Genomic DNA, 52,395 nt, shown 5'->3' with positions numbered 1-52,395 from the left:
GTTTGATTGCCGATACGGCAAAAAAGACGGATCCTTTTCTCGGTCGTCCGAAAGAAAAGATACGATTTAAGGTTGGTGATATTGTGGAAGTGTTTGAGGGTGGGGAAGCCGAATTACATGTTATTACTGCACTCCCATGGACAACCGAAAAAGTAGAAAGATTAAACAAGAAATTGTTAGAAAAAGGTGAATGCAGTTTATTGGATGCGAGCGATGACTGTTACTTAGCCTACTCTCTCGGCATAGGCGACACGCATGGTCACCCGGCATGTACCGATGTATTCAGACCGACTAAAAAAGTATCTTCGGCTTTGAAACATAAATTGTGGGCTAAACTGATAGAGGCGGGTATGGTTTACGGACATGACATCCCGCATTCTTTCCTGATGGAACATGCCAATGATGAAAAGTTGAATGAGGAAATACTGACCGGAATTGAAAAAATGGCAAATAAAGACACCATAGATTTCTGGCCGTATGATATGAAAACGCATGTTACGGAAATGACAAAAATTTTAGGTTTCTCCGAAAAGCAAGTCCAACGGCTTTTAAAGGCAGCAGACAAGTTTGAACAATTATACAAAAGAAGTTGAGTAAAGAGAATTAAAGCTACTGCAAAATGCGACAAAAGCCTGATGATATAAAGTCATTCACCGCGCGAATTAAAGAAATACAGAAGACAAACAAATAATATTTCAAAAAATGAACAATGTTGTATTAGCACAAATATTTGACTACGTGAACTCAAAGTTTACTTTAGAACAGATTTCTAAAAACCTCAATATAAACATGGATGAGATTTTAGACGGGTTGGAAGAACTTGTTAAGAAAGAAATAGCTCCTAATTTGGCCTACATAAAGGGAGATGAAACTACTTTGTCAGAAGAACAGCTTAAAAGGTTTCGGCAAATAAGAATTAAGTCGATACACAATAAACTGTATCAACAGACTTGTTATGATGATACAATAGAAAGACGAAGTGAAGAATGGTTCAAAGCCATAGCAGCAGTTAATTCCTATTTTGATGAAAATGAGCATTTGTTTATGGCTGCTTCCGCACGGCAAGGTGCTACATTGGAAAGATTGGAGGAAAACAGTAATTTTACAAGAGCAGAGATAATCTCTCTCATTAAAAAGGCTGTAATAGAAAATAAAGTAAAAACAGATGTCAGGCACATGATTGCCCAATCTTCAAATGAGGAAGAAAAGAATAAACTACTCCTTATCCAACAACTGTCTGACCAAATAGAAGAACCCATAAAAACAGATGCGCCAAAAGAAGAACGGAAGTTGTCGAAAGAGGCAGAAAAAATGTGTGGAAGCTATGCAGAGTATTTTGACCCATATCTCAATGACGAGGATAAACAAGAAGTGACTAAACAGGTATCTATTATGAGAAAAGAAGATCTTTGCAGCAGATATGATGTTGATTATCGCTCCGACATTACCAATGAAGAAATATGTGCTGGAATCTATTTATATTTGTTGAGCCAAGGATATAGCGATATTCGAACTATTAAGTTCTTTCCCTCTGCTTATGAAGCCATCAGCTTCTATCAAAAGAACCACGAAGGAAGCAAAGATGTCTGGGCATTTGAGAATGATCCTGACTTGTTTCATGAAAACTAAATGCATGTTTGTGTTCCACTAAAAATAAATCAGCCACTTACTTATTTGTAAATGGCTGATTTTCAATGTCGGGGTGACTGGATTCGAACCAGCGACCACACGCCCCCCCAGAGCCTTCCTTTTATTTTATATATTTTTGTATTTATCTGAAATTCAATATATTTGTAGCGATTAAAATATGGCGTAGTAGCTTCTGATTATACTAAATTGGATGTATTAGGACTAAAAACGTCAGTAATCCGTCAGTAAAATGTATCGCTTATGAAATATGCTTCGTTTAAGATGTGGATAGCAGATAAGTACCATTATAAAGATGGTTATGCTATTTGGCTGGTGGTGCGAAAAGACAATAAGCGTAAGGTCATGGCATTAGGCATTTACGCAGAACCACACCAATGGGATGATAAACAGGAACTGTTTATCACAGATAAGCGTGTGCCTAAGTTGCATCCAGACCGTAAATATCTGAATGATTGGCTTACTCAGAAGAAATCTGAGATACTTCGTATCATCGCAGAGTTTGATAAAAATAAAATAGATTGGACTTTAAATCAGTTTGAACAAGAATTTTTTCATTATTCCAATAAAGGTAATGTCAAAGATTATTTTGAAAAACTTATCTTAACCTATAAAGATACCAACCATATAGGGAATGCCACTTGTTACAATCGGGCCCTCCATATGCTTGAATTATTTGATGATAAGTTTTCAGAACGGGTATTTCCTGAAATTGACATTAAGTATGTAAAAGCTTTCGATGTTTTTCTCCAGAAAAGAGAATGTAAAGGCAATACGAGAAAGTTTTATTTTAAAGCTTTAAGAGCCGTTTTAAATAAGGCTATCCAAGATGGAGAAGCATCGGAATCTACTTATCCATTTGGGAAAGGAGGATTTAGTGTTGCATCTTTAGAAGAAGAAACGATGAAGCGGTATTTACCACATGAGGATATGGAGAAATTGAAAAATACAGTAGTTGAAAGTGCGGCTCAAGAGTTGGCTCGAAGATTATTTCTTTTTTCGTACTATTGTTATGGTATTTCTTTCATTGATGCAGCATTATTAACAAAGAAGAATATCGTCCGTTATAATGGGGGTAACTATATCGTATATAAACGAAATAAGACAAAGGAGGCTAAACGGGTAAAACCAATTCAGATTAGAATTACACAAGAAATACAAAATTTATTGGATTGGTTTTCCGCAAATACATTGTTAGTGGAAGATTATTTGTTGCCGATTGTTTCCATTGCCGGGTACAAGGGGGAACGACTGTATAATCATATTCGTAGCCGATTTGGGCGCAATAACAAGAATTTGGCTAACTTAGCGAAAGTTTTGGAGATTACGGATATGAAACTAACAAGCTATGTAAGTCGTCATACAATGGCTATGACTTTGCAGGACAATCAAGTACCACGTGAGGTTATCTCACAGATATTATGCCATAGTGATTTGTCAACAACTAATACTTATTTGGATAGTTTTGCCAGTAGCGTAATAGATGAAGCAGTAAAAGTCTTATAAAAGAAACAGTATGTTATCAACAGATAAAATAAAGGACTTGCTTTCGCATGGCGAGAATAAGCAAGTAGAATTTAAGAGATGTACGGATAAGGTTTCAGCATCTGTGTATGAAACCGTATGTTCTTTCTTGAATGCAGAGGGAGGATATATCTTTTTGGGAGTGGATGATGATGGCACAATATTGGGAATTAACCCAAAATGCGTAACAGATATGACTAAAAGCATTATCAATACGCTGAATAACCCTGAACAGTTTCTTCCTCCAATGCCAATCACACCGGAACAGGCAGAGATAGACGGTAAGATTATCTTGTATCTGAATGTGCCGGAGAGTGAACAAGTGCATAGATACAAAAATCGTTTCTTCGACCGTTGGGGTGATGCGGACAATGATGTGTCAAAACATACCTATCTGGTTAAGAATATGTTCATGCGAAAAGAAAAGGAATCTTCCGAAAACGAAGTGTTTCCCGATGTGACCTTGGAAGATATGGACGAAGAATCGTTCAAGATTATGCGCAGCCACATTTCCATCCATAACTCCAATCATCCGTGGCTAAGCATGACAAATGAAGAGTTCCTGAAAAGTCTGTTTTGGGGTAAACAACGGGAAACGAATAAGGAAGGATATAAGTTGGCTGCCATTCTTTTATTTGGTAAGGAACAAACTATTCTGAATTGTTGTCCGTGGCATCGCACGGACGCTATTTACCGTAGCATGTCTTACGAGCGTTTCTTGCATCCGCTTCCTACCGACCCTGACATTCGCTACAATGACAGAGATATGATATGCGTAAATTTGATTCAGTCATATATTCGTTTACTGAATTTTGTACAACGCAACATGCCTGATAAATTCCGTTTAGCGGATAATGGTATAGACCGTTTGGATTTACGGGTAATGATATTCAGAGAAGTAATATCAAATACACTGCTTCATCGTGAGTATATCAGTTCATACACCAATAAGTTTCTCATATTCCGTGATCGGGTCATAACGGAGAATTGGACGAAACCTTTCCAAACAGGGGATATAGATATAAATGACTGGCATACCCGTACAAAGAATCCGCTAATAACAAAGGTATTCCGTGAAATGAAATGGGCTGAGGAGCTTGGATCTGGACAGAAAAATATTCGGAAATATGCTCCGTTATACTTTGAAAACACTGAAATAGATATACATAGTGGAGAGGAGTTTATCTTTTCTATTACCTATCGTGACCCTAAAGAATTTGAGTTTGCAGAAAATATACCGACAAGTCACCGACAAGTCGGCACTAAGTCGGCACTAAGTTGGCAGCAAGTCGGCACTAAGTTAGCATTAAGTCAAAAGGAGATAAAAACTATATTGGAAACATGCTTGCTCGAAAATTCTTTAACTCAGATTATTGCTTTATTCAATTTTAGTGATAGAACAAAGTTTAAGAGGAAATATATAAACCCTCTTATTGCAGAAGGATTGTTGGCAATGACCGTTCCTGACAAACCTAACAGTCGTTTGCAGAAGTATTATACCACAGAAAAAGGAAAATCACTACTACTATGCCAAGACGGAAGCAATTAACATTTCATATCCAAGATTTGAGATGTGCAGGTCACATCGTTGAAGAATTATCCAAACTACCACAGTTGGCTAATTTTGACATGAGTTCTATTGAACTGACCATCAAAGAAAACAAACCTGCACCCAAAATCATCAAAAAAGATATAGATATGCTGATAGACCGTTTACAGCGTGGTTTCTCTGCCAACAAACATACTGTTATGCAGTTGAACGGATATTACCTGATTACAAATGTTCATTTAGCCAAATGGATGAGGACAACTCAAGCATCGGTCAATAAATGGATAAAGGACGGTCTGATAAAACCCAGTAAGAACTCTTTCACTAATCTTAAATTTTGTAAGAACTGCACTATTTTGCTCTGCTCCAATAACTAAATCCATCTCCCAGTCTCCAAATCTTTTTCCATTGGCTTCTGCCGGTCTTTCATGGATGGATACCCTGTCAGGAATCATGCTTTTTCCTGCTGTCTTATATGGCTTAGCCTGGTGACGCCTGTATTTCATATAGTGATGACAATATTTTGAAAGCTCAGGCTTTCTTCTGATTTCCTGATAGATACGTTCCTTAGATATGCGTTTCCCCTCTTTTTTCAGATGTCCTGAAATTTGTTCCGGAGACCATCCTTTCCCTTTGAGTAACTTTATGGCAAGCTCCAGCACCCCAGGTTTTATTGCTGTGTTGCGTACTATTCGCTCCCTCTTTTCACGGGCCATTTCATCAGCCTGTTTGGGATTATATCTACCGGTCTTTGTCCTACTACGCTTCAACTCACGTGAAATGGTGGATGCTGAACGTTTCTTTTCGGGAAGAGGATTACCGGAGGATATGGCTGCTTCCTCTTCAATACGGTTTAATTCGTCTGCTATGGCTTTTAATGAAAAACCATTTTGGCGCATGGTAGAAATTGTGTACCTTTGCGCAAGGGTTAATTGATTGTACATAAGCAATACAAAGTTAATTAATCTTGGGGAGACTTCGGTCTCCCTTTTTGTTTTTTTGCATTGCCACAGGGAAAGGTTTTCTTAGCCATACATACCTCCTAAAATAATGAAAGCGGGGCTGAAATCAGACAGCCTCGCTCCTTTACACTATTTCAGTGTGGTACATGAATCTATTGCTTGGTCGAGTTGCTCCTCAGCAGAGCTCGCCTCCTCTTTGATTCACGAGACAAAGTTAACACTTTCCTCCTTGAATCTACTACTTTTAAAGACCAAAACGTTGCACTTCGTTTTGGAATCTACAATTTCAAAATGACCAGACTCGTTAAAAGCAATCAGACAATGCTATTTATTAACACAGATATTAGCAGTTTCCCATTTATGTGTATCAGAACATTTAATATTCAAGACTTGATTTCCTACCTGCATACGGAAATCACCTTTCTCAAGTATCCATTTTCCGTCAGCACCTACAAAAGCAAAATCACTTCCTTTGATAGTCAATGTTACAGTTTTGGTCTCACCTGGCTGTAATTCCACTTTCTTGAATGCGCGCAGCCTGCGATTCTCTGGTGTGAGCGATGCTACCAAATCGCTGCTGAACAACATTACAACTTCTTTACCTGCAATCTTTCCAGTATTTGTAACGTCTATTGTAAATTCCAGTTTTTCGTTTTCAGTAAAAGTATCTTTGTTCACACGCAGATTCCTGTAATCAAAAGTAGTATAACTCAAACCGTAACCGAAAGGCCATTGAACAGAAATTACAGCATCATAATCGTATGCACCTTCCATCTTATCCATTTCCTCGCTTACACGATAATCGTATGTAGTAAGTTCAGCTTGGTTTCTTGGATATGTATATGGCATCTTAGCACTTGGATTTGCATCACCGGCAAGGATATTTGCCAATGCATCTCCACCATAATTACCAGGCAACAAGATATTGATTACACCGTCTGCCAAAGGTTCAATGTCACTTATAATACGTGGACGACCGCCATTTATTACAAGAACAATAGGCTTGCCTGTCGTAGCAAGAGCTTTAACAAGGTTACGCTGGTTTTCAGAGATTGCAAGGTCTGCCAGATTTCCAGGAGTCTCGCAATATGAATTTTCGCCTATACATGCGATGATTACATCTACATTCTTTGCTGCAGCCACAGCTTTTTCTATTTCAGGAGTGCTTTCTTCGTAATACGCTCCTTCGGCAACGTATGTAACTCCTTGTTCTAGGGTTACCAAATCAGTGCCAAACTTGTTGCTTACAGCTTCGTAGATGGTATTATACTCACCTGCAAAACGGTCGGCAAGATGTCCTTGCCATGTATAACTCCATCCGCCGTTAAGGCATCTCATTGAATTTGCATTAGGACCTGTCACGAGGATTTTCTTACCTTTTGCCAATGGTAATATGTTATTATTGTTTTTCAGCAATACTTCCGATTCTTCGGCTGCTCTAAGTGCGATTGCGGCATGTTCCTTACTGCCGAATTTAGGATAATCCTTATAGTCAGTATTAGGTTTTTCAAAAAGTCCCAAACGGTATTTCAGACGGAGAATACGACGTACGGCATCATCAATACGACTCATCGGCACTCTTCCCTCTTCTACCAATTCCTTCAACAGTGTACAGAAATCAAGATTGTAAGGTTCCATAGCCATATCGATACCCGCATTGATGGCAATTTCAATAGCTTCCTTTTTGTTGGCTGCTATTCTTTCACGAGTATATAGGTTATTAATATCCGCCCAGTCGGTAATCAACATTCCGTCCCATTCCAGATCTTCTTTAAGCCATTCTGTGAGTAACTGCCTGTTGGCATGCACAGGCACACCATTAATGGAAGCACTGTTTACCATTATTGTCAGCGCACCAGTTTCTACGCAAGCCTTAAACGGAGCAAAACACTTCTCTCTCAAATCAGATTCTGATATATATGCAGGAGTACGGTCTTTACCAGTACGGGACATGCTGTAACCAAGGTAATGCTTGACAGAAGCAGCTACACGGTCTTCTGAAACATGATTAGGGTCATCTCCCTGAAAACCACGAACAGCCTCACTGCCCATTATGGCATTAACCAGACAGTCCTCCCCATAATTTTCCCAAACACGCGACCAGCGAGGATCTCTTGCCATATCCACCGTTGGTGAATAAGTCCAAGGACAGTTGCTTGCTCGTGTTTCGTATGCAGTTATAACGGCCGACTCGTATGTCAGTTCAGGATTAAAGGATGCACCAAGATTGATATTCTGCGGGAAAAGCGTTCCACCAAGGGTATAAGTAGTACCATGAGTCTGATCCAAGCCGTAAATACAAGGAATACCTATTTCCTTCATAGATACTTCCTGAATATAACCGATGATTTCTTTCCATTTCTCACGGCTTTGAGCAACCGGTCCGGGAGCATTCAGTACAGATCCGACCTTGTACTTTCCAATTGCATTTTTTACTTTTTCCTTATCCAGTTTGAACTCTCCGCCCACCACATTGCCAAGAACATCTATTGACAGTTCTGTCATCTGTCCGACCTTTTCTTCCAAGGTCATTCCCGCTAATGTAGCTTCAACCTTCTTCTCTATTTCTGTATCTTTCGTCAAACTGACAGGAGTTGCCGCCTGTACGAAGCAGGCAGCATTTCCTATTATTGACGATACAAATAATACTTTTCTTAAATTCATATTTATTAATTTTTTTCTTGGTAAATAAATTATTCTTCGTAAGTAATTCTATCAACGTAATATCCGAAACCTACACAAAGGAATCCATCTTGCGAATTCAACAAGTCAAGTATCTCATGTGACATAATTATGTCACTAACACCGTCCGCATAAACATCAAACTCAGGGTACCCGGGAAGTTCTGTCCACCATCCGGAAGAGAATCTGATTTTATGATAGCTATCATCAGATTTAATTGAGTAATATACCTTTAATTTTGTTCCTACAGGCAAATTCTTCACATCATTCTGCACCGCATCAAACAACCTGTTTGGATCACCTTCAGGTAAATCCCATGATACATAATGATGTCCATTCCATAATTCAACTTCCAATGGAGAGTCTTTTACCGTAACTGCAAGTTCTGTCTTTATCTCACCATCAATAAAGAAACTAACATTTTCTCCGGATTTGGATATACCTGTCAATACATAATCTCCGTCTGCAATTGCAGGTGAAATGAATGTAAGACGAGTTGAATACTGTTCAACGAATGTAGTGATTGTATTTCCACCCAATGACAACGAAACGACCTTGTCAAGATTCAAACCGGTAATAGTCCACTCAGCATCAGGACGCTTGTTTTCAGGTCCTGCAGTAATCAACGGCTTGGAAGTAACATCCATTGTATTAGCACCGTATCTACTGCCTTCCACATCTATAAATTCCACACGATACTCACCGTCAGACAATTCTGAAGGAATTTTAAATTCAATATAACCATCTGATTCCACGTATGTTATATCAGAGATTTCCACTTCCTGATTAGTTTTAGACTCGGCAATGTTTATCTGCTTTAATGCTACTTTTGCAACCTTTTCAAGATTTGTTCCACTAAGACGTGCCCATCCTCCAGTTGCGACAATACGTTCTGATATTACTTCTTCACTCTGAGGATCTTCAGCCAAAGCTTTTATTTTTACAAGTCCTTCACGGAAAGTTGTCTTTCCTACAGGAGTTGAGACATCAACCCTAAGATGATAAACACCGGCATTAAGATTCATCTCGAGCGTCTTTTCTGTTCCGACTTCTTCACCGTCAAGAGTCCAAACCACAGAAGTGAAATCAGCAGGCGTAGTTGTTACTGTTATTGAAAACAATACATCCCTGTCTATTTCAGAAATAGTTCCCAGTCCACCATTAGCGTCACGCTCCGGAAACGTAGGAGCTATAATACGAGGCTCGTCATCTGCTGTTGCAGTAGAAAATGGCTCTTCTTCACTACAAGATGTAAAAGAGAAACCTGCACCGAGCAATATAAATAATATCCAATATATATTTTTCATTTTAATACGAAATTTAAATTGTTTAGTGTACTAGATTTTTATTCTTTATCCCACCATACAGGAATATTCCAACTGTTAGTTCCACCCATACGGTCCAAAGCTTCCTGATAACCTTCCTTGTTGTAAGAAGACTCAAGTATAGGATAGCACAAACGTACAGGAATGTCGTATCCACCAGTAAGCTTGTCTGCCGCATAACCATATTCTGCAGGAGATTTCAGCTTTGGATATCCTGAACGACGTATGTTAGCCCAACATTCTGACAGATTATGGAAGTGAAGAATCCAAGCCTGAGTATTTATTGCTTCTTTCTTGCCTTCGTCACTAAGAGCAGAAATAGGGTGATTTGCTATATAATCGTTTATATCCTGATCGTCAATTTCGCAATCATAGTTATCAACTAGAAATGCCATCGAAGCCTTAACTCCATTTTCGTAATGCTGCTCAACAGATGTAGCACCTACGTTCCATCCTTTAAGCTTAGCCTCGGCCAATAGGAACTCAACCTCAGCGTATGTCATCACAACACCCGGGTTGTCAGATTTAAGGAAATTCTGGGCCAATTTAGGACGGGTAGCATCCTGTAACCATGGATTTGAGTAATTCGTATTGTCAGGATACCTTTCTTTAAGGTCCGCTATAATTTCACTCCAATATCCATTATCCGGCCATGGTTCATACCAGAATTCACCCGGTTTAGAAGGGTTGAACTGTGCACCCAGTTCCAGCATTTCGTCTGTCAGATCAATACGGTTATTAGGATTTGACTGAGTCAGACCCTTGTCGAAATAACAACGGGTAAGTGCAAAAGTACGAGGGTCGTCATTGTCCTTCAAAGTATTGAAGAAAGTAGAACAGATATAAGTCTGATTATTTGCAGGGTCATTACCAAAATACAACTGTGACAAAGCGTTACGTCTGTAATCTGTATATGCTTCCTGACCAAAATTGAATGTAAGCTCCATATATTCAATCAATGCGTCATCATCAGCACTTGTCATATAGCCGGCAGGATCTGTAAATGCCTTTTCAAACTCTTCCTGCGCCTTCTGTGGAGAAACATCAGATATACGCATAGCATAACGCATACGAAGAGAATTTGCAAGCTTTTTCCATTTTCTTATATCTCCATTAAATATCACATCACCTGTGATTTCATCTTTCTTATCGTCTAAAGCGGCAGCGGCTTCAGTCAGTTCTGTAAAGAAACTGTTGTAGATTTCCTCTTGTGTATCATAACGTGGACTTGTTATACCACTGATAAAACCTCTGGCTGCCTCTGAGTATGGAGCATCACCGTATGTATCTGTTATGATAGACATAAGATATACTTTGTAAATCACAGCAGCGGCATGTATGTTCACTTTGTTCTCGTCACCTTCTGTCTTTACCTCAGCATCTACAAGATTCTTGATTCCTGTAGTATAAAGATTTGTCCAAAAACGATTCATTTCGTTATTGTCAATTTTGTGCTGACCTCCGTAGTTTGTTGTATTCCAACATCCCATAAGCTGCTGCGTAAAGGCACCTATATAGCTTCGGTATATTTCTATCATTCCAAGGTCGCCGTATGTCTGTAGTTCGGCAAAAGTCAACTGTGAATTTGGGTCAATATTTTCAGCTTTCGACGGGTCTGTATTCATGTCATTCATGTATTCATCACTGCAAGCTGTAAAAGCAAGTGCTAATGCCATGCACATTGCTGTTTTTATATATGATTTGTAACGTTTCATTGTGTATTTCTTTTTGAAATGATTTAGGATTAATTAGAACTTAACGTTGACATTGAAACCATAGCTTTTACGTGAAGGCAATGAGCCATATTCCATACCCATACCTGTAGTATTGTTATAGTTCGAATCAGGATCGATATTAGGAATATTTTTCCAAACGATAAACGGATTACGTGCAACGAAAGACACTGTCAATCCTTGAACCTTATTCTTCAACCATGTCTTTGGTAACGAATAGCTCAATGTGATTTCACGACATTTGATATACGAGTTATCATAAACGAACATTGACGGTGCATAACGGCTGATATTCATCCAATAATCCTCAGGATTTACGTAAATATCGTTAGGACGATATGTTCCGTCACCATTGTCTATTACACCTGGGGCAATGAAACCGCCTGTAGGTGTCCAGTTTGCTTCGCTGATACCAAGAGCCTTACGCTGTTCTTCTGATTTATACCATTCTTCGCGTCCTTCCAATGTTTCCAATGCTTTACCAGATTCGTATGCGGCACGGGCAGACATTGAATACAAATCGGCGCCAACCTTAATATCGAATACAGCAGCAAGTGAAACATTCTTGTATGTGAAGTTCGTTACTACACCACCTGTCCAATCCCATGAAGCGTTACCCAAAATATGATTGCTATTGTCGTATTGTGGCAAACCGGTGCTTGGATCAATCAAGATATCACCATTTTCATTGCGTTTGAAATCAGGACCAATGATAGAACCAAAATTTTCTCCTACTACAGCTGCTACCTGAACATCCTGCCATGTAGCCTTTTCCAGCTCGAACAAATCAATACCGTCAACCAACTCCTTAACCTTGTTATTGTTCTTGGAGAAGTTGATGTTCAAGTCCCATGAAAAGTCCTTTGTCTGGATAGGACGAGTGTTCAAAGCTATTTCAATACCGTTATTCTGGATTTCTCCAGCGTTAATCATACGATATGTATAACCGGAAGCCCATGAACTCGCCATCGCCATAATCTGGTTTTTACTAGTCTGATTATAATAAGTAAAATCCAAACCAATACGGTTATTCAGGAATTTCAATTCCAATCCCATTTCGTATGAATTGGTTCTTGTAGGCTTTAAATCACGATTAGGGATAGTACTGTTACTGATAGAACCTAAAGTATATCCTGGATAAGTAAATTTAGATTTCGTATATACCAGTCCCAACTGATAAGGATCTGTATCGCTACCAACCTGCGCCCAAGAAACACGTAGTTTACCGTAAGGCAGAAGATTGTGATTCTTGATAAGTTCAGAGAATACAAAGCTACCTGAGAATGAAGGATAGATATATGTATTGTTATTCAAAGGCAATGTGGAAGAACGGTCTCCGCGCAATGTAGCATCAAGATATATCAGGTGTCTCCATCCTACATTTACTGCACCATAAATAGAATTTATCTGCTTTCTGTAATAATTCTGTTCCACACTTGTTTCATTAAAGCTCATGAGCGCCACAGTTTCACGTATCTTCATATCCTGAGCTGTAGTGATTGTAGTCTCATTATTCACTTTATACAAGTTGGCACCCAATGTCGCATTGAAATCGAAGTCCCCCCAGGAGTTGTTATATAGAGCCAACATTTCGAAGTTGTACATACGGTTTCTGAAATTGCTTATCTGCAATCTGCCTGCTTCATAGCCAGGAGTAGTAGGAGCCTTGAAATCCTCAAACTTAAACCAGTTGAATTCAGCTCCGACAGTACCTTGAAGCTTAAAATGGTCAGCAACGTTCCATATTGCCTTACCATTGAAACGGAACTGGTCTTTATCAGATTGGTTCGAGTTTTTGTAAACATCCCAGTAAGGGTTTACATTATATGGATCCAAACCATTCCAATTAGAGTATTCACCATTTGCATCCTGATATGTTTTCAGCCATTCCTGATCGTATGTAGTGGCAAGAGTCATAAGGTTTTTACCGACATTACCTTTGCTGTCGCCAAGAGCCGGACGGTTCTTTACCGATTCGCGTGTATAGTTTGTACTGAAATCCAGATCTACTTTTCCCATACTCGTATTGGCACGCAAATTGAATATGTTACGGCTCATATTGGTATTAGGAACTATATCTTTATTACGCATATCGGTGTAAGTGAAACGTACTCCCGACTTTCCATGACTTGAGCTTAAAGTCAATGTATTTGTTGCAGTCAAACCTGTACGGAAAAAACCTGATACATTATCAGGAATTATCAAATACGGACGCGAAACACCATCAAAATAATCCAGCATATTTGAACCGTCGGCTTTTGGTCCCCAACTCTTATTTGTGTTTGCAACAGCATTTATACTGTAAGTGCCATCACTACCCATACCATATATTTGCTGAACTTCGTTCCATTTAGCAAGTTGAGTTTCAAATGTCATTGTACCATTATACTCAACACTCATACGTTCACCATCCTTACCGCTAGCCTTCTTTGTTGTGATAAGAATTACACCGTGACTGGCACGGCTCCCATACAACGCTGAAGCAGCAGGACCTTTAAGAACAGACATATTCTCTATATCATCAGGGTTAATGCTTGAAATACCGTCACCCAAGTCATAACCTCCTTCCGTACCGGCACTGCCATAGTTTGTATTATCCAAAGGTACTCCATCAATGACATACAGAGGTTGGTTGTTTCCTGTCATTTCTGTATTACCACGCAAAAGCACACGTGTAGAGCCTGAAGGACCACCTGCAGTCTGACTGACAACCAGACCTGGAACACGACCAGCCATAGAGTTAATCACATTAGTCTCCTTAGCTTTTGTCAAAGCCTCTCCCTTAACTTCATCAACACCATAACCAAGTGCCTTACGTTCACGTTTGATACCCAATGCGGTAACAACGACCTCACTCAAAACCTTGCTGTCTTCCTCTAGGGTGATATCCAGTGGTGCAGTACCAACTTTTACTTCTTTTGTTTTGTAGCCTACAAAACTTATAACCAGTGTAGCACCCTGTTGCACATTCAAGACAAAATTACCATCCATATCGGTAATGGTTCCGTTGGTAGTACCTTTTTCAACAATAGAAGCACCGATTATAGCTCCCATAGCATCTTTGACATTACCTGACACTTGTCGGCTTTGTTGCATTACTGAAAGATTATTTTCAGTAACCCCAGCATTCAACTGCGGCATTCCTCCAAAAAGGGATAGAAACAATGTACCGCAATACAATGTGTACTTGTAGTTTAATCTTCTCATAAGTTTTTAATAAGTAATAGTATTAAGATTAATTATATATTTTCACCCAATCGATGAACATCTGGGCTTTTTCTCCATCTTTCAATGCTGTAATTTGTGCCGGATCTGTTATACCGGGAAAGTCACCACCTACAGCCAAATTGAACAAGAAATAAAATTTATCGTTAAAGTATTCAAAACGACCACTGTCCGGTCCGATATTAAAAGTTTTGATCAGTATATCATCAACCTTTACAATAAGTTCATTTTCATTCCACTCCAGAGAATATACATGATAGTTGCCATCCTGAAGACTTTTTTCCATAGTCTTAGTCTGGAAGATCTGCTCATGTCCTTCAACATCAGGACCATAATGAATTGCCGAATTTATGTATGCTTCTGTTGTATTATTGGCTATACCGGCTTTTTCTCCCATCTCCATAATATCGATTTCACCACAAGCAGGCCATTCCTTGTCGTTGTCTCCCATCATCCAGAATGCCGGCCATAATCCATTAGCCGTTTTGGGAAGTTTTATACTTGATTCCACTTTCCCATACTGAAAACTTTTCTTGCCTTTGCTGTTTACACGACCAGAATAAAATTTATCTCCTTCTCTCTTGGCAGTCAAAACAAGCACTGTCTTGTCACCGTCTTTCCCGACACTTACACACTCTTCAATATATTCCTGAAGTTCATTGTTCACCCACCCAGGCTCATGAGTCTCTTTTGTCCAAACAGAATTATCAAATGTGTTGAAATCTTCTGTAAACACAAGTTTCCACTGTTTCGAGGGTTCATCTTCTTCTCCTGGTTGCTCATCAGGCAGCTCAGGTTCCTCCTCCTGTCCTTCATTATCATCTTTGATTTCCTCTTCCGGATTATCAGGCTTTACCGGTTCATTATTTGTCGAACACGATTGCAGATTTACTCCCAAAAAGAATAATAGAAATAAAATTACTGTTTTCATTACCGATAGTTTTTTGGTTAAACATTATGTATTTTCACTTTCTCTTTTACTGTTAACTAAAGATTACATTCAGCTTCCAAGCTGTTGGTAAAATTGGGTATAATCCTGTTTTTCAGGGTTTGAATGCTGACAGAAAAGGGTTGAAATCTATCATTTTTGCTTTTTAACCAAGAAAACATATAAAAATCGGGCTGACAAATCAATAAATGTTCATAAATAAGACATTATTGATTTGTCAGCCCGTAATATAAATATAGAACTATCTATTAGTTTTGCTCCAGAAACTTGCTTGGTGATATACCAAATTGTTTCTTGAACAATATACTGAAATATTTAGAATTCACAAATCCGGTTTCAGCGGCTACATCTGCCACAGGCTTTCCTTGTTTCAACAGTTCTGCCGCCCTCTGAAGGCGAATCAGACGTATGAAGTCCTGCGGTGCCTTTCCTGTAAGTGATTTCAAACGGTTGTAGAACAAGGTACGGCTCATAGCCATTTCCTGGCACAATTGGTTAATATTAAATTCTTCATCATCCATATTATCCATGACGAGTTGTGTTGCATGCTTAATAAAATTCAAATCATCCTCTGATACCGGTACTGTATCATTCTGAACATTGCCCTCGTCTGTTTGCCGTATTTCATCATCATTGTTCAAAGTATCAGTGCCAACAGTTTCATTTTTCTCTATTTGCGCCACCACATTTTTCAGAACATATTCACGAAGATGATTTCTGGTTTCGAGAATACTATGAACCTTCAATCTTAAAATTTCTGCACTGAAAGGTTTAGGAATATAGTCGTCCGCTCCACTTTTCAGACCGGTAACCATGGCATCATGGGTTACCTTGGCAGTAAGCAATATAAACGGTATGCCGGATGTTTGTGGATTTTCCTTTACTATACGACAAAGCTCGTCACCCTGGATACCAGGCATCATAACATCCGACAGAATAAGATCCGGATATTCTTCTGCCAAACATTCCAAAGCCTTACTTCCATCAGATACATCTATAACCCGATAATCACGTTCAAAAATCTTCTTTAAATAACAGCGTAGTTCATCATTATCCTCGACTATAAGCAATGTATCCAAAGATTCTTTAATATTTTCAGAATCATCACCAATATACTCAGTTCTATTTTCTATAACCGGAGATATCTGTTTATGTATAACATTATTATCAAAAGAAGAATCAATATCAGCATTGCGTAACGTAACATAGAACGTACTGCCCTTGTTTACTTCAGATTTGTATGAAATTTTGCCATGCATCATATTCACCAAACGCTGTACCTGCAACAGCCCGAATCCTGTGCCGGGTTCGTTTGTCTGTCTTGCATTAACAGCACGATAAACATTCTTGAACAGCTGTCTGCCGGCATCAGCCGGAATGCCAATACCTGTGTCTTGAACCTCTATAACTACATTCTTTTTATCAGATAAAAGTGACAGGCTGATTGTCCCATTTGCCAAGGTATATTTGCAAGCATTCGAAATAAGATTGTCAAGCAACATTTCCATCATCTGCTCATCTGCCATTGCAAACACATCATGTTCAGGCAAAGATATCTTTATATGCAATTGTTTCTTATCACAATATGACTGGAAGCTTACACATTCCTTCACTAACAAATCGTTGATATTTACAGGTTTAAGAGTTACATTTTTCTTATTTGTATCTATTTTCTCAAACTCAAGCAATTGACTTACAAGCGCATGTAGTTTACGTGTATTATTACGCGCAGTTTCCAACAAGTAACTTACATCATCCGAAAGGTCTTTTTTCTTACTAAGGTCTTCCAAAGGAGCCATGATAAGTGTTACAGGAGTCCGTATATCGTGTGCTGTCTCTACAAAGAACTTTATTTTGTCCTCATTATGTCTTTTTTGAAGCTGATTACTCTTATATCTAAGTATGAAATAAAATATACCGAAAACTAATGACAAATATATTATCCATGCATACCATGAATTCCACCACGGCTGATCAATGTTTATTGAAAGCGAAGCTTCTGAAATGATTTCTCCATTACTTTTTCTCAAACTTCTGACTTTTAATGTGTACATTCCCGGCGATACATTAGTATATCTGACAGTTCCATTCGAATACACCGCACTCCATGATTTTTCATATCCTTCAAGAATATACTGATAAGCTATATCATGCTGAAAACGATAATTTATTGACTCAAAAGTAACAGAAAATGAATTATAACTGTAATCAAGATCAACTTTCTTATCCATGAGCATAGCATAAATGGACGGACGCATCTGTATTTCCTTCTCAGGAGAGATATACTCCAATTTTAAATCTGTTATCCTAACAGGCGCGTCGTATTCCTCAACAGCCATCGCGCCAGGAGTTATAAAAATAGCCCCATAAGTACTTCCATAAGCAAACCTACCATCAGAAAGTTTGATACATGCCGATTTATTATATGTCTTATCTGTATCATGAATATAATTCAGATTTGAAACCTTCAGGCCATTTACAACGGCAAGACCTTTACCTGTGCTTGCCCAAATACGACCTTTATTATCACGTTGCAAGCTATATATGTCATCGGACAGCAAGCCTTCTTTAGTGGTAATGATCTTTACATCACCTGAATTCATATCATACAGATTCAGACCACCTCCTTCAGTGCCAAGCCATACAGTACCGTCACCATTAAACAACATTGAAATGATATAAGCACTGACATTCTTATCATTGAACTCAGAGGTTGTGGCATAACGTCTGAACTGAGATGTATATTTTTCTACAATACAAAAACCATTTACTGTAGCAACGGCCATTCTCAAAGAATCAACTTCTTCTATGGAATGAACCCAGTTTATATCAAACTCATTTTTACGTTTTCCTTGTTTGTCGGCTATAATTAAATTTCCGTCAAGTCCCCCAATCCAAAGATCTCCGTCCTTGTCCTCCTTCACCGAGAAAATATAATTTGTAGTAAGTCCTTCCGGCTTCTGGGTAAGATGTCTTATCACACGCCCGTCTTTATCTATCAGATACAAACCGTCTCCATAAGTTCCAGCCCAGATATTTCCATCGCCTGAACTACATAAATCTACTATTACAATAGATTTTAATATATGTTTCCAACGATGATCTGACTTATTCCTAATACTTATACCATCATCCGTGGCAAACCACAAATCATAATTTATATTCTCCTCTATATCATTCACATTATTATTTACCAACGACTGCGGATTTCCCCGTTCATGTGTCATTATATTGATAGGATACTTCAAAGAAATAGCCACAGACACTCCACCAGTGTAACTGCCTATCCATATATTATCCTGAAAGTCTTTGGTTACGGCATAGATTCCATTGCCACGTAAAAAGAACTCCCCACTATCCTCTGTATTTACAAACAACTTTGTTTCTGAGGTATGTTTGTCCACAAAATATACTCCACCACCGTCTATTCCGACAAGTATTCTGTTATTGTCATAAGGAGTAATGGCGCGAATAGGATTAAAAAAAGACAGATGTTGACCTTTTATACGATGTAATGAATAATTTCCGAGATCCAGAGTCCACAATCCGCTGTTGAAAGTACCAATCCACAACTTATTTTCAGACTTATCGAAATAAAGAGTTTGTACATTTTTATCTTCAACAAGTTGATTTGAAACAGAATCTTCCCTACATGATAAACGAAAAACTCCATTCGATGTACCAACAAATAAAGAATCACACAAACATGCTATATCATTTATATAATTGTCTTCTAAAACGCAACATAAAGCACCGTCTGACTTTTTTGAATATAATCCTCTACTCAATCCAAACCAAAGCGTTCCATTTTCATCTGAAAATATTTTATTAAGAATAATTTCCCCCTCAATATACTCGCCCAAAAACAAATACAACTCAAAGCTGTCCGTATTCGGTTGATATTTATATATTCTCCCGGTATGATCGTATGCCAAAAGTCCCAGTTTATTATCAAAATAAAGCCTGATTATTCTCCCTGCCAAATCACCATAATAGTAATTGGCAGACAATGAATAATTCTTTACTGTACGACCATTATATCTGTCCACTCCAGTTCTGGTTGAAATCCACATCACATTGTCATTATCCTCAACTATCGAGAATACTCTTTCGCTACTCAATCCATCAGTGCGCCCGATGTGACGAACACTAAACATACCGTCAAACGATTCGGCATATAAAGCAGAAATAGACAACACAAAAGATATGACTAATAAGATATATTTTAAATTTATCTTCATATATTAAATCAACGGACACTTACATCCTTAAATTTCACAAAGGCTAATATGATACAAATATAGTGAAAATATATCAAATACTATATTTAGTTAACCTATTTCTAGCATTGTAGAGTCAAGTGGCAAGTGCAAAATTAGCAAATACTTTTATAAAACTCGATTTTGGGGGTTGAAAACCCTAGTTTTTTACGCGGTCTATCATTAATTTGATATTGTACTTTGTTCAGTTCCGCTTGAGACACCTGTCTGAAAACTGTACCTTTAGGGAAATATTCCCGAAGTATTTTATTCATATTCTCAATTGCCCCTTTTTGTCCCGAACAATATGGATCTGCAAAATACACAGTACAATCCAGAGCTTTACATATAGCCTTGTGATTACGAAATTCAATTCCATTATCTGTTGTGATAGTATACACATGTTTTTTGAAGGGGAGCAAAAGTCTTACCACGGCTTTCTCTACATCCTCAGGTTTCTTGGATGGAAGTTTTGTTTGTAGAAACATATTCTTACTTCGTTCAATTATAAGGACAATGCATGATTGAAATTGCATTTCAGGGTAAAGAACGGTGACTGCTTGATTACATGTTTAGCAGATGAACCGCAACGTATTGGAGTATACCATTCGGCAAGTTCTACCATTGCCTTAATATGTTTTTGCTTAGCAGCTTTCTCGTACCAATTAATCATTTTGTTAAAATCAGAGAAATCAGCTTTACATAATTCTGGTTTCCTTGACAAGTCTAACCAAAATATTACTTTCTCAATCTTAGAGTAATTTCTGACTACTGCTTCCGCTTCATGTACCATTTTATGGTAAAGCAGTTCTCCCATCTCGTATTGTGCATCAGCATTGCCTCGGCGGGCAATAGGTTCCAACAGTTGGGTAGCTTCATCATATCGTTTGCCCCGCTCCAACTCATCCAGTTGCTTTCGCAAACGTTTGCTCACCACTTTGCTTTTCTTTTCCATATTCTTTCGGTTTTAGATTACACATAGGAAAAACAAAACCTCATCTTTCCGTCTGTTTCAATGCAAAGATGAGGTCAAGTTATGCCAAAGTGGTTCACAGGTTATTCTTTCTCCAATAGTTGGTCGATATTTTCTTTGATATCCTTAAGAATGGCATCGTAAAGTTTCCAATGAAATGTATTAGCTTCTTTGGGTGCATATCCAGGATGATAAGTTTTATATGCGAATTTTACACCCTCAATAGGAAGTTTGATGACATCCTCGCCCGTAGGCAAATTGGGTAACGGATTTGGCTTCCCATTTAACTTAAAGTTCTCCAATATGTAATTATAGTATTTGTTGTTTTCCATTCCCGGTCCAATAAAGAATACCAATATATCCGGTTTAAGAATTTCAACTTCATCCGGAATCACGTGGAAAAAGTTCTTCTCTATTTCGTGCACATCTGCATTTACGGCACCACCACCTTTTGCAGTACGGGCAGAAAGCTTGGAGATTTCATTCCAAATCATAGAGACACGTTTGCCGGGATATGCACTGAGTAAATTATCTTTGATTTCTGCCATCATACCGTTGATTCCTCTTTTGAAGAATTGGCTCCCACCACGAAAATATCCTCCGTTCCCTTCTATTGCCACATAATTGTCATCAAGGAAGTCTTCATAGGTAGCCATTAAATCACCCACATCTAAATGTTCTTCAGCATTGTCTCGTTCCCAACCATTGGGCTCTTTACCAAAGAACATGATTTTTATGTCGGCTTTGGTGTACCATTCTTCATGTTCAGAGGTCCCTTTTTGAGCATACCATTTATCATAACCTATTAGTGCTTGTTCTTTTTCTCTTTCTTCTTTCTTTTGTCCCGAGCGCAACAGAGAAATTAAGAACGGACATTGCAGTTTGTCTCGCAATCCATTGGCTTCCAATTGTTCCATTAAGCCGTTCCACTTACTTTCGTAAAGTTCGGTCAATTGTTCTGATAATGTTTCCATACACGTATATTTTTAAAGTGGATGAATTCTAAAACAAATATAGCGAATTCTCTCAAGAAGATTCTCATTCTCAATGGGAAATGCTATATCTTTTGCTGCAAAGTTCTGTCAAGGATATGCAACATCAAAGCATAAGATGAGAAAAAATTGAAGTAATGCTTTACATTGGCATCACTTCTATTCATCTTTGCGGAAAAAAGGATGAGAATATGGGAAATAGATTTTCGATAGAAGAACTGACATGCCTGCATTTGTTGCGGTGTCACTATGCTGATATTGTTGCGGTGTCACTATGCTGATATATGCAGTAAAGAGGAACGAGAATTGCGAGAAACAATCGCCCTTCATCCGGCAACCTTCGTAAAAGCAAAGATGATTTGTGAGAAAGAAAAAGAAGCGGACATTTGCATTATCCCTTATTATGCGGAAAATTATCCTGCTTCTTTTGCCAAAATTGGCGTAGAAGCACCCACATTAATCCATCTATTAGGAAATAAGGAGTTGCTTTATCACGAAAATCCCATTGCCGTCATTGGCTCACGAAACGCTGATGATGTCGGATGTGATATAGCCTATCAGCTGGCAAAAAGCTATGCATTGAAAGGAAATATCATAGTGAGTGGATTGGCATTGGGATGTGACAGTTCCGCTCATCAAGGATGTATAGATGCCAATGGAAAAACTATTGCAGTGGTTGCATCCTGCTTAAATATCGTCCATCCTAAAGCAAACGAATTCTTGCAGCAAGAAATTATCGACAAGGGCGGTTTAATTATCTCCGAACAACCTTTTGGCGTGAAAGCCAATCCTGCACGACTGTATGCCCGTAACCGACTGCAAGCAGCTTTAGCACAAAGAGTCATTGTCGTTCAATGCGCTGTGAAGAGCGGCACGATGAATACAGTACATTTTGCACACAAGTACGGATGCAAGATTTATGCCGTAGCATACGGTCAATACGATGAGCATAATGCCGGGAATGAGTATATTCTCAAAAATGGGATAGGATTTCCTATCAAATTATAGAAGTTATGCACTAATATGGCATATCACAGGCTTTATTTTGCAATCAGAATCTTTAAAACAGAGCAATCATGACGGTGAAAGAATTAATCATGAAAGTAGGATTTGACGACTTGCTTCCTTACTTGAAAGAAATAATAGTCGGGCATTTTGACAATATCTATGCCTTTCGGGAAGCATACGATATGCTTCGGAATATGCAACCCAGCCCTGAGTTCGTTGGAAAAGTTTGGATAGAGCAAGAAGAGGATTGGATAAGCATACAGTCTTTAGACGCGGATTTTTGGGAGAATGAATTGGCTAAAGAGCTTGTTTTACCCAGGAATACTACTCTAAGCAAAGAGAAAATAGCCGCGCATTGTATATACGACATTACCTTTTATGGTTTTTCTCCGGCGGAAATAATTGAAAATTTCTGGAAAAATCATGGTTCCATACAAAGCAAAATGGAACGAAGGAAGTCCATCATACAAGAACTTACTGTGTCTGGAAGCAGTTTCACGTACAAAGATTTAGCTTATCTATTGCAAGTGGAGTACGGTACACGATATGATTATCATTCCATTACCAACGGGCAAGGAAATCGATTAGCCTATATTGCTGATTCAATGACCAAATACCAGCAACTTGACCTAAGTCGATACAATAATGCTGTGGTCTGCATTCGTGTTTCTGCTCAATACCCGTTAACCAACAAGGAACTGGACGATTTTAAGTGTAATGTCCGCTCATGGCTGAATTATGAAGACATTCAATTTGGCATTATAACAGAAGATAGTGATTGTAAAGAAGCAACGATTACTTTATTATTAAACAAACAAGCATAAATAAAGCACAGCAAAGGGAAGACTTGCAGTTCATTCGAGTAAACAGATGAAAATAAGAACAAGCCAAAACAAATTATTTTCTTCTCTATTTTATGTTTGATAGCATTTATTCTCCACCCCAATTGTCAGTAATCCGTCAGTGTATAAAAGAAAAAGGAGCTAAGTCAACGACTTAACTCCTTCATTTTCACCAGTCGGGGTGACTGGATTCGAACCAGCGACCACACGCCCCCCAGACGCGTACTCTAACCGGGCTGAGCTACACCCCGAATTGCGAGTGCAAAGGTAACGCTTATTTTTGAATAAACAAGCGTTTTGCGATTTTTTATTTTGTCTGTTGCCCTTAATTTATTTTGCCTGCCGGCAGATGGAATCTCTCTATCCCATCGTTTCGCTATAGAAATCAAGCAGTTCGTAGATTTCTTCCTGTGTTGCCGTTTGGTTGATGCGGATATCCCCCACATCGGCAAGAAGCGTAAAATTGATGATTCCTGATGAAGAATTCTTTTTGTCGTGCCTCATGAAATTATACAGCGTTTCATAATCCTCACATGTGAAGTTGAGTTTGCCATAGTTTTCTTTGATGAACTGGATGGTCTGGCGGAGTTTGTCCTTGGGGAACCCGACCCGGATATGCGACAGGTAAAGTTCGCATACCATTCCCCACGCCACTGCATAGCCGTGAAGCACTGGGAGGTTGTTGTGGAGAGAGAAACTTTCGAAAGCGTGCCCGGCGGTGTGTCCGAAATTCAGCGCTTTGCGGATATTTTTTTCGAACGGGTCTTTTTCAACAACGGCTTCCTTTATTGCCACAGACTCGCCGATAAGTTGCTGGAGCTTTGTATAATCAATGCTGTATGTGTCGAATTTCAACAGTTCAGCCCAGTGAGAAACGTTGCTGATAAGCCCGTGCTTCAGCATCTCAGCATAGCCTGACAATAAGTTCCTCCGGTCGATCGTCTTCAGAAATTCGCTGTTGATGAGCACCTGGTCGGCGGGACAGAATGCGCCGATTTCATTTTTCAAGTCATTGAAATTGATTCCGGTTTTTCCTCCTACCGCTGCGTCCACCATCGAAAGCAGTGTGGTAGGTATGTTTATGTAAGAAATGCCCCTTTTGAAAGTGGCTGCGGCGAATCCGCCCAGGTCTGTAATCATTCCGCCTCCCAGGTTTATCATCAGCGAATGGCGTGTGCCGCCTTTTTCGCTCAGTTGTTTCCATACATAGGCCAGGGTTTCCAGATTCTTGTGGATGTCTTCGGGACCGACATTGATTTGTATGGCATCCTTTATGAAGTTCATGTCCTTTATCAGGGGAAGGCATTGCACGTTGGTATGTTCGTCGGTAAGGATGAACAGCTTGTCGAACGAGTGGGCGTTGACAGCTTCAGTCAGCTCTTTCTTGAAATTCTGACAGATGATAATTTCCTGTTTGCTCATATCTGTAGTGTTTGGAAGGCAAAATTAGAAAAAAAGTTAGAAGGATATTTGTTTTGGCTTACAAATAAGTATTTTTGCGTCCGGATTTTTTCCGGATGAAACATATGGGGAGAGCATTCCTGAACGGGCTTGCTGTTTTGATCTGAAAAATAAGTTAAAAGAGTGGGGGATTCGCTAAACCTTTGGAAGCGATGCGTGTCAAAAACACATTCATATTATTTTTAATTGGGTTTTAATAATGAAAAGATGGGTTTTGGGTTTACTGCTGATGGCAACTGGTGCCATTTCTGCTTTTGCACAAAGCGGAGGCGGTAAGGTGACTGTTTCGGGAACCGTAGTGGACGGAACAGACCAATCTCCGGTCATTCAGGCCGGCGTGCAAGTGTTGTCAGTGAAAGACAGTTCGGTGGTTGCGGCCAACGTCACGGATGTTGACGGAAAGTTCCGGGTTGCCGCACGTCCCGGGAAGTATTTGCTGAAAATTTCGTATATCGGTTATCGGTCCGATTTCCGCACGGTTTATCTCAACGCAAACCGTCCGCGTCTGAATATGGGCGAGATACCGCTTGAGATAGATGCAGTCATGTTGGGAGAGGCTGTGGTTGTGGCCGAAGCCCCCGAGGTGATAGCAAAGGAAGATACTTTGGTCTATAACAGTTCGGCTTACCGTGTGCCTGAAGGCTCTGCGCTTGAAGAACTAGTAAAAAAGCTTCCGGGAGCGGAGGTGGACGAAAGCGGCAAAATAACCATCAACGGAAAGGAGATTACCAAAATCATGGTTGACGGCAAGGAATTCTTTGCCGACGATCCGAATGTAGCGATGAAGAATCTCCCGGTGAATATCATTGATAAGGTCAGGGCATACGACAAACAGTCGGATATGGCAAAGATGACAGGTATCGATGATGGCGAAGAAGAAACGGTGCTCGACCTGAGCGTGAAGCCGGAACTGAACAAGGGATGGATAGGCAATGTGGACTTGGCTGCCGGAACTGAAGACCGCTACAGCGGAAAGATGATGGTAAACCGTCTTGTAGGGGGCAATCAGTTTACGGTTATCGGATCGGCTAACAATGTGAATGATGCCGGCTTTCCGGGCGGCGGAGGTGGCTTCAGAGGAGGAAGCCAGAACGGGCTGAATGCAACGAAGATGATCGGCTTCAATTATGCGGTTACAACGGAAAAGCTGGAAAGCGGAGGCAGCGTGAACTTCAACTATAAGGATACCGATGTCAGGAGCAAGCAGAACTCTGAAACCTTTGTTTCTTCCCAAAGCAGCTCGTTCAAGAATGCGATTGACGCTTCGCGCAACAAGTCAACCAATATGAAGGCGGATTTCCGTCTGGAATGGAAGCCTGATACGCTGACATGGCTGATGTTCCGTCCGCGTTTTACTTATGGAAAGACAGACAACGGAAGCAGCTCTAATTCTTTTACATTCAACGAGGATCCGGAGCTGACCACCGATGAGCTTGTTGCTGCTGACGACATCACTTCGCTGGTGTCGGAAGAAAAGATTATCAATACGATTGTGCGCAATACATTGTCGAAGGCGGATAACATCAACGCGCAGGGGATGCTGCTGGTAAACCGCAGGCTGGGAAAACCCGGACGGAACATTACGATGAGGATGCGCTATAACTATACGAACAACGACAGCGAACAGTTTTCCGCTTCGCACACGGATTATTATCAGACGGCAGAAGAGGCTTTGGCAAACGGAGTGATGTCGGAAATTCTGAACCGTTACATTACTACTCCGACCAGAACGTCTGATTATGCGGTGCGTCTGTCGTATAGCGAACCGATATTCAAGGGAGGTTTCCTGCAGTTCAGCTATGACTTCCAGTACAGGAACTCGAAAACGGAAAATTCCACTTTCGACATGCCGGACGACTGGGCCGTGAACCAGGGATTCCTGTCTGACCAGGCCGTGTTTAATACCGACTTGAGCAAGAACGCCGAATACAACTATTTCAACCATCAGGCTGAGGTGCAGCTCCGTGTGATCCGCAACAAGATGCGCTTTAATGTGGGCGCGTCGTTCCAGCCCCAGCGTTCAACGCTGAGCTATACCATGGGTGACTATTCGATAGATACCGTGCGCACGGTGTTCAACTTTACTCCGACACTTGATTTCCGCTATAATTTCTCGAAAACGAGCCAGTTGCGCGTAAACTATCGCGGGAGAAGTTCTCAGCCGAGCATGACGGACTTGCTTCCCATTACGGACGATACGGACCCGCTGAATGTAAAGCTTGGAAACCCGGGTCTGAAACCGGAGTTCACGAATACGTTGAGGATTTTTTATAATACCTTCAATACGGAGAAGCAGCGTGGCGTGATGACGCACTTCAGTTTTCAGAACGTGATGAATGACATCAGCAACCGAAGGACATATGACGAAACAACCGGAGGCTACCGTACGATGCCGGAGAACATTAACGGCAACTGGAATCTGTTTGGCATGCTTGGCACGAATACGGCTCTGAGGAACAAGAAGTTTACCATCAACACTTTCACAATGGCCCGCTACAACAACATTGTCAGCTATATAAGCAGCCGTGAAACCTTGTCGGATACGGACAAGAATAAAACGCGCCAGCTGGTAATGAGCGAGCGTCTGCGCGGAACATACCGGAACGACTGGTGGGAACTGTCGCTGAACGGTTCGCTGACGTACAATCATTCGCGGAACAGTTTTCAGGAACAGAACAATATGGACACGTATCAGTTCTCCTATGGTGCCAGCACGAATTTCCGTCTGCCCTGGAACATGTCGGTTTCGACGGATATATCCCAGAATTCCCGCCGAGGATATACCGACAACAGCATGAACCGTGACGAGCTGATATGGAATGCCCAGATTTCACAAGATTTCTTGAAGGGAAATGCGGCTACGGTCAGTGTGCAGTTCTACGATATCCTGCGCCGTCAGAGCAATATCAGCCGTACCATATCGGCAGCCATGCGTCAGGATACCGAATACAATGCTATCTACAGCTATTGCATGGTTCATTTTATCTACCGCCTGAACTTGTTCGGAGGCAAGGGAGGGCGTGCTCCGATGGGGCCGGGCGGATTCGGCAATGGCGGGCATCACGGACCGGGCCCGAGGCGTTTCTAAAGCCATGAAGAGGGTGTGTCGGCTCATGTTCCTTATCTCTAGCTTGGAGATGTATGTCTTCAGCGTGGATATATATCTTTAGGCTAGAGATGCATATCCCAAGGCTGGAGATAAACTTGTTTCCATGTGTTTCGGCTTTCTGATATTGTTCTTTATCCGTTTTGTCTTTTGTTTTTTCACAAAATACTTGTATTTTTACGGAAATTCAAGTTCTGATGGAAATCGTAATCTGGAGCCACGTCTTTATGGCCGCATTCTATATCCTTTATTTTGCGGTTATCATAACCACCGTGTTTGTGGTTATACTTGACAACCGCAATCCGGTGAAGACTATGGCATGGATACTTGTGCTGTTCTTTCTGCCTGTTGCGGGACTTGTCTTTTATCTTTTTTTCGGGCGGAGCACCCGCAGGGAGCATCTCATCAGCCGGAAAGGGTATGCCCGTCTGACCAAGCGTCCGATGGCCGAATGCCAGACTCAGGTTTCGCTGCATGCTCCTATCGAAAAACAGACGCTGATGAATTTCTTCAGCCATGTGAACGGAGCGCTTCCGTTCGGAGGTAACCGGACGACCGTTTATATAGACGGAGCTTCTATGCTGGCCGATCTGATAAAGGAGCTTTACCGGGCGAAACACCACATTCATGTAGAGTTTTATATTTTTGAAGACGACGCGGTGGGAAGACTGGTACGTGACGTGCTGATAGACAAGGCGCGCGAGGGGGTGAAAGTGCGTGTGCTGCATGACGACGTAGGATGCTGGAAAGTCAGTCATGCCTTTTATGAGCAGATGCTGTGCGAAGGAATCGAAGTCATGTCGTTTCTGAAAGTCCGCTTTCCCCAGTTTACGGGAAAAGTAAACTACCGCAATCATCGGAAGATTGTAGTGATAGACGGAAAAGTGGGTTTTGTTGGGGGCATGAATCTTGCGGAAAGGTATGTGAAAGGTGTTCCGTGGGGAGTGTGGCGCGACACGCATGCAAAGCTGGAGGGCAAGGTTGTGTATGGCTTGCAGACGGCTTTTCTTACAGACTGGTATGCGATGGACAGAACGCTGTTTACGTCGGCCGAGTATTTTCCGAAGACAGATGTGCGGGGAAATGTGGTTGCGCAGATTGTAACTTCCGATCCGGTGGGCGAATGGAGGGACATTATGCAGGGGCTGATGATGGCCATCTGCAGTGCCCGTCGTTATTTTTATGTTCAGACTCCCTATTTTCTTCCCGATGAAGAAGTGAAGACTGCCTTGCAGACGGCGGCTCTTGCGGGAGTCGACGTGCGTATCATGCTTCCCAAAAAGGCGGACACCTGGCTGATACACAAGGCATCTCTGTCATATCTGGCAGAAATGATGAAAGCCGGAGTGAAAATCTATCTTTACCGCAAAGGGTTCATTCATTCCAAACTGATGGTTTCGGACGATGAGTTCTCGACAATCGGTTCCACGAATATGGATTTCCGGAGCTTTGAACACAATTTTGAGGCCAATGCCTTTTTTTATGACAAGGATACGGCATCGGCCCTGAAGGAAATATTTCTGGCAGACCAGCGCGACTGCATGCTGCTTTCGCTGAAAGTGTGGGACAAACGTTCGTGGAAGAGCAAGGTCACAGAGTCGGTTGTCCGTCTGCTTTCTCCGCTGCTTTGAAGAGCGAAAAGTTCACGCTCCCGTAGTGTCTGTGCTCAACGAAGTTGGGATGCTTCTCAAAGCTTTGGTCCTTGCCATGCTCAAGCACGAAAAGTCCGTCTGGTTTCAGCAGGTTGTATTTAAAGATCAGATCCGGAATCTCTGCCAGTTCTTGTAGCGCATAGGGCGGGTCGGCAAAGATAAAGTCGAACTGCTCGTGGCATTTCTGTATGTATTTGAACACATCGCCTTTCAGAGGAAAGCATCTGTCGGTTTTCACTTCATTCATTATTTTGCGTATGAACGCATGGTGCTGCGGGTCTTTTTCTACAGATATGACCCGTTCGCATCCGCGCGAAACGAGTTCGATGCTGATGCTTCCGGTTCCTGAAAAGAGATCAAGAGCCGTAATGCCTCCTTCATCAAAGTCAATGTAGCCGTTCAGCACATTAAACAGATTCTCTTTGGCGAAATCCGTAGTCGGTCTTGCTTTAAAGGTATGGGGCACATCGAAATGCCTCCGCTTGTATATTCCACTGATTACTCGCATGAGATGGTAATTGTTTGGCCTGGTTAATGGTTCTTTCATCGGAATTTATCCGATAGGCAAAGGTACGAACTTTGTCCATGAAATGCAATAGTTCCTCTCCTTGAGGAGGGTGCTTCTCCGGTTTTTCCTTGATGTTTACACAGGATTGAAAGCCTTTTAAACAATATTGAAGCTATCGTTTCTTCTGCTGGACAATATTGTACGTTAATGAAATTTATAGCAACGAAATTGAAAGCTGCGGCGGCCTTGTTGGAATATTTTTGCAGCCGTAATACACGGGCCTTATGCCCGTAATTTATTAATCATAAAATAAATAATACTATGTCGAAGAAAAGATGTTATGTGCAGCGTATGCTTATGTGTTCGCTGCTGGCTGGCGGCTGTTTCTGTCTTCCCGGTTATGCCGGAGGGGGAGATAAGCCGGAGGCAGGAATGAAAACGGATGTCGTTGATGACATCGCACAGACGAGGAAGATTTCCGGTGTCGTATTGGATGATATGGGACCGGTAATTGGTGCAAACGTTTCTGTAAAGGGTACTTCCTCTGGTACTATTACGGATTTGGATGGAAGATTTGCTCTTGAAGTTCCGGAGGATGGAATTCTTGTTGTTTCGTTTATCGGTTATTCTTCACGGGAAATCCCGGTAAAAGGCAGAACCGACTTTACTGTTAAGCTGAGTGAAGATACGGAAATGCTGGACGAGGTGGTTGTGGTCGGTTATGGTGTGCAAAAGAAAGTGAACCTTTCCGGCTCTGTTTCTGCCATCGACGGTGAACAGATTGCTTCCAAACCTTCTACAGACGTGTTGTCTGCTTTGCAGGGAGAAATGCCTGGCGTGACAATTACGCGTACTGGCGGACAGCCGGGAGCGGAAACCGACGGAATGCAGATCCGTGGATATTCATCCGTAAACGGAGCTTCGGCTTTGGTTCTTATTGATGGTGTCGAGGGTGATATGTCAATGCTGAATGCAGATGATATAGAGTCTATATCTGTTTTGAAGGATGCCGCTTCGTGTGCCATATATGGTGCCCGTGCTGCTGCCGGAGTGGTGCTGATTACCACGAAAAACGGTACGGAAGGAAAGCCTAAGGTTTCTTATAACGGTTATGTTTCTTTTAATATTCCCGGGAATATGCCCGAGCGTATTCCAGCTTGGGAAGAGCAGGAATTTATCAATCTGTCGCGTATTCCGACAGGTGGTCCTGAATGGAATGCGGAAAAGTCATCGTGGGTGGGAAATCCGAATTTCAATTACCGTCCTTTGGCAAACGGTCGCTGGGATCTGTTTGACAGTGTGGACTGGTTGGGTGAAGGAACCAAAAACTTTACGTTGCAGCACAATCATTCGGTGTCTGTAAGCGGAGGGACCGACAAGGTCAATTATCTGGTGTCTGCCAACTATTATTATAAGAACGGTCTGTTGCAATATGGTCCGGATGATTATGACCGTTATAATCTCCTGGCAAAGATGAATGCCAGCCTTCACAAATATGTGGACTTGAGCGTCAATATCCAGTATCAGGGAGGAGAGAGAAACGAAAACTCATATGGTGCGGCCGATATCATGTCGCTTCTCTACTCCAACCGCGGACGTCAGCCCATTTATCAGCCTGAAGCGGAGAACTATCCGAACATCTATAACGGTGATTTGCAGAATAATGCCATCGACATTATGAAGAATGCCGGCGTAACAACCACCAAGAATGAAGCATTTATCGGAAAGGCTCAGTTGACAATCAAGGATTTTGTAAAGAATCTGCGCATCAACCTGAGTGCATCGCGCAATGCCGGATATTACTCTGAAGTCAGCAACAGCCGTACACTTACATGGTATAAGCAGACGGGTGCTGTGCAGCGGACACTTAATCCAGCTAACTCATTGACAAAAGCGAAGAACTCGTCTTACCATGATTTGCTGGAAGCTACAGTCAATTATTCTTTCAGCCTGAAAGACAAGCACAACTTCAGCATCCTTGCAGGTACGTCGTATGAAAACTATCGCTTGGACGGTATTGAAGGGATAGCCCGCAATATGTTATCGAACGATTTTTATTCGTTCAATTATTATGACAGTTCCATTGCCACGAACAGCAGTTTGAGTGATAACATTGAAACGTGGGCCATGATGTCCTACTTCGGGCGTATCAACTATAACTATAAGGAGAAATATCTTTTGGAGGCTAATTTGCGCTATGATGGAAGTTCCCGTCTGGCTCCTTCCAAACGCTGGAAAGCCTTTCCTTCAGTTTCGGCAGCATGGAGAGTGAATGAAGAAGAATGGTTCAATGCTGATTGGGTTAGCAATTTGAAGCTGCGTGCTTCGTGGGGACAGCTGGGTAACGGAGCCGTACTGGGGCTGTATGACTATATTCCGCTGATTTCTTATTCACAGAGTGATATGCCTTCCACTTATTTCGGTGAACGGTGGTATTATCAGGCGAGTCTGGCATCGGAGGATAAAACTTGGGAAACGGTGGAAACCACTAATTTGGGTATTGATTTCGGCTTGTTCAACAATCGTCTGAGCGGAACATTTGAGTATTATTGGAAGTTTAACAATGATATGCTTTCTGCTTTGCAGTTGCCTTCACAGATTGGTATTGATGTCCCTAATATGAATGTGGGCAAACTGAAGACCTGGGGATGGGACTTCAATATCAGCTGGAGAGATAAGATCAAGGATTTCAGCTATCAGATAGCCTTCAATATTTCGGATAGCAACAACAAACTCGTCAGATATGACGGTGCCAGCTATATCGGTGAGGGATTGGTAGAATTGCTGGAAGGCTATCCTATCAATACGATTTGGGGATATCAGACAGACGGTTTTTGGTCGAGCCGTGAAGAATATCTGCAATACAAGGCGGATCATCCGGGATACTCTACTTTCAATGACGGTGTTATTTCGGGAGGTGATGTTAAATATGTCGCCCAAGGAGATGCTGACCATACAATCGGTTCAGGTGAAGGTACTGCTGAAAATCATGGCGACTTGGTTTGTTTGGGAAACATTACTCCCCGCTATTTGTATGGAATCAGTCTGTCTGCTCAATGGAAAGGTTTCGATTTGTCGCTTATGTTCCAAGGAGTTGGCAAGCGCGATGTGATGTTAAGCAAAGATATGTTTCCTCTGTTTAAGGACGAACTGATGCCTTGGACCATTCATAGAGATTATTGGACGGAAACCAATACGGATGCTTATTGGCCGCGCCTTTATCAGTACAAGTCGGATGACTTTAACAGCAAGCCTGCCGACCGTTGGCTGCAAGATGCTTCTTATTTCCGTTTGAAGAATGTTACGTTGGGATATACAGTGCCCATCAGCAAGAAATACATGGAGAAACTGAGAATTTATGTGACAGGACAAGATCTGTTTGAGATTACTGACATGTTTTCTGTCATAGATCCTGAAGCAAAGAACAATGCTACGAGAAGTCTGTATCCATTCTTCCGCAGCTGGACATTGGGATTGAATATAACCTTCTAAAACTTGAAACATGATGAAGAGAATTTCCGCACTGATATTTGGTGCAATAATGATAAGCGGATGTTCGTTGGACAAATATCCGGAAACGACATTGACAGACCAGACTTTCTGGAAAACAGAAACCGACTTGCGGGGAGCATGCAACCGGCTTTATGTGGATCTGCCAGGATTTTTGACAGGAAACGGACATGACTTCCGTTCCGATGAACTGGTGAGCTATGTGCCGGATGATGTTTCTTCCGGAAACCGAAGCGTTCCGGAAAGGGATAATGACTGGAGTGATCCGTATAATAAAATCGGTGTGTGCAACAATATAATCGTAAAAGGCGGAGAAGCGCCGCTGCAGGAAGAAGTCCGCAGCAGATGGATTGCCGAGGCACGTTTTTTCCGTGCTTATTATTATTTTGATTTGGTTAAAAAATATGGGGACGTTCCCCTTATACTGAAGGTATTCACTTCAACGGACGACCCGGAAATCAAGAAAGGACGGGATTCGCGTGAAACGGTTATTCAGCAATGCTACGCTGATTTGGAATTTGCTTGTGAATGGTTGCCGGACATTGATGAATTGTCTGATGACAGCAATTGGGGACGTGTTTCCCGTTCGGCAGCTTTGGCTATGATTGTACGTATCGGTTTGTATGAGGGTACTTATATAAAGTATCACAATTTGGCAGAAGGCGACAGCAAGGCCCATCTGAAGAAAGCGATTGATGCGGCTCAAACACTTATGAGCGAAGGAAAGCATGAACTTTATCCGAATTTCCAGACCTTGTTCTATTTTGACGGGGAAGGACGGCAGAACAAAGAGAATATCTTCGTGAAACTTTATGGACCGAACGGAGCATCGAATGCGATTGTCTATCATAATCAGTCGTCTACCAAGGCTACACAGGGAGGAATCACACGCCAGATGATTGATAATTTTCTGTATGATGACGGTCTTCCGAAAGGCAAGTCTGCTTATGGCCAGTCGCCGGATACACATTATGATGATATTTTTACTCATAGAGATCCCCGCCTTGCCATGACTGTGTTTAAATATAGAGAAGCAGATGCTTTTAAAGGTGCTGTTTATAGGCCCTTTGATAATGTCAATGCTGGAAATACTTATGCTTATCCGATAAAAAAAGGATATATGAACAGTGAATTTGATACAAACGGAAGGGAGACGGTTGACAAGATGGTTATCCGTTATGCAGAGGTGCTTATCTCTTATGCGGAGGCTCTGTATGAGTACAAGGGTTCTATTTCTAACGATGATTTGGAAAAGACCATAAACGCAGTGCGCGGACGTTCTGGTTTCAATGTAGCGTTGACGAATGAATTTGTCAGTGCCAACGGACTGAATATGTTGGAGGAGATTCGCAGAGAACGTATGGTTGAGTTCATTGATGAGGGTCTTCATTATGATGATATCATACGGTGGAAGACGGCAGAAGACGTATTGCCTCAGCCGATGCTTGGCTTGTTTTTTAATGAAGACGAAAGTGCAATGACCCGCAACGAACTAGCCGGAAGGCTTACGGAAGCCGACGGCATGTACAACGGTGCGAAACTTTATGACCAGGCTGATATCTATGTCGTGGAAGACGGCACCGGCCGCAGTTTTAATCCGGACAGGGACTATTTGTATCCTATACCGTCGTACGAACTGGCCACTTCCGGCGGAAACATCAAACAAAATCCAAACTGGTAGAATTTTAATGAAGATCTGATTTATGAATACATTTAAGAATAGAATAGCATTTCTTTTTATGCTTTGCATCTGTTGCGCATTGACAGGATGCAGCAACGATCATGAAGAGTGGGAAGATGGAGATCCCGCTTCCGCCCACATTTATTATTATGGTTTTGAAAAGTGGGGAACCATTCCTGGAGGCAATGATGTAATTTATTCAGTGGCTCAGGGGGAAACTTTGACTGTCCCGACGCAGTTCCATAGCAGGTATGTGCGGTCTTATAGTCCCACGGTTTATTATTACACGACTCCCGTGCCCGGGGATGAAGGTGTTCAGTTGGTTTGCGGTACAGACTATGCGGTGGTTGATAAGGATGGAAATACATTAACACCAAATGCTTCCGGAGCATACGAAATGACATGGCCCAATGCTGCAGGCGGTGTGCAGAACATTTATATCAAGGCATTGAATGGTTCGAAGGGTTCTTTCCGCGTATTGACGTTTGATCCGAATGAAACAATGGACGTGACGGATGTAGCTACTACGACCATTGTAAAAACGGATGAATATGAGGTGCGTGCCTTTTCGGAAAACTATTATGTAACGGTGACGGTTGAATAAACAGATTGTTATAAGGAGTGCAGAAATATCGGCTTGCCGGATTTCTGCACTCCTTTTAATGTTTAAGAGAAGTCATATAAGCTTGGTTTATGTTGCCTATTCGCACAGGTCCAATGATAACATGTCAAATGGAATATCTGAAGGATATCTGTAAGGTGTCGGTTCTGTCTGTGAATTTATAAACGAAATGTTCTTTATGAATCTTTTCAGAAAATCTTCCTGTTTTTTTTGCTGCATTCCGTCGGATACATACAGCACATCCTGCTGTTGGTCAAGATTCAGCTGCTTCCAGAGATTGAGCAGGTAGTAGCATTTGTCGTTCATGTTCGAGGCTTTGAACGAATTGGCAAGGACAGGCTTCTGATTCTTGAACGCCAACAGATCGAGCGATTTCTGGTGAAGGATGGCAAACACTTCAGCGCGGCTGTTTCCGTTTTTTCTGCTCCGCAGAGTGAGGTATTCGATTGTGGGGCTGATTGATGCGAAGAAGCGCGCTTTCGGAAAGTGGTCTGAAAGCAGTTGGTGTGTCAGCTTGTCGATGGAGAACAATATGGCGATATTGCTCTTGCTCAGAATGTTGCAGAGAATGATTTCGTTGTTCTGCTTGGGAAGGTTCTGATAGAAAAGCAGTTCTGTCTGATCGTCTTCGTAAAGCTCGAAAGGAACCGGTGTATACCTTGACGTATGGATGAGTATGTTGGTTTGCCGGAAAGCATGTTTCAGCGTGTCCGTTTCGGCCAAAAACTCTTTTACGTTCGCAGCCATGGAATGTTGCGGGTTGACATGGAAAGTGCGGAACAGCACGTCCTCTCCGCCTTCGTCCGGATGGATGGCAAATGAAAATCCGTCGGTGCTTAGTCGGATGGATAAGGTATATCGGTCGGGTTGGTTAAAGTCTATCATGCTCTTTAAAGTTAGAGTGTTTTGTTGTTTTGTCTGCAATATTTCCGTGCATCTTGTCTGATTGTTGTTTTTTTGCTTTATATTCGTGTTACAAAAATAGTAAATTTGCTTGAACGATTTGATGTCGCCACTTATTTTATTTCGACGCTATGCTTACAGATGACTTGTTCCAACGAATCCGGCTGAATTTTCCGCATCCTCCCACTGCTGATCAGGAGAATGCGGTCAGGAAGTTTGCCGATTTTCTTGTTTCACCCTCAGACGAGGCCGTGTTTGTATTGAAGGGATATGCCGGAACGGGAAAGACTTCGATTGTCGGCGCTCTGGTACGGACGCTTGACGAGCTGAACCGGAAGTATGTGCTGCTTGCTCCCACGGGAAGGGCAGCAAAGGTCTTTGCACACCATTCCAATCATTCAGCTTATACCATTCACCGGCGGATTTACCGTCAGAAAGCGTTTTCAAATGAAACGGATAATTTTGTGATGGGGGACAATCTTTCGAAAGATACGCTCTTTGTTGTGGATGAGGCTTCGATGATTGCGAATGAAGGATTGTCGGGGACATCGTTCGGAACGGGACGCCTGCTGGACGATCTGGTTCAGTATGTTTATAACGGGAACGGATGCCGGATGATGCTTGTGGGGGATACTGCCCAGCTGCCCCCTGTGGGGGAAGAAGAAAGTCCTGCTTTATCGCGTTCCATGCTGGAAGGCTATGGATTGCAGGTGTCGGAATGCAACCTTACGCAGGTGGTGAGGCAGGCCGGAAACTCAGGGATTCTCTGCAATGCTACGCTCCTCCGTATGCTGATTACTCAAGAAGACTGCTTTTCGTTGCCCAAAATACGGCTGAAAGGCTTTCCGGATGTGAAGATGCTTCCCGGAAGCGAACTGATAGAAACCATCAGCGAGTGCTACGAACATGCCGGAATGGACGAAACAATCATCGTTTGCCGGTCCAACAAACGGGCGAATCTGTACAATAAGGGGATTCGGAGCACGATTCTGTATAGGGAGGATGAATTGAATGCCGGGGATGTACTGATGGTGGCCAAGAACAACTATTTCTGGGGAAAAGACTGCAAGGAGCTTGATTTTATTGCCAACGGTGATGTCGCTGTGGTTCGCAGGGTACGGAAAGTTCGCGAAATGTACGGGTTCCGTTTTGCCGATGTCCTGCTGGAATTTCCTGACTATCAGGGCTTGGAACTGGAGGCCAAAATCTTGCTTGATACGCTGCACAGCGATGCGCCTGCCCTGACCCGGGAACAGAATGAACAGCTTTTCAGCAATGTGATCGAAGATTATGCGGATGTAAGCGTAAAGCGCGAGCGGATGAAGAAGATGAAAGAAGATCCTTATTACAATGCTTTGCAGGTGAAGTATGCTTATGCCGTGACCTGCCATAAGGCTCAGGGCGGACAATGGAAGCGTGTGTTCATTGACCAAGGCTACCTGTCGGAGGAGATGATTTCGCCTGACTATTACCGGTGGCTGTATACGGTCTTTACCCGTGCCACGGAGCGGCTTTATCTGGTGAATTGGCCGGAGAAGCAGACGGAGGGGTGACGGATGCGGAATGTTCCGCCGCGGACTGTATTCTGGGGATAAGCCTGCGGCGGAACGGGTTGTTCATGCTATTCTGCTACCAGATAGGTATAAGTTTCTTCTTTGTAGTACTCGTAATCATCTTCTTCATAAACTTCGTGTATGATGAGCGTGTTTCCGGAGAAGCTCAAAGTGACGAACTCATCTTCATACCATTGGTTGTCCCACGAATAAAATATGGTTCCTGCATCTTTGTTCTTCCATTTCCATGATGAGATGCCGATTGCTCCATCTACGTAAGTAACCATATATGTTCCTGACTTGGAGAAAAGCACTTCGTCACCGAATGTTTCCATTATCTCATAATCCTGCCAGTTGTCGCGTGTTACGGTGGCACTGAATGATTGGTCGCCTTCCGTTAGATTTATTTCCAGTTTATCCATTCTCCAGGTGCGGCACAATGCGTTTGTCATGTCGTCGTCGGCCATCACCTCTTCCTTTTCTACGGTGAGGGTCACCGGGCCGCCTGTTTCGGGAGTCAGTTCGATGCCTGTAACTGTCTTGTCTTCGGCATAGATGATTTTGACGATGCCGAATCCTTCCAAATCGAAGCTTCCGTCAGCGAGTTGGGTGTATGTGCCGTAAATGATGCCGTTGTAGTTTGTTGCGCGCGACGCATCGGTCTTGTCCTGATAGAAGAAGCTGCTTTTCTTTTGTCCGCTTCTTGCCTGTTGTGCATAGTAGCTGCTGCCAGTGATGACAATGTAGTTTCCGCTTGCTCCCAGTTCGATGCTTCTGTATTGGGAGCCGGGTGAAGTGATGTTGTATTTTCCGCTGACGGATTCATACTTTGGGGTTCCTAAACTGATGCTTCCATCATCGTCGCCGCAGGATGTAAGAATCGGCGTAAAGAAAAGCAGCAAAACTGCGATGTACCAGAAATTTTTTAATGTCTTCATAGCTTTAATCTTTTAAATTAATAATGCGTAAGATAATAAGACTTTCTGGATTAAGAAAAAGACAGTTTTGGCTGTTTTTACTATGACTGGCCTAAGTGCAGTTATGAGGGGTGAAAATGTGATTATCCGGATGAAAAAATGATCATACCTTTCATGATATCTCCGTCTTTAAGGTAGAGATATGTGTCTTTAGGTTAAGTATATGTATCTTCAGACTGAAGATTTATATCTCCAGCCTGGAGATAAAGCATATGGGCCGGTATGTATGTCTTTATTTGGCGGAAAAAGGAAAACCTCAAGAAGAAAACTTGTCTTCCTCTTGAGGCTTTCCTTTGATGTGGATGGTGACGGCTTGTCAGAATCCGGCCAGTTCGATGATCTTGTCTACGGCAGCACTCAGTCCGTCGGGGTTCTTGCCGCCCGCCGTTGCGAAGTGAGGCTGGCCGCCTCCGCCGCCTTGAATCAGTTTGGCAGCCTCGCGCACCAACTGGCCTGCGTTGAGTCCGTTCTTCACAAGGTCGTCGCTGATCATTACGGTCAGCATGGGCTTGTTCTCGAATGCGCTTCCGATGGCCACAAACAGATTTTCGGGAATCTGTCCTTTCAGTTGGAAGGCGATGTTCTTGACCGTATCAGCAGGCATCGGAAGAACAGACCTGATAACTTTTACGCCGTGGATTTCTTTTGCGCTCTCAATCAGTTTCGCCTTTATTTCGGCTTCTTTTTCTTTCATGAACGCTTCTACTTGCTTTTTCAAACCGGCATTCTCGTCAATGTATTTTCTGATGGCCGCTTTCAAATCAGGCGCATTGTTGAACAATGCCCTCAAGTCGTCGAGCGTGTCCTGGATGGAGTCGAGCATTTCTTCTACCTTGGCTCCGGTAACCGCTTCGATACGGCGTACGCCGGCAGCTACCGAACTTTCGGAGATGATCTTCACCATTCCGATCTTTCCCGTGGCCGATACGTGTGTGCCGCCGCAGAATTCGATGGACGAACCGAACTGTACGACACGCACTTCATCGCCGTATTTCTCTCCGAAAAGCGCGATGGCTCCCAGTTCCTTGGCCTTTTCAATCGGAAGGTTGCGGTATTCCGTGAGAGGAATGTTCGCGCGGATCTTAGCGTTTACCAGATGTTCTACCTCACGCAGCTGTTCCGGAGTAACTTTCTGGAAGTGAGAGAAGTCGAAACGCAGCGAATCGGGGGTGACGAGCGAACCTTTCTGCTCCACGTGTGTGCCCAATACCTGGCGCAGCGCTTCGTCCAGCAGGTGCGTACACGAGTGGTTGGCTGCACAGGCTGCACGGCGGTCGGTGTCTACGCATGCCATCATCGGTGCATCCAGATGCTCCGGCAATTTCTTCGCGATGTGGATCGGCAGGTTGTTTTCTTTTTTAGTGTCGATTATTTCGATGGTTTCGAATTCGCTGACCAGCGCACCGGTATCTCCTACCTGACCTCCACTTTCTGCGTAGAACGGAGTTTCGCTGAGAACGATCTGATAGTAGGTCTGATTTTTCTGCTTGACTTCGCGGAAGCGGAGAATGCTTGTTTCATATTCCGTATAGTCGTATCCTACAAATTTGGTTTCGCCTTCTTTCAGCACCACCCAGTCGCCGGTTTCAACGGTAGCAGCGTTGCGTGCCCGCTGTTTCTGCTTCTGCATTTCGGCGTTGAACTCGTCTTCGTTCACCGTCATCTGGTTTTCGCGCAGAATCAGTTCGGTCAGGTCGAGCGGGAAGCCGAAGGTGTCGTACAGCGTGAATGCGTCTACGCCGCTGATTTCCTTTTTCCCGGCTGCCTTGGCATCGTTCATAACCTTGTCGAGCAGGCGTATGCCGGTTTCGAGTGTGCGGAGAAAAGTTTCTTCCTCTTCTTTCATCACCTTTTCGATCAGCGTCTGCTGAGCTTTCAGTTCGGGATAGGCGCCTCCCATGTTTTCTATCAGTACCGGAACAAGTTTGTACATGAATGCCTGCTTTTGTCCGAGGAACGTATAGGCGTAGCGTGTGGCGCGGCGGAGAATGCGTCGGATGACGTATCCGGCCTTCGCATTCGACGGCAGCTGTCCGTCGGTGATGGAGAAGGCAATTGTGCGGATGTGATCGGCCACTACACGCATGGCAACGTCTACTTTCGGATCTTTGCCGTAAGTAACGCCTGCAAGGTCGCCGATGGCTTTGATTATAGGCTGGAACACGTCGGTGTCGTAATTCGACTTCTTGCCCTGCAATGCCATGCAGAGGCGTTCAAATCCCATGCCGGTATCAATAACCTTTGCCGGAAGCGGTTCCAGGCTTCCGTCTGCTTTCCGGTTGTACTGCATGAACACCAGGTTCCAGATTTCTATTACCAGCGGATTGTCCTTGTTCACCAGTTCGCGTCCGGGAACTTTAGCCTTTTCTTCATCCGGCCGGAGGTCGATGTGGATTTCCGAACACGGGCCGCATGGGCCGGTTTCTCCCATTTCCCAAAAGTTGTCGTGCTTGTTTCCGTTGATGATATGGTCTTCCGGCAGATACTTTGCCCAGTAGGAAGCCGCCTCATTGTCGCGTTCAAGTCCTTCTTCCGGACTGCCTTCGAATACGGTTGCATAGAGGATTTCCGGATTGATTTTCAGCACATCCACGAGGTATTCCCATGCCCATCCGATGACTTCTTTCTTGAAATAGTCGCCGAACGACCAGTTTCCTAGCATTTCAAACATGGTATGGTGATAGGTGTCATGGCCCACTTCTTCCAGGTCGTTGTGTTTTCCGCTTACGCGCAGACACTTTTGTGAGTCGGTGACGCGTTTGTATTTTGCAGGGTGGTTTCCAAGAATGATATCTTTAAACTGATTCATGCCTGCATTGGTAAACATCAGTGTCGGATCGTCTTTGATGACCATCGGTGCTGACGGAACGATCTGATGTCCTTTAGACTCGAAAAATTTGACGAACGAGTCACGAATTTCATTTGCTGTCAACATAATCGCTATCTTGTCTTGTAGTTAATATTCTCAAAATCGATTTGCAAAGATAATCGGTTTTATTATTTTTGTCTGTATGTTTGGTACAAAAACTTGATATGTTGTGCCTTAAAAAACTTCAAATCAGGACGTGAATGCGTAAAGTTTACTATATCTATAACCCTCGGACCCGTACGTACGACCGGATTTATCCTACCGTCAGGCAGCGGGTGCTGAGTTACTTGAGGCGTTTGTTTGTGGGAATGGGGCTGGGTGCCGGAAGCTTTATCGCGCTGCTTCTGGTGTTCGGATCTCCTTCGGAAAAGAATCTCCGGATTGAAAATGCCCGGCTGGTTTCGCAGTACAACATCTTGTCGAGCCGCCTGGATGAGGCGGAAGAGGTGATGTCGCGTTTGCAGCAGCGTGACGACAATCTGTATCGGGTGATAATGCAGGCCGATCCCTTGCCTGAAGAGCTGCGTACTGCAACTTATCATAATACCAACCGTTACCAGGATCTGGTGGGGATGGCAAACAGTGAGCTTGTCATCAATACGACGCGCAAGATGGATTTGCTTGCGCGTCAGATATACATCCAGTCGAAGTCGTTTGACGAAGTGGTGGCTCTTTGCAAGCAGCATGACAAGATGCTGACATGCATCCCGGCCATCCAGCCGGTGGCCAACAAAAACCTGAAGCAGACGGCCTCGGGGTATGGCATGCGCATTGATCCCATTTACAAGACAGTCAAGTTTCATGCGGGCATGGATTTCTCGGCCAATGTTGGCACGCCTGTGTATGTGACCGGAAACGGCAAGGTGAAACAGGCCGGATGGGACGGGCTTTATGGCAACTGCATCACCGTTGATCATGGATTCGGATACGTTACACGTTATGCGCACCTCAGCAAAATAAAGGTGAAGGTGGGGCAGGAAGTGGTCAGAGGTGAAGTGATAGGAGAGGTGGGCAGCACGGGCAAGAGTACGGGACCGCATCTCCACTATGAAGTGCATGTCAAGGGGCAGGTTGTGAATCCCGTAAACTATTATTTCATGGATTTGAGTGCCGACGAGTATGACAGGATGATAGAAATCGCTTCAAATCACGGTAAGGTGTACGACTAAAAGACTAGACATATGGCTTTCAAGACAAACAAGGAATTGAAACTGTATTACTCCATCAGTGAGGTTGCCCGGATGTTTGGGGTGAACGAATCATTGTTGCGGTATTGGGAAAAGGAGTTTCCGATAATCTCTCCCAAGAAGGTTGGTGGAAACATCCGTCAATACAGAAAAGAAGATATTGAAAATATCCGTCAGATATACTATCTGGTTAAGGAAAAAGGCATGACATTGGCCGGAGCCAAGCAGCGTCTGAAGGTGGGTCCGGAAAGTGTTGCACGGAACAGCGAAGTGCTTGAACGTTTGAAAAGCATCAGGGACGAACTGGAACAGATGCGCAAGGAACTTGATTACGTAACGTGAGGTGCAGTGTTCCGGTATTTAGCGCAGAGGCACGGAACCGCAATCCGGATTTCCGTGCCTCTGCGCCAGAGTCTGGTTAGTCTGTGATTTCATCATCGAAATTCTCGATGCGGGTCACTTTATTGATATGCTCCAGCTTTTTCAGGTTGGAGCAGATTGTATTTACGTCATCCACATCATGTACGAGCAGTTGGATGCGTCCCTCAAAGATTCCGTCGTTCGACTCGATGTTCAGTTTGTGGATGTTCACGTTCAGCTGCTGCGAAATGATTTGCGTCACTTCGTTCAGAACGCCGATTCCGTCTATACCTTTTATATATACGTTGACGGGGAAATTCAAGGCCTTGCCTATTTCCCATTGCACGGCAAGCAGGCGGTTGCCGAAGCTGGATTTCAGTTGCGCGGCGATGGGGCATTGCCGTTTGTGGATAATGATGCGGTTGTTGTCATCAATGTATCCCAGCACATCGTCCCCTGGTATTGGCTTGCAGCAGTCTGCTATGATATAATGCTTCTGAAGTTCGTCGGGAGTCAGTTTTACAATCTTTTTCTTGTCGATGTTCAAAGGCTGTGCAGCCTGTTCTGCCTGCTGCGGCTGTTTGGATTTGCTGCTTCCGAAGGCAAAGGATATATATTTCTTCCAGCTTGTTGTGGCAGGTTTCTCTTTCAGTTCGTTCCGCTCAAGATCTCCCAGTATAATGCTTTTCTGTCCGATCTTGTAAGTCAGTTCGTCGGCCGATTTCAGATTATGCAGTGTGCAGAGCTTTTGGATATTCTGCTCATTGTATTCCAGTCCTTCTTTTTTGAAGAAATCGCTGAGCATGTCTTCACCCTGCATTTGGAATTCCTTTCTTTCCCGTTTCAGTATGGATGAGATTTTCGCCTTTGCTTTTGCCGTGGTTGCGAAATTGATCCACGACGGCTGCACTTTCTGCGATTTGGATGTAAGGATTTCCACCTGATCTCCGCTTTGCAGTTTATGGCTTAGCGGAACCAGCTTGTGGTTGACCTTAGCTCCGATGCAATGGCTTCCCAGAAAGGTATGTATGGAGAATGCGAAGTCAAGAGCCGTCGCATTTTGCGGCATGGTCTTTATTTCTCCTTTAGGAGTGAATACAAATATTTCTGAAGCGAACAGATTCAGCTTGATGGTATCGAGGAAGTCGAGCGCGTCCGGTTGCGGATCGTCCAGAATCTCTTTGATTGTTTTCAGCCATTTGCTGAGTTCTCCCTCATCTTCGCTTCCTCCGCCTTCTTTGTATTTCCAGTGAGCGGCAAATCCCTGTTCAGCCACATCGTTCATGCGCTCGCTTCGTATCTGCACTTCAATCCACTGTCCTTTGTTGCTCATCAAAGTGACATGGAGAGCCTGATAGCCGTTTGCCTTGGGGTGGCTTACCCAGTCGCGCAGACGGTCGGGGTGCGGTTTGTATATTTTTGAGATGGCTACATAAATGTTGAAGCAGTCGTTGAGTTCCTCTTCTTCGTTTCGGGGGGTAAAGATGATTCTTACGGCAAGGATGTCATAGATTTCTTCAAACGTGATGTGCTTGTTCTGCATCTTGTTCCATATGGAGTAGGGCGATTTGATTCTTGCCAGGATGCGGTAGGGAAGCCCCATCTTGTTCAGTTGTGCCCGTATCGGTGCGGTAAACTCTTCGAATACCGTTTCACGTTCGGCCTGCGTAGCTTTCAGTTTGTTTTCGATTTCCTGATAAGCTTCCGGATGTTCGTATTTGAAGCTCAGGTCCTCCAGTTCGGTCTTGATCCGGTTCAGTCCGAGCCGGTTGGCAAGAGGAGCGTAGATGTAAAGCGTTTCTCCTGCAATTTTGTACTGCTTGCTTGGAAGCATTGAACCGAGGGTGCGCATATTGTGCAGGCGGTCGGCTATCTTAATGAGTATCACCCGGATATCATCGTTCATCGTCAGCAGCAGCTTTTTGAAATTTTCGGCCTGTGCGGAAGCTCTGTCCCCGAAGATTCCTCCGGATATTTTTGTCAGTCCGTCAACGATCTGCGCTATTTTAGGTCCGAACAGGTTTTCAATGTCTTCTACCGTGTAGTCTGTGTCTTCCACGACATCGTGGAGCAGAGCTGCGCAAATAGACGTAGATCCCAGTCCGATTTCACAGCATGCGATGCGTGCAACGGCTATGGGGTGCAGTATATAAGGCTCGCCCGAACGCCTGCGCACTCCTTTGTGCGCTTGTCGGGCGAAGTTGAAAGCTTTGGTGATGATTTCTACTTTTTTTCTGTGCCTGCTTTCAAGGTATCTGTCCAGCAACTCTTGAAATGCGTCGTCAATCAGTTTTTCATCTGCTTGCTCTTGCGTAAGTTTTTCATCTGTCATATTTCTCTCCCTCGTTTTGAATCTGTTTTGCAAAAATAGGAAAAAATATGAATCATGCAAGCGAATGTTAGTTTTTCTTTATCTGATTCTGAGCGACTTACCAGCCCGTATATTACTTCCCTTTATTCCGTTCAGTCTGCGTAACTGATTGATACTCACACCGTATCTGGCTGCTATTCCACCTAAAGTTTCTCCGTTGCGAATACGGTGGTACACGGCTTTTCCTTTGCTTGTTCCCGTTGCATTCTTTACCGCAACGGTTGAGCGTCTTGTCAGGTAGGTGTCTGCCTTGTAAGCGTAAATGCTGTCTTCCTTGTCGATGAAGGTGCTGACCATGTTTGTCGGAAGCCGCAGTGCATACGGCTTTTCGTTTCCGGGTATGAGGTCTTTCTTAAATTCCGGATTCAGTGCGCGAAGTTCGTCAATGTTGATTTTGCATACGTCGGCAACCTGGTTCAGGTTCAGCGGGCGTGAAACGTGGATGGTATCCGTGCTTTCGGGCATTCTCATTTCCATGGGACTGATGTAATGCTCGCAATAATAGGTCATGATGTAGTTTGCCGCTATGAATGCCGGAACATATCCTCGGGTTTCCTTTGGGAGATAATTGTATATTTCCCAAAAGTCTTTGTCGCCTCCTGCGCGTCTGATAGCTTTGTTGATGGTTCCCGGTCCGCAATTGTAGGCTGCCAGCACCAGATTCCAGTCCTGATAGATGTCGTACAGGTCTTTCAGGTAACGGGCTGCGGCACGTGTAGACTTGATCGGGTCGCGCCGTTCATCGACCAACGAGTTGACTTTCAGTCCGTATACTTGTCCTGTGCGCAGCATGAATTGCCATAATCCGGTGGCTCCTTGTGTGGAAGTTGCCATCGGATTCAATGCCGATTCGATGACCGGAAGGTATTTCAGTTCGAGCGGAAGGTCATACAGGTCAAGCGCCTCTTCAAAAATTGGCATATAGAAATTGTTTGCGCTCAGCATAAACGCTACTTTCTGCCGGAGGCGGGTTGCATACATGTCAATGAATTTCCGTACAATTTCGTTGTATGGCATTTCTATAATTGCGGGAATCCGTTTGAGCCGGTCCATATAGATGGAGTCGCTGACGGGCGGATTCTCGGTGCGCATGGTGCAGTTTTCGTTCGGGTTGATATAGTGCTTTGATATCCAGTCAAGATACAGGCTGTCTGTTGTAGAGATCATGCCCTGGGGCAAATCAATTTCCTCCTTTTGTCCGTCTGCTGCACTAATGACAATACTCTTTTCCGTTTCTTGTCCCGAAAGCAGTGATATGCTGAGGGTTGTGCAGGTAAATAAGCTGAATAATAGTTTTTTCATGGTTTAAAAATTAATGCTGCATTGCACTCCGATTCCTTGCGGACGGCCTCGGAACGCATCGTTAAAAACTGTCGGCTGCCATGTCATGGTCAGGTCTTTGCTGATATCGAAATCAGAAAGCTCGGCATCTACGTATGCATCGATCACCGAGAGCAGATATACTCCGATAAAGGCGAATATGCTTAAGTCCCTTTGCCGGCGGTATAAGTCTTTTCTTCTTCTGAAAAGGTCTTGATAATATTCCAGTCTGTCATTCACGTCTACGCCGGGGGGAAGGAAGTCTTCATAGCTGTTGTTGTTCGGATTGTTGCTCATGATGTCCTGATAGGCTTGAGAGTAATCCTTGTACATTTGCCCGTTCCACGTCAGCGCATAGGCACAACCGACAAATCCTCCGTAGATAATAGGCAGTTTCCAGTATTTTCTGTTGTATATTTGTCCGGCTCCGGGTATAACCAGGCTGAGCCATACCGTCTTGTTAGAGTTGGGGATCCACCGTTTCTTCTCTTGCTGCGGCATTGGAACCGTTGACTGGATTGAATCATTCTTTCGTGCCAGTTCGGCCGTGTCTATCGGCGCTTCGAGGGATGCGGTCTTTTCATTTTCCAGCCACTCGGCAGAATCACGGGCAAATGTGAGCGTGTCTTTCAAGCTGATTGCCTGAAGCGAGTCTTTCCGGTCCATGGCCCGGATGGAGTCTGCCGACAGGATTCTTTCCCGGTGCTTGCGTGCACGCTGGGCATGCGCTTCCGTGTATCCCATGAATGAAGTGCAGCAGAACAGCAAGAAGGACAGAATATATGTAAATGTATGCGGTTTCAAATTGTCTGTTGTTTATTCCGATTTCTTCAAGGAATCCAGAATTTCCATTATACGTTCAAGGTCTGATTCACTGTTGAAAGGAATGCTGATCTTTCCTTTTCCTTTCGGAGTGCATGATAGCTGCACTTTTGTTCCGAAAAAAGAGCAGAGATGATTCTGCAGCATGGTATATTCTTCTGAAAGTTTCGTGCCTTTAGGAGTAATCTTTTTTCCTCCCGATTCCACACTTTCTCCCGATGCCAGCGCTTTTACGATTTCTTCAACCTTTCTGACCGAGTATCCCTGTGAAATGATTTCGTTGAATATCTTGATTTGGGTTTTCGGATCGTCCAGCGCAAGAAGCGCTCTGGCATGTCCCATATCTATTTCTTTGTTTTTCAAAGCCATCTGTATGGGGGCAGGCAGTTTCAGCAGGCGCAGGTAGTTGGTAATGGTGGCGCGTTTTTTTCCAACCCGTTCGCTTAGCCGCTCCTGCGTCAGTCCGTATTGTTCGATGAGATGCTGGTATGCCAAGGCTATCTCCAGCGAGTTCAAGTCTTCTCGCTGGATATTTTCAATCAGTGCCATTTCCATCACATTCTCGTCATCGGCTGTGCGGATGTAGGCGGGAATTGTTGTGAGTCCGGCCATTACGGATGCCCGATAGCGCCGTTCTCCTGCAATGATCTGATAAGAGTCTTCCGACAGTTGCCTCAAGGTTATCGGTTGGATGATACCTATTTCCCCGATAGATTCGGCCAGGTCTTGCAGGGCGATCGGATCGAACTCCCTTCTCGGCTGGTTCGGATTGACAGAGATCTTGCTCAGCTCGATTTCATTGATTGATGAAGAACCTGACGTCTTCACTTCTTCGCTTGAAATCAGAGCGTCAAGCCCTCGTCCCAATGCATATTTCTTTTGTACTGCCATTTGCTTACTTACTGTTTCTTGTTATAATTTCATTGGCCAAGGCCAGATGGTTTTTCGCTCCGGTAGAATCTGCATCATACAGAATGGCCGGAATGCCGTGGCTGGGAGCTTCGCTCAACTTGACATTCCGCTGGATGATTGTCTTGAATACCAGCTCCTGAAAATGCCTTTTCACTTCATCGTAAATCTGGTTTGCCAGTCGGAGGCGTGAATCGAACATAGTCAGCAGGAATCCTTCAATTTCCAGCGACGGGTTCAGTTTGCTTTTTATAATTTTTATTGTGTTCAGCAGCTTGCTGATTCCTTCCAAGGCAAAATATTCGCATTGTACCGGAATGATTACAGAATCGGCTGCTGTAAGCGCATTGATGGTTATCAGTCCCAAAGAAGGCGAACAGTCAATCAGGATGTAGTCGTATTCCCCTTTCATTGGTTCAAGAGCCTGGCGCATGATTTTTTCTCTTTTTTCGAGGTTGAGCATCTCGATTTCTGCTCCAACCAGGTCGATGTGAGAAGGAATGATGTCCAGCCCGTCAATGTCTGTCGTATAAATGGCTTCCCGGATATCCGCCTGGTTGATAAGACATTCGTAGATTGAACAGTCAATATCTTTCAAGTCTACACCAAGACCGGATGAGGCATTAGCCTGTGGGTCAGCGTCAATCACTAGTACTTTCTTCTCGAGAGTAGCTAAAGATGCAGCCAAGTTGATGGTGGTTGTGGTTTTTCCGACTCCACCTTTCTGATTGGCTATAGCAATAATTTTTCCCATATTAATCAGTTTAATCTGATTGCGAAGTAACTAATAATATGTGACACTTTCCATCAATGGAGGGTTACTTTTTGATGAAATGTTGATAAGTCACAGCTTTTGTTAATAACTTCAGCGTTGGCAAAGATAGGAATTTTCGTTTAAATCCGGTTGCCGGTTTGATAAGATTAAGATTTGTTGTAACTTTACGCTCGCTAAACGAAACGCTTATATATGACAGAAAAACCATTGCTGCTGTTGTCAAATGATGACGGCTTTGACTCTAAAGGACTTAAGGAACTCATTGAAACTTTGCGCCCTATGGCTGACTTGATTGTAGTGGCCCCTTCCGGTCCCCGCTCCGGTTCTTCGGGAGCCATTACGTCGCAAGTGCCTCTGCGCTGCAGTTTGGTTTCTGAGGAGCCGGGGGTGACAGTCTATAAATGTAGCGGAACTCCTGTTGATTGTGTGAAACTCGCGTTGAATTCTTTTGTTCCGCGTATGCCTGATATGGTGATAGGGGGCATCAATCATGGAGATAATTCTTCGGTTAATGTCCATTATTCCGGAACAATGGGAGTGGTGATAGAAGGCTGTCTGAAAGGAGTACCGTCGGTGGGATTTTCTTTATGTAACCATGCTCCCGATGCTGACTTCTCTGCAACTTTGCCTTATGTGCGCCGTATCGTTGCAAATGTTTTGGCCGAAGGGCTGCCTGTGGGAGTTTGTTTGAATGTGAACTTTCCTGATGTACCGGATCTGAAGGGGGTAAAGGTTTGCCGGCAGACTGACGGTGTGTGGGCAAGCGAGTTTGCTGAAAGAAAACATCCGCATGGGGATGTCTATTATTGGATGACAGGAGTTTATGTAAACAATGAACCTGACGCGCCTGATACGGATCATTGGGCCCTTGATCACGGATATGTTGCCATAACTCCCACCCAGATCGACATGACGGCTTATGGACAGCTGAAAAGGATTAATGACTGGAACTGGAATTTATGAGATATTATTTGATTGTAGGAGAAGCTTCGGGGGATTTGCATGCTTCTAATCTGATGAGGGCTATCAGAAGGGAAGATGCTTCTGCCGAATTCCGTTTTTTCGGGGGCGATTTGATGGCTGAAGCCGGAGGTACAAGGGTGAAGCATTATAAGGAACTGGCTTATATGGGATTTATTCCGGTTCTGCTTCATTTGCGTACAATTTTCCGCAATATGGACTTTTGCAAAAAGGATATCGTTTCGTGGAATCCCGACGTGCTGATATTAGTGGATTATCCCGGCTTTAATCTGAAGATCGCCGAATATGTAAAGGCGCATACTCGAATTCCGGTATTCTATTATATTTCTCCGAAAATCTGGGCATGGAAGGAATACCGGATAAAAAATATCAAGCGTGACATTGACGAACTGTATTCTATATTGCCATTTGAAGTTGAGTTCTTCAAAAATCATCATTATCCGGTCCATTACGTTGGAAATCCATGTGTAGATGCTGTTGGTGCATATTGTGCAGAGCATGCTGCCGATACGAAAGAACGGTTTCTGGCGGACAACTCTCTTTCTCCGCGACCGATTGTCGCTTTGCTTGCCGGAAGCCGCAAACAGGAAATTAAGGATAACCTGACTCGTATGCTTCAGGCTGCGCAAAGTTTTCCGGATTATCAGTTTGTGGTAGCTGGGGCTCCCGGCATTGAGCCTGATTTTTATGGAACTTATATTGATGCAGAAACGAAAATCGTTTACGGGCAGACTTACAGGCTGCTGAAGTATGCTTCTGCCGCTCTTGTGACCAGCGGTACGGCCACTCTTGAAGCGGCTCTTTTTCGTGTTCCCCAAGTGGTGTGCTACTATACGGCTGCAGGAAAGCTCGTTTCTTTTCTGCGCCGCCATATTCTGAAGGTGAAATATATCTCTTTGGTGAACTTGATAGCAGGGCATGAAGTTGTGGCAGAACTCGTGGCAGATGGAATGACCGCAGATAATCTGAAGAAAGAGCTTGCGGGGATTTTGCCGGGAGGAGAAAAGCGGGAGAAAATCTTGTCTGGTTACGATGAAATGATTCGGATTCTGGGAAATTCGGGCGCATCGGAGCGTGCGGCTAAGATGATGGTCGGACGGCTGAAAGAAATCCGCACATGCTGACGGATAGAAAAAAGGGCATGAACTTGCGCAATAA

Annotated in this window: 35 protein-coding genes, 1 tRNA gene and 1 pseudogene; 16 read left to right on the top strand and 21 right to left on the bottom strand. The window is 43.2% G+C overall.

The genetic code is table 11. The features are described 5' to 3' along the window. From NW212_RS10870 to NW212_RS10855, 4 genes and pseudogenes are all read left to right on the top strand, one after another. Positions 1–593: pseudogene (locus tag NW212_RS10870) on the top strand (hypothetical protein); the annotation flags it as partial. 109 nt (positions 594–702) lie between these two features. Then, the gene (locus tag NW212_RS10865) at positions 703–1,629 is read left to right on the top strand and encodes a hypothetical protein (RefSeq protein ID WP_258338666.1); all 927 of its coding nucleotides are present in this window, start codon (positions 703–705) and stop codon (positions 1,627–1,629) included. Between the two features lie 261 nt (positions 1,630–1,890). Then, the gene (locus NW212_RS10860; RefSeq protein ID WP_258338665.1) at positions 1,891–3,153 is read left to right on the top strand and encodes a site-specific integrase; all 1,263 of its coding nucleotides are present in this window, start codon (positions 1,891–1,893) and stop codon (positions 3,151–3,153) included. 10 nt (positions 3,154–3,163) lie between these two features. Further along, the gene (locus NW212_RS10855; protein WP_258338664.1) at positions 3,164–4,720 is read left to right on the top strand and encodes an RNA-binding domain-containing protein; all 1,557 of its coding nucleotides are present in this window, start codon (positions 3,164–3,166) and stop codon (positions 4,718–4,720) included. Between the two features lie 239 nt (positions 4,721–4,959). On the opposite strand, the gene NW212_RS10850 is transcribed toward NW212_RS10855, so the two are convergent. From NW212_RS10850 to NW212_RS10805, 10 genes are all read right to left on the bottom strand, one after another. After that, the gene (locus tag NW212_RS10850) at positions 4,960–5,664 is read right to left on the bottom strand and encodes an IS30 family transposase (protein ID WP_258338663.1); all 705 of its coding nucleotides are present in this window, start codon (positions 5,662–5,664) and stop codon (positions 4,960–4,962) included. 342 nt (positions 5,665–6,006) lie between these two features. Further along, positions 6,007–8,346 (bottom strand): glycoside hydrolase family 3 N-terminal domain-containing protein, encoded by a 2,340-nt coding sequence (locus tag NW212_RS10845; protein WP_258338662.1) that lies wholly within the window; start codon positions 8,344–8,346, stop codon positions 6,007–6,009. 29 nt (positions 8,347–8,375) lie between these two features. Further along, the gene (locus tag NW212_RS10840) at positions 8,376–9,671 is read right to left on the bottom strand and encodes a hypothetical protein (RefSeq protein WP_021847153.1); all 1,296 of its coding nucleotides are present in this window, start codon (positions 9,669–9,671) and stop codon (positions 8,376–8,378) included. Positions 9,672–9,709: 38 nt separating this feature from the next. Next, positions 9,710–11,404 (bottom strand): SusD/RagB family nutrient-binding outer membrane lipoprotein, encoded by a 1,695-nt coding sequence (locus NW212_RS10835; protein WP_191709648.1) that lies wholly within the window; start codon positions 11,402–11,404, stop codon positions 9,710–9,712. Between the two features lie 33 nt (positions 11,405–11,437). Beyond that, complete coding sequence (locus NW212_RS10830) at positions 11,438–14,629, bottom strand: SusC/RagA family TonB-linked outer membrane protein (protein ID WP_191709647.1); 3,192 nt, start codon at positions 14,627–14,629, stop codon at positions 11,438–11,440. A 28-nt stretch (positions 14,630–14,657) separates the two neighbouring features. Beyond that, positions 14,658–15,578, bottom strand: a complete 921-nt coding sequence (locus NW212_RS10825; RefSeq protein ID WP_191709646.1) for a family 16 glycosylhydrolase — start codon at positions 15,576–15,578, stop codon at positions 14,658–14,660. A gap of 266 nt (positions 15,579–15,844) precedes the next feature. Next, complete coding sequence (locus NW212_RS10820; protein WP_021847149.1) at positions 15,845–19,837, bottom strand: hybrid sensor histidine kinase/response regulator transcription factor; 3,993 nt, start codon at positions 19,835–19,837, stop codon at positions 15,845–15,847. A 134-nt stretch (positions 19,838–19,971) separates the two neighbouring features. Next, entirely contained in the window at positions 19,972–20,343 is a 372-nt protein-coding gene (locus NW212_RS10815) for an IS30 family transposase (RefSeq protein WP_258338661.1), read from the bottom strand. Between the two features lie 17 nt (positions 20,344–20,360). Next, complete coding sequence (locus NW212_RS10810) at positions 20,361–20,810, bottom strand: hypothetical protein (protein ID WP_258338660.1); 450 nt, start codon at positions 20,808–20,810, stop codon at positions 20,361–20,363. Between the two features lie 101 nt (positions 20,811–20,911). Beyond that, entirely contained in the window at positions 20,912–21,802 is an 891-nt protein-coding gene (locus NW212_RS10805) for a hypothetical protein (protein WP_258338659.1), read from the bottom strand. Positions 21,803–22,069: 267 nt separating this feature from the next. On the opposite strand from NW212_RS10805, the gene NW212_RS10800 reads away from it, so the two are divergent. Together NW212_RS10800 and NW212_RS10795 are read left to right on the top strand one after the other, a co-directional pair. Next, positions 22,070–22,828, top strand: a complete 759-nt coding sequence (locus NW212_RS10800; protein ID WP_258338658.1) for a DNA-protecting protein DprA — start codon at positions 22,070–22,072, stop codon at positions 22,826–22,828. A 68-nt stretch (positions 22,829–22,896) separates the two neighbouring features. Next, the gene (locus tag NW212_RS10795; protein WP_258338657.1) at positions 22,897–23,652 is read left to right on the top strand and encodes a hypothetical protein; all 756 of its coding nucleotides are present in this window, start codon (positions 22,897–22,899) and stop codon (positions 23,650–23,652) included. A gap of 194 nt (positions 23,653–23,846) precedes the next feature. Here the strand turns inward: NW212_RS10795 and NW212_RS10790 are convergent. After that, a tRNA-Pro gene (locus NW212_RS10790) sits at positions 23,847–23,921 on the bottom strand. Between the two features lie 109 nt (positions 23,922–24,030). Next, positions 24,031–25,092 (bottom strand): 3-dehydroquinate synthase, encoded by a 1,062-nt coding sequence (gene aroB / locus NW212_RS10785; RefSeq protein WP_258338656.1) that lies wholly within the window; start codon positions 25,090–25,092, stop codon positions 24,031–24,033. 238 nt (positions 25,093–25,330) lie between these two features. On the opposite strand from aroB, the gene NW212_RS10780 reads away from it, so the two are divergent. Next, entirely contained in the window at positions 25,331–28,219 is a 2,889-nt protein-coding gene (locus NW212_RS10780) for an outer membrane beta-barrel protein (RefSeq protein ID WP_258338655.1), read from the top strand. 215 nt (positions 28,220–28,434) lie between these two features. Beyond that, positions 28,435–29,868, top strand: coding sequence for a cardiolipin synthase (cls, locus tag NW212_RS10775; RefSeq protein WP_258338654.1), 1,434 nt, complete (start codon positions 28,435–28,437; stop codon positions 29,866–29,868). Here cls and NW212_RS10770 read toward each other — a convergent pair. Further along, a complete protein-coding gene (locus NW212_RS10770; protein WP_258338653.1) occupies positions 29,828–30,397 on the bottom strand; it encodes an RsmD family RNA methyltransferase in 570 nt (189 codons plus the stop codon). The two genes, cls and NW212_RS10770, sit on opposite strands and share 41 nt — an antisense overlap. A 321-nt stretch (positions 30,398–30,718) precedes the next feature. On the opposite strand from NW212_RS10770, the gene NW212_RS10765 reads away from it, so the two are divergent. From NW212_RS10765 to NW212_RS10755, 3 genes are read left to right on the top strand one after another with little or no spacing between them, the layout of a single operon-like run. Further along, positions 30,719–33,889: a TonB-dependent receptor gene (locus NW212_RS10765; protein ID WP_258338652.1), complete on the top strand. Its 3,171-nt coding sequence runs from the start codon at positions 30,719–30,721 to the stop codon at positions 33,887–33,889. A gap of 10 nt (positions 33,890–33,899) precedes the next feature. Further along, the gene (locus NW212_RS10760) at positions 33,900–35,588 is read left to right on the top strand and encodes a RagB/SusD family nutrient uptake outer membrane protein (protein ID WP_309148251.1); all 1,689 of its coding nucleotides are present in this window, start codon (positions 33,900–33,902) and stop codon (positions 35,586–35,588) included. Positions 35,589–35,646: 58 nt separating this feature from the next. Next, entirely contained in the window at positions 35,647–36,192 is a 546-nt protein-coding gene (locus NW212_RS10755) for a hypothetical protein (protein WP_309148250.1), read from the top strand. A gap of 96 nt (positions 36,193–36,288) precedes the next feature. Here NW212_RS10755 and NW212_RS10750 read toward each other — a convergent pair whose 3' ends face one another. Further along, complete coding sequence (locus NW212_RS10750; protein ID WP_258338650.1) at positions 36,289–37,095, bottom strand: DUF3822 family protein; 807 nt, start codon at positions 37,093–37,095, stop codon at positions 36,289–36,291. Between the two features lie 149 nt (positions 37,096–37,244). On the opposite strand from NW212_RS10750, the gene NW212_RS10745 reads away from it, so the two are divergent. Continuing rightward, entirely contained in the window at positions 37,245–38,666 is a 1,422-nt protein-coding gene (locus tag NW212_RS10745; protein ID WP_258338649.1) for an ATP-dependent RecD-like DNA helicase, read from the top strand. Positions 38,667–38,734: 68 nt separating this feature from the next. Here NW212_RS10745 and NW212_RS10740 read toward each other — a convergent pair whose 3' ends face one another. Both NW212_RS10740 and alaS read right to left on the bottom strand, forming a co-directional pair. Then, on the bottom strand, positions 38,735–39,604 hold the full coding sequence (locus NW212_RS10740) for a hypothetical protein (protein ID WP_258338648.1): 870 nt from the start codon (positions 39,602–39,604) through the stop codon (positions 38,735–38,737). A 355-nt stretch (positions 39,605–39,959) separates the two neighbouring features. Beyond that, positions 39,960–42,578: an alanine--tRNA ligase gene (gene alaS, locus NW212_RS10735; RefSeq protein WP_258338647.1), complete on the bottom strand. Its 2,619-nt coding sequence runs from the start codon at positions 42,576–42,578 to the stop codon at positions 39,960–39,962. 134 nt (positions 42,579–42,712) lie between these two features. On the opposite strand from alaS, the gene NW212_RS10730 reads away from it, so the two are divergent. Next, positions 42,713–43,681, top strand: a complete 969-nt coding sequence (locus tag NW212_RS10730) for a M23 family metallopeptidase (RefSeq protein WP_258338646.1) — start codon at positions 42,713–42,715, stop codon at positions 43,679–43,681. A 12-nt stretch (positions 43,682–43,693) separates the two neighbouring features. Continuing rightward, positions 43,694–44,041, top strand: a complete 348-nt coding sequence (locus NW212_RS10725) for a MerR family transcriptional regulator (RefSeq protein WP_258338645.1) — start codon at positions 43,694–43,696, stop codon at positions 44,039–44,041. A gap of 76 nt (positions 44,042–44,117) precedes the next feature. On the opposite strand, the gene NW212_RS10720 is transcribed toward NW212_RS10725, so the two are convergent. The 5 genes from NW212_RS10720 to NW212_RS10700 form a co-directional block, all read right to left on the bottom strand. Beyond that, positions 44,118–46,391: a bifunctional (p)ppGpp synthetase/guanosine-3',5'-bis(diphosphate) 3'-pyrophosphohydrolase gene (locus tag NW212_RS10720; RefSeq protein ID WP_258338644.1), complete on the bottom strand. Its 2,274-nt coding sequence runs from the start codon at positions 46,389–46,391 to the stop codon at positions 44,118–44,120. A gap of 78 nt (positions 46,392–46,469) precedes the next feature. Further along, a complete protein-coding gene (locus tag NW212_RS10715; RefSeq protein ID WP_258338643.1) occupies positions 46,470–47,732 on the bottom strand; it encodes a lytic transglycosylase domain-containing protein in 1,263 nt (420 codons plus the stop codon). Positions 47,733–47,735: 3 nt separating this feature from the next. Next, positions 47,736–48,554 carry a DUF5683 domain-containing protein gene (locus NW212_RS10710; protein WP_375337983.1) on the bottom strand — a complete coding sequence of 273 codons (819 nt, stop codon included), beginning with the start codon at positions 48,552–48,554 and terminating at the stop codon, positions 47,736–47,738. A 12-nt stretch (positions 48,555–48,566) separates the two neighbouring features. Beyond that, entirely contained in the window at positions 48,567–49,463 is an 897-nt protein-coding gene (locus tag NW212_RS10705; RefSeq protein WP_258338642.1) for a ParB/RepB/Spo0J family partition protein, read from the bottom strand. A 4-nt stretch (positions 49,464–49,467) separates the two neighbouring features. Next, on the bottom strand, positions 49,468–50,235 hold the full coding sequence (locus tag NW212_RS10700) for a ParA family protein (protein WP_258338641.1): 768 nt from the start codon (positions 50,233–50,235) through the stop codon (positions 49,468–49,470). A gap of 213 nt (positions 50,236–50,448) precedes the next feature. Here NW212_RS10700 and surE point away from each other — a divergent pair, with 213 nt between their 5' ends. Together surE and lpxB are read left to right on the top strand one after the other, a co-directional pair. Then, a complete protein-coding gene (surE, locus tag NW212_RS10695; protein ID WP_258338640.1) occupies positions 50,449–51,219 on the top strand; it encodes a 5'/3'-nucleotidase SurE in 771 nt (256 codons plus the stop codon). Then, complete coding sequence (gene lpxB, locus NW212_RS10690; protein ID WP_258338639.1) at positions 51,216–52,361, top strand: lipid-A-disaccharide synthase; 1,146 nt, start codon at positions 51,216–51,218, stop codon at positions 52,359–52,361. The genes surE and lpxB overlap by 4 nt, the downstream gene beginning before the upstream one ends. Positions 52,362–52,395 lie beyond the last annotated feature (34 nt).

It is taken from the genome of Bacteroides sp. ET225 (assembly GCF_024733745.1).
Classification (GTDB): Bacteria; Bacteroidota; Bacteroidia; order Bacteroidales; family Bacteroidaceae; genus Phocaeicola; species Phocaeicola excrementipullorum.
This window is presented reverse-complemented; position numbering and strand designations above follow the sequence as displayed.

Excerpts from the sequence above, each read along its gene's own strand:
- NW212_RS10865 (WP_258338666.1), top strand. The coding sequence starts at position 703 with ATGAACAATGTTGTATTAGCACAAATATTTGACTACGTGAACTCAAAG.
- NW212_RS10860 (WP_258338665.1), top strand. The coding sequence starts at position 1,891 with ATGAAATATGCTTCGTTTAAGATGTGGATAGCAGATAAGTACCATTAT.
- NW212_RS10855 (WP_258338664.1), top strand. The coding sequence starts at position 3,164 with ATGTTATCAACAGATAAAATAAAGGACTTGCTTTCGCATGGCGAGAAT.
- NW212_RS10850 (WP_258338663.1), bottom strand. The coding sequence starts at position 5,664 with ATGTACAATCAATTAACCCTTGCGCAAAGGTACACAATTTCTACCATG.
- NW212_RS10845 (WP_258338662.1), bottom strand. The coding sequence starts at position 8,346 with ATGAATTTAAGAAAAGTATTATTTGTATCGTCAATAATAGGAAATGCT.
- NW212_RS10840 (WP_021847153.1), bottom strand. The coding sequence starts at position 9,671 with ATGAAAAATATATATTGGATATTATTTATATTGCTCGGTGCAGGTTTC.
- NW212_RS10835 (WP_191709648.1), bottom strand. The coding sequence starts at position 11,404 with ATGAAACGTTACAAATCATATATAAAAACAGCAATGTGCATGGCATTA.
- NW212_RS10830 (WP_191709647.1), bottom strand. The coding sequence starts at position 14,629 with ATGAGAAGATTAAACTACAAGTACACATTGTATTGCGGTACATTGTTT.
- NW212_RS10825 (WP_191709646.1), bottom strand. The coding sequence starts at position 15,578 with ATGAAAACAGTAATTTTATTTCTATTATTCTTTTTGGGAGTAAATCTG.
- NW212_RS10820 (WP_021847149.1), bottom strand. The coding sequence starts at position 19,837 with ATGAAGATAAATTTAAAATATATCTTATTAGTCATATCTTTTGTGTTG.
- NW212_RS10815 (WP_258338661.1), bottom strand. The coding sequence starts at position 20,343 with ATGTTTCTACAAACAAAACTTCCATCCAAGAAACCTGAGGATGTAGAG.
- NW212_RS10810 (WP_258338660.1), bottom strand. The coding sequence starts at position 20,810 with ATGGAAAAGAAAAGCAAAGTGGTGAGCAAACGTTTGCGAAAGCAACTG.
- NW212_RS10805 (WP_258338659.1), bottom strand. The coding sequence starts at position 21,802 with ATGGAAACATTATCAGAACAATTGACCGAACTTTACGAAAGTAAGTGG.
- NW212_RS10800 (WP_258338658.1), top strand. The coding sequence starts at position 22,070 with ATGCTGATATTGTTGCGGTGTCACTATGCTGATATATGCAGTAAAGAG.
- NW212_RS10795 (WP_258338657.1), top strand. The coding sequence starts at position 22,897 with ATGACGGTGAAAGAATTAATCATGAAAGTAGGATTTGACGACTTGCTT.
- aroB (WP_258338656.1), bottom strand. The coding sequence starts at position 25,092 with ATGAGCAAACAGGAAATTATCATCTGTCAGAATTTCAAGAAAGAGCTG.
- NW212_RS10780 (WP_258338655.1), top strand. The coding sequence starts at position 25,331 with ATGAAAAGATGGGTTTTGGGTTTACTGCTGATGGCAACTGGTGCCATT.
- cls (WP_258338654.1), top strand. The coding sequence starts at position 28,435 with ATGGAAATCGTAATCTGGAGCCACGTCTTTATGGCCGCATTCTATATC.
- NW212_RS10770 (WP_258338653.1), bottom strand. The coding sequence starts at position 30,397 with ATGCGAGTAATCAGTGGAATATACAAGCGGAGGCATTTCGATGTGCCC.
- NW212_RS10765 (WP_258338652.1), top strand. The coding sequence starts at position 30,719 with ATGTCGAAGAAAAGATGTTATGTGCAGCGTATGCTTATGTGTTCGCTG.
- NW212_RS10760 (WP_309148251.1), top strand. The coding sequence starts at position 33,900 with ATGATGAAGAGAATTTCCGCACTGATATTTGGTGCAATAATGATAAGC.
- NW212_RS10755 (WP_309148250.1), top strand. The coding sequence starts at position 35,647 with ATGCTTTGCATCTGTTGCGCATTGACAGGATGCAGCAACGATCATGAA.
- NW212_RS10750 (WP_258338650.1), bottom strand. The coding sequence starts at position 37,095 with ATGATAGACTTTAACCAACCCGACCGATATACCTTATCCATCCGACTA.
- NW212_RS10745 (WP_258338649.1), top strand. The coding sequence starts at position 37,245 with ATGCTTACAGATGACTTGTTCCAACGAATCCGGCTGAATTTTCCGCAT.
- NW212_RS10740 (WP_258338648.1), bottom strand. The coding sequence starts at position 39,604 with ATGAAGACATTAAAAAATTTCTGGTACATCGCAGTTTTGCTGCTTTTC.
- alaS (WP_258338647.1), bottom strand. The coding sequence starts at position 42,578 with ATGTTGACAGCAAATGAAATTCGTGACTCGTTCGTCAAATTTTTCGAG.
- NW212_RS10730 (WP_258338646.1), top strand. The coding sequence starts at position 42,713 with ATGCGTAAAGTTTACTATATCTATAACCCTCGGACCCGTACGTACGAC.
- NW212_RS10725 (WP_258338645.1), top strand. The coding sequence starts at position 43,694 with ATGGCTTTCAAGACAAACAAGGAATTGAAACTGTATTACTCCATCAGT.
- NW212_RS10720 (WP_258338644.1), bottom strand. The coding sequence starts at position 46,391 with ATGACAGATGAAAAACTTACGCAAGAGCAAGCAGATGAAAAACTGATT.
- NW212_RS10715 (WP_258338643.1), bottom strand. The coding sequence starts at position 47,732 with ATGAAAAAACTATTATTCAGCTTATTTACCTGCACAACCCTCAGCATA.
- NW212_RS10705 (WP_258338642.1), bottom strand. The coding sequence starts at position 49,463 with ATGGCAGTACAAAAGAAATATGCATTGGGACGAGGGCTTGACGCTCTG.
- NW212_RS10700 (WP_258338641.1), bottom strand. The coding sequence starts at position 50,235 with ATGGGAAAAATTATTGCTATAGCCAATCAGAAAGGTGGAGTCGGAAAA.
- surE (WP_258338640.1), top strand. The coding sequence starts at position 50,449 with ATGACAGAAAAACCATTGCTGCTGTTGTCAAATGATGACGGCTTTGAC.
- lpxB (WP_258338639.1), top strand. The coding sequence starts at position 51,216 with ATGAGATATTATTTGATTGTAGGAGAAGCTTCGGGGGATTTGCATGCT.